The organism is Streptomyces sp. NPDC002734, assembly GCF_040295685.1.
In the GTDB taxonomy this organism is placed as follows: Bacteria; Actinomycetota; Actinomycetes; order Streptomycetales; family Streptomycetaceae; genus Streptomyces.
Map to the genome: position 1 here is coordinate 1 of NZ_JBEOVU010000025.1, position 55379 is coordinate 55379.

The 55379-nt window shown below is 73.1% G+C and carries 53 protein-coding genes and 1 tRNA gene (1 of these 54 running past the window's edge); 25 read left to right on the plus strand and 29 right to left on the minus strand.

Annotated features, from left to right (window positions below; all coding sequences use genetic code 11):
• Positions 1-115: 115 nt before the first annotated feature.
• From rodA to ABT026_RS21695, 9 genes are all read right to left on the minus strand, one after another.
• Positions 116-1318 carry a rod shape-determining protein RodA gene (gene rodA / locus ABT026_RS21655; protein ID WP_351116487.1) on the minus strand — a complete coding sequence of 401 codons (1203 nt, stop codon included), beginning with the start codon at positions 1316-1318 and terminating at the stop codon, positions 116-118.
• The gene (gene mrdA / locus ABT026_RS21660; protein WP_351116488.1) at positions 1315-3630 is read right to left on the minus strand and encodes a penicillin-binding protein 2; all 2316 of its coding nucleotides are present in this window, start codon (positions 3628-3630) and stop codon (positions 1315-1317) included. The genes rodA and mrdA overlap by 4 nt, the downstream gene beginning before the upstream one ends.
• A 108-nt stretch (positions 3631-3738) precedes the next feature.
• A complete protein-coding gene (gene mreD, locus ABT026_RS21665) occupies positions 3739-4383 on the minus strand; it encodes a rod shape-determining protein MreD (RefSeq protein ID WP_351116490.1) in 645 nt (214 codons plus the stop codon).
• Between the two features lie 19 nt (positions 4384-4402).
• On the minus strand, positions 4403-5410 hold the full coding sequence (mreC, locus tag ABT026_RS21670) for a rod shape-determining protein MreC (protein WP_351116492.1): 1008 nt from the start codon (positions 5408-5410) through the stop codon (positions 4403-4405).
• A 266-nt stretch (positions 5411-5676) separates the two neighbouring features.
• Positions 5677-6696, minus strand: coding sequence for a rod shape-determining protein (locus ABT026_RS21675; RefSeq protein WP_351116634.1), 1020 nt, complete (start codon positions 6694-6696; stop codon positions 5677-5679).
• A 270-nt stretch (positions 6697-6966) separates the two neighbouring features.
• On the minus strand, positions 6967-7377 hold the full coding sequence (gene ndk / locus ABT026_RS21680) for a nucleoside-diphosphate kinase (protein WP_108955325.1): 411 nt from the start codon (positions 7375-7377) through the stop codon (positions 6967-6969).
• A 183-nt stretch (positions 7378-7560) separates the two neighbouring features.
• Complete coding sequence (locus tag ABT026_RS21685) at positions 7561-7902, minus strand: DUF4233 domain-containing protein (RefSeq protein ID WP_351116493.1); 342 nt, start codon at positions 7900-7902, stop codon at positions 7561-7563.
• Positions 7903-7909: 7 nt separating this feature from the next.
• On the minus strand, positions 7910-9385 hold the full coding sequence (gene folC, locus ABT026_RS21690; protein ID WP_502968025.1) for a bifunctional tetrahydrofolate synthase/dihydrofolate synthase: 1476 nt from the start codon (positions 9383-9385) through the stop codon (positions 7910-7912).
• Positions 9386-9558: 173 nt separating this feature from the next.
• Positions 9559-9993 (minus strand): acyltransferase family protein, encoded by a 435-nt coding sequence (locus tag ABT026_RS21695; protein WP_351116496.1) that lies wholly within the window; start codon positions 9991-9993, stop codon positions 9559-9561.
• Positions 9994-10251: 258 nt separating this feature from the next.
• Here ABT026_RS21695 and ABT026_RS21700 point away from each other — a divergent pair, with 258 nt between their 5' ends.
• The 4 genes from ABT026_RS21700 to ABT026_RS21715 all read left to right on the plus strand — a co-directional run bounded on the left by ABT026_RS21700 (position 10252) and on the right by ABT026_RS21715 (position 14412).
• Positions 10252-11727 (plus strand): exo-alpha-sialidase, encoded by a 1476-nt coding sequence (locus ABT026_RS21700; protein WP_351116498.1) that lies wholly within the window; start codon positions 10252-10254, stop codon positions 11725-11727.
• An 89-nt stretch (positions 11728-11816) separates the two neighbouring features.
• A complete protein-coding gene (locus ABT026_RS21705) occupies positions 11817-12776 on the plus strand; it encodes a dihydrodipicolinate synthase family protein (protein ID WP_351116500.1) in 960 nt (319 codons plus the stop codon).
• Positions 12773-13720, plus strand: coding sequence for an ROK family protein (locus tag ABT026_RS21710; RefSeq protein WP_351116501.1), 948 nt, complete (start codon positions 12773-12775; stop codon positions 13718-13720). The genes ABT026_RS21705 and ABT026_RS21710 overlap by 4 nt, the downstream gene beginning before the upstream one ends.
• On the plus strand, positions 13717-14412 hold the full coding sequence (locus tag ABT026_RS21715; protein WP_351116503.1) for a putative N-acetylmannosamine-6-phosphate 2-epimerase: 696 nt from the start codon (positions 13717-13719) through the stop codon (positions 14410-14412). The genes ABT026_RS21710 and ABT026_RS21715 overlap by 4 nt, the downstream gene beginning before the upstream one ends.
• A gap of 127 nt (positions 14413-14539) precedes the next feature.
• Here the strand turns inward: ABT026_RS21715 and ABT026_RS21720 are convergent, their stop codons facing one another.
• From ABT026_RS21720 to ABT026_RS21730, 3 genes are read right to left on the minus strand one after another with little or no spacing between them, the layout of a single operon-like run.
• On the minus strand, positions 14540-15484 hold the full coding sequence (locus ABT026_RS21720; RefSeq protein ID WP_351116505.1) for a sugar kinase: 945 nt from the start codon (positions 15482-15484) through the stop codon (positions 14540-14542).
• Entirely contained in the window at positions 15477-16130 is a 654-nt protein-coding gene (locus tag ABT026_RS21725) for a bifunctional 4-hydroxy-2-oxoglutarate aldolase/2-dehydro-3-deoxy-phosphogluconate aldolase (protein ID WP_351116506.1), read from the minus strand. Before ABT026_RS21725 ends, ABT026_RS21720 begins: the two co-directional genes overlap by 8 nt.
• Complete coding sequence (locus ABT026_RS21730) at positions 16127-16876, minus strand: GntR family transcriptional regulator (protein WP_351116508.1); 750 nt, start codon at positions 16874-16876, stop codon at positions 16127-16129. Before ABT026_RS21730 ends, ABT026_RS21725 begins: the two co-directional genes overlap by 4 nt.
• Before the next feature lie 135 nt (positions 16877-17011).
• Here ABT026_RS21730 and ABT026_RS21735 point away from each other — a divergent pair, with 135 nt between their 5' ends.
• The 3 genes from ABT026_RS21735 to ABT026_RS21745 are packed head-to-tail and all read left to right on the plus strand — an operon-like array spanning position 17012 to position 21104.
• Positions 17012-18439: an MFS transporter gene (locus ABT026_RS21735; RefSeq protein WP_351116509.1), complete on the plus strand. Its 1428-nt coding sequence runs from the start codon at positions 17012-17014 to the stop codon at positions 18437-18439.
• A 38-nt stretch (positions 18440-18477) separates the two neighbouring features.
• Positions 18478-19686 (plus strand): D-mannonate dehydratase ManD, encoded by a 1209-nt coding sequence (gene manD, locus ABT026_RS21740; protein WP_351116510.1) that lies wholly within the window; start codon positions 18478-18480, stop codon positions 19684-19686.
• Complete coding sequence (locus ABT026_RS21745; RefSeq protein ID WP_351116512.1) at positions 19683-21104, plus strand: mannitol dehydrogenase family protein; 1422 nt, start codon at positions 19683-19685, stop codon at positions 21102-21104. The genes manD and ABT026_RS21745 overlap by 4 nt, the downstream gene beginning before the upstream one ends.
• Positions 21105-21188: 84 nt before the next feature.
• On the opposite strand, the gene ABT026_RS21750 is transcribed toward ABT026_RS21745, so the two are convergent.
• Together ABT026_RS21750 and ABT026_RS21755 are read right to left on the minus strand one after the other, a co-directional pair.
• Positions 21189-21497, minus strand: a complete 309-nt coding sequence (locus ABT026_RS21750; protein ID WP_351116514.1) for a hypothetical protein — start codon at positions 21495-21497, stop codon at positions 21189-21191.
• Between the two features lie 180 nt (positions 21498-21677).
• Positions 21678-22922: an MFS transporter gene (locus ABT026_RS21755; RefSeq protein WP_351116515.1), complete on the minus strand. Its 1245-nt coding sequence runs from the start codon at positions 22920-22922 to the stop codon at positions 21678-21680.
• Positions 22923-23073: 151 nt separating this feature from the next.
• Here ABT026_RS21755 and ABT026_RS21760 point away from each other — a divergent pair, with 151 nt between their 5' ends.
• The gene (locus ABT026_RS21760) at positions 23074-23457 is read left to right on the plus strand and encodes a VOC family protein (protein ID WP_351116516.1); all 384 of its coding nucleotides are present in this window, start codon (positions 23074-23076) and stop codon (positions 23455-23457) included.
• An 84-nt stretch (positions 23458-23541) separates the two neighbouring features.
• Here the strand turns inward: ABT026_RS21760 and ABT026_RS21765 are convergent, their stop codons facing one another.
• Positions 23542-24054, minus strand: coding sequence for a DUF402 domain-containing protein (locus ABT026_RS21765; protein ID WP_351116517.1), 513 nt, complete (start codon positions 24052-24054; stop codon positions 23542-23544).
• Positions 24055-24138: 84 nt separating this feature from the next.
• Here ABT026_RS21765 and ABT026_RS21770 point away from each other — a divergent pair, with 84 nt between their 5' ends.
• Positions 24139-24573, plus strand: a complete 435-nt coding sequence (locus tag ABT026_RS21770; protein ID WP_351116519.1) for a VOC family protein — start codon at positions 24139-24141, stop codon at positions 24571-24573.
• A gap of 188 nt (positions 24574-24761) precedes the next feature.
• Positions 24762-26228 (plus strand): hypothetical protein, encoded by a 1467-nt coding sequence (locus ABT026_RS21775; RefSeq protein WP_351116520.1) that lies wholly within the window; start codon positions 24762-24764, stop codon positions 26226-26228.
• A 25-nt stretch (positions 26229-26253) separates the two neighbouring features.
• Here the strand turns inward: ABT026_RS21775 and ABT026_RS21780 are convergent, their stop codons facing one another.
• The gene (locus ABT026_RS21780; RefSeq protein WP_351116522.1) at positions 26254-26829 is read right to left on the minus strand and encodes a snapalysin family zinc-dependent metalloprotease; all 576 of its coding nucleotides are present in this window, start codon (positions 26827-26829) and stop codon (positions 26254-26256) included.
• A 316-nt stretch (positions 26830-27145) separates the two neighbouring features.
• Between ABT026_RS21780 and ABT026_RS21785 the strand changes: the two genes are divergently transcribed.
• The 3 genes from ABT026_RS21785 to ABT026_RS21795 all read left to right on the plus strand — a co-directional run bounded on the left by ABT026_RS21785 (position 27146) and on the right by ABT026_RS21795 (position 30697).
• Positions 27146-27218, plus strand: a tRNA-Trp gene (locus ABT026_RS21785).
• A gap of 165 nt (positions 27219-27383) precedes the next feature.
• The gene (locus ABT026_RS21790) at positions 27384-29120 is read left to right on the plus strand and encodes an ankyrin repeat domain-containing protein (RefSeq protein WP_351116523.1); all 1737 of its coding nucleotides are present in this window, start codon (positions 27384-27386) and stop codon (positions 29118-29120) included.
• 209 nt (positions 29121-29329) lie between these two features.
• On the plus strand, positions 29330-30697 hold the full coding sequence (locus ABT026_RS21795; protein ID WP_351116525.1) for a M14 family metallopeptidase: 1368 nt from the start codon (positions 29330-29332) through the stop codon (positions 30695-30697).
• Positions 30698-30787: 90 nt separating this feature from the next.
• On the opposite strand, the gene ABT026_RS21800 is transcribed toward ABT026_RS21795, so the two are convergent.
• Positions 30788-31531, minus strand: a complete 744-nt coding sequence (locus tag ABT026_RS21800) for an SDR family oxidoreductase (protein ID WP_351116526.1) — start codon at positions 31529-31531, stop codon at positions 30788-30790.
• A gap of 16 nt (positions 31532-31547) precedes the next feature.
• Positions 31548-32324: an SDR family NAD(P)-dependent oxidoreductase gene (locus ABT026_RS21805; protein WP_351116527.1), complete on the minus strand. Its 777-nt coding sequence runs from the start codon at positions 32322-32324 to the stop codon at positions 31548-31550.
• A 74-nt stretch (positions 32325-32398) separates the two neighbouring features.
• Here ABT026_RS21805 and ABT026_RS21810 point away from each other — a divergent pair, with 74 nt between their 5' ends.
• The 3 genes from ABT026_RS21810 to ABT026_RS21820 all read left to right on the plus strand — a co-directional run bounded on the left by ABT026_RS21810 (position 32399) and on the right by ABT026_RS21820 (position 35418).
• The gene (locus ABT026_RS21810; protein WP_351116529.1) at positions 32399-33028 is read left to right on the plus strand and encodes a DUF1349 domain-containing protein; all 630 of its coding nucleotides are present in this window, start codon (positions 32399-32401) and stop codon (positions 33026-33028) included.
• A 66-nt stretch (positions 33029-33094) separates the two neighbouring features.
• Positions 33095-33604, plus strand: coding sequence for a GNAT family N-acetyltransferase (locus tag ABT026_RS21815; RefSeq protein WP_351116531.1), 510 nt, complete (start codon positions 33095-33097; stop codon positions 33602-33604).
• A gap of 254 nt (positions 33605-33858) precedes the next feature.
• Positions 33859-35418, plus strand: a complete 1560-nt coding sequence (locus ABT026_RS21820; protein ID WP_351116533.1) for a PQQ-dependent sugar dehydrogenase — start codon at positions 33859-33861, stop codon at positions 35416-35418.
• 115 nt (positions 35419-35533) lie between these two features.
• On the opposite strand, the gene ABT026_RS21825 is transcribed toward ABT026_RS21820, so the two are convergent.
• Positions 35534-36619 carry a DUF5937 family protein gene (locus tag ABT026_RS21825; protein ID WP_351116534.1) on the minus strand — a complete coding sequence of 362 codons (1086 nt, stop codon included), beginning with the start codon at positions 36617-36619 and terminating at the stop codon, positions 35534-35536.
• Between the two features lie 102 nt (positions 36620-36721).
• On the opposite strand from ABT026_RS21825, the gene ABT026_RS21830 reads away from it, so the two are divergent.
• The 5 genes from ABT026_RS21830 to ABT026_RS21850 all read left to right on the plus strand — a co-directional run bounded on the left by ABT026_RS21830 (position 36722) and on the right by ABT026_RS21850 (position 40120).
• On the plus strand, positions 36722-38083 hold the full coding sequence (locus ABT026_RS21830) for an MFS transporter (protein WP_351116536.1): 1362 nt from the start codon (positions 36722-36724) through the stop codon (positions 38081-38083).
• 152 nt (positions 38084-38235) lie between these two features.
• A complete protein-coding gene (locus ABT026_RS21835; protein WP_351116537.1) occupies positions 38236-38781 on the plus strand; it encodes an HAD domain-containing protein in 546 nt (181 codons plus the stop codon).
• Positions 38782-38948: 167 nt separating this feature from the next.
• Positions 38949-39323 (plus strand): hypothetical protein, encoded by a 375-nt coding sequence (locus tag ABT026_RS21840; RefSeq protein ID WP_108955907.1) that lies wholly within the window; start codon positions 38949-38951, stop codon positions 39321-39323.
• A gap of 184 nt (positions 39324-39507) precedes the next feature.
• Complete coding sequence (locus tag ABT026_RS21845) at positions 39508-39867, plus strand: ArsR/SmtB family transcription factor (RefSeq protein WP_351116539.1); 360 nt, start codon at positions 39508-39510, stop codon at positions 39865-39867.
• A 79-nt stretch (positions 39868-39946) separates the two neighbouring features.
• Complete coding sequence (locus tag ABT026_RS21850) at positions 39947-40120, plus strand: hypothetical protein (protein WP_351116541.1); 174 nt, start codon at positions 39947-39949, stop codon at positions 40118-40120.
• Positions 40121-40271: 151 nt separating this feature from the next.
• Here ABT026_RS21850 and ABT026_RS21855 read toward each other — a convergent pair whose 3' ends face one another.
• The gene (locus tag ABT026_RS21855; protein WP_351116542.1) at positions 40272-40751 is read right to left on the minus strand and encodes an SsgA family sporulation/cell division regulator; all 480 of its coding nucleotides are present in this window, start codon (positions 40749-40751) and stop codon (positions 40272-40274) included.
• 212 nt (positions 40752-40963) lie between these two features.
• Here ABT026_RS21855 and ABT026_RS21860 point away from each other — a divergent pair, with 212 nt between their 5' ends.
• Both ABT026_RS21860 and ABT026_RS21865 read left to right on the plus strand, forming a co-directional pair.
• Positions 40964-43057, plus strand: coding sequence for an AAA family ATPase (locus ABT026_RS21860; protein WP_351116545.1), 2094 nt, complete (start codon positions 40964-40966; stop codon positions 43055-43057).
• A 478-nt stretch (positions 43058-43535) separates the two neighbouring features.
• Positions 43536-44762, plus strand: coding sequence for an acyl-CoA dehydrogenase family protein (locus tag ABT026_RS21865; protein WP_351116547.1), 1227 nt, complete (start codon positions 43536-43538; stop codon positions 44760-44762).
• Positions 44763-44869: 107 nt separating this feature from the next.
• On the opposite strand, the gene ABT026_RS21870 is transcribed toward ABT026_RS21865, so the two are convergent.
• From ABT026_RS21870 to ABT026_RS21905, 8 genes are all read right to left on the minus strand, one after another.
• Entirely contained in the window at positions 44870-45340 is a 471-nt protein-coding gene (locus ABT026_RS21870; RefSeq protein ID WP_351116549.1) for a hypothetical protein, read from the minus strand.
• Positions 45337-47232: a helix-turn-helix domain-containing protein gene (locus ABT026_RS21875; RefSeq protein ID WP_351116550.1), complete on the minus strand. Its 1896-nt coding sequence runs from the start codon at positions 47230-47232 to the stop codon at positions 45337-45339. The genes ABT026_RS21870 and ABT026_RS21875 overlap by 4 nt, the downstream gene beginning before the upstream one ends.
• A gap of 9 nt (positions 47233-47241) precedes the next feature.
• Positions 47242-48471 (minus strand): cytochrome P450 family protein, encoded by a 1230-nt coding sequence (locus ABT026_RS21880; RefSeq protein ID WP_351116552.1) that lies wholly within the window; start codon positions 48469-48471, stop codon positions 47242-47244.
• Positions 48468-49007 (minus strand): GTP-binding protein, encoded by a 540-nt coding sequence (locus ABT026_RS21885; RefSeq protein ID WP_351116553.1) that lies wholly within the window; start codon positions 49005-49007, stop codon positions 48468-48470. Before ABT026_RS21885 ends, ABT026_RS21880 begins: the two co-directional genes overlap by 4 nt.
• 34 nt (positions 49008-49041) lie before the next feature.
• Positions 49042-49461: a DUF742 domain-containing protein gene (locus ABT026_RS21890; RefSeq protein WP_351116554.1), complete on the minus strand. Its 420-nt coding sequence runs from the start codon at positions 49459-49461 to the stop codon at positions 49042-49044.
• The gene (locus tag ABT026_RS21895) at positions 49458-49895 is read right to left on the minus strand and encodes a roadblock/LC7 domain-containing protein (protein WP_351116556.1); all 438 of its coding nucleotides are present in this window, start codon (positions 49893-49895) and stop codon (positions 49458-49460) included. The genes ABT026_RS21890 and ABT026_RS21895 overlap by 4 nt, the downstream gene beginning before the upstream one ends.
• 1 nt (position 49896) lies before the next feature.
• Positions 49897-51504 (minus strand): hypothetical protein, encoded by a 1608-nt coding sequence (locus ABT026_RS21900; protein ID WP_351116557.1) that lies wholly within the window; start codon positions 51502-51504, stop codon positions 49897-49899.
• Between the two features lie 172 nt (positions 51505-51676).
• Positions 51677-51994 (minus strand): cupin domain-containing protein, encoded by a 318-nt coding sequence (locus ABT026_RS21905; RefSeq protein WP_351116559.1) that lies wholly within the window; start codon positions 51992-51994, stop codon positions 51677-51679.
• A gap of 399 nt (positions 51995-52393) precedes the next feature.
• Here ABT026_RS21905 and ABT026_RS21910 point away from each other — a divergent pair, with 399 nt between their 5' ends.
• Entirely contained in the window at positions 52394-53326 is a 933-nt protein-coding gene (locus ABT026_RS21910; protein WP_351116560.1) for a 5-dehydro-4-deoxyglucarate dehydratase, read from the plus strand.
• Positions 53323-54591 carry a glucarate dehydratase family protein gene (locus tag ABT026_RS21915; protein WP_351116562.1) on the plus strand — a complete coding sequence of 423 codons (1269 nt, stop codon included), beginning with the start codon at positions 53323-53325 and terminating at the stop codon, positions 54589-54591. The genes ABT026_RS21910 and ABT026_RS21915 overlap by 4 nt, the downstream gene beginning before the upstream one ends.
• Before the next feature lie 93 nt (positions 54592-54684).
• On the opposite strand, the gene ABT026_RS21920 is transcribed toward ABT026_RS21915, so the two are convergent.
• Positions 54685-55379: the 3' portion of an IclR family transcriptional regulator gene (locus tag ABT026_RS21920; RefSeq protein WP_351116564.1), read on the minus strand. 94 nt of this gene lie beyond the right edge of the window; the window shows 695 of its 789 coding nt (coding positions 95-789); the start codon falls outside the window, past its right edge; it ends in the stop codon at positions 54685-54687.

Genomic DNA, 55379 nt, shown 5'->3' on the forward strand with positions numbered 1-55379 from the left:
GTCGACACCGCGCTGGAGCGCCTCGCCGACGCCGACCACCTCGCCGCCGACGGCCACCTCGAGGTGTAACCCCACCCGTGCGGGTGGGGGGCCGCCTCCTTCACGTCCGGACGCCTCAGGCCGACACGGGCCGTTGCAGGCGGATGGACTGGAGGAGGCCGACCGCGATCCAGACGGCGAACATGGACGAGCCTCCGTAGGACACGAACGGCAGCGGCAGACCCGCCACCGGCATGATGCCGAGCGTCATGCCGACGTTCTCGAAGGCCTGGAAGGCGAACCAGGCGATGATCCCCGCGGCGACGATCGTGCCGTAGAGCTCGGTGGTCTCGCGCGCGATGCGGCAGGCCCGCCACAGCACCACGCCGAGCAGCAGCAGTATCAGTCCCGCCCCGACGAATCCGAGCTCCTCGCCGGCGACGGTGAAGATGAAGTCGGTCTGCTGCTCGGGCACGAACTGGCCGGTGGTCTGCGAGCCCTGGAAGAGGCCCGAGCCGGTGAGGCCGCCGGAGCCGATGGCGATGCGGGCCTGGTTGGTGTTGTAGCCGACGCCGGCCGGGTCGAGTTCGGGGTTGGCGAAGGCGGCGAAGCGGTTGATCTGGTACTCGTCGAGGATCCCGAGCTGCCAGACCGCGATCGCCCCGACCGCTCCGGCGCCGATCAGCCCGAGCACCCACCGGTTGGAGGCGCCCGAGGCCAGCAGCACGCCCAGCACGATGACCACCATCACCATGACCGAGCCGAGGTCGGGCATCAGCATCACGATCAGCATGGGCAGCGCGGCCAGCCCGAGCGCCTGCACGACCGTCCGGTGGTCGGGGTGCTCGCGGTCGCCCGCGTCGACGCGGGCCGCGAGCAGCATCGCCATGCCGAGAATGATGGTGATCTTGACGAACTCCGACGGCTGGAGCGAGAAGCCGCCGCCGATCTGGATCCACGCGTGGGCGCCGTTGATGGTGGCGCCCAGCGGCGTGAGGACCAGCAGGATCAGGACCACCGACAGCCCGTACAGGATCGGCACCGCGCCGCGCAGGGTGCGGTGGCCGAGCCAGACGACGCCGATCATCAGGGTGATGCCGATGCCGGTGTTGAGCAGGTGCCGGATCAGGAAGTAGTACGGGTCTCCCTGGTTGAGCTCGGTGCGGTTGCGGGTCGCCGAGTAGACCAGCACCGTGCCGATCAGCGAGAGCGCCAGGGCCGACAGCAGTATCGGCCAGTCCAGGCGCCGGGCCGCCGAGTCGCGGGCGAGCAGACGGGCCAAGGCGGACCGCTCGGGCCCGTACCCGGAGACGGAGAAGCTGTTCGCGCCGACAGTCATGAGCACCTGCCTCCTGTCGCACGGCGCCCGGAACGGCGGCGGGTGGCCCTGTTCCCGGTCGCGGTCTGCTCCACCCTGCCCGCCGGCTGCTCGGGCGGCGCGCCGCCCGCGGGGTCGCCGGCGGTCTCGTCCGGCGGGGGCTGGGCCGGGTCGCCGCCGGTCGCGCCGGCCTGCTGCCCGTTCTCGGCGGCCTTCTGCAGCGCCTTCACCGGGTCCTCGTCGATCTTGGGGCTGTCCACCGTGCCGTCGGGGCGCAGCTTGGGCAGCTTCTTCTGCGGCTCGGGCAGCAGCGCCCGCTTCTTGTCGATGGAGCCGTCCGGCTGGACGCCGTACAGCGCGTCGTAGATCTTGCGCACGGCCGGACCGGAGGCCCCGGAACCCGTACCACCCTGGGAGATCGTCATGACGATCGTGTAGTCCTTGGTGTACGTGGCGAACCAGGAGGTGGTCTGCTTGCCGTAGACCTCCGCGGTACCGGTCTTGGCGTGCATCGGGATCTTGTCCTGCGGCCAGCCGCCGAACCTCCAGGCCGCGGTACCGCGGGTGGCGACGCCCGCGAGGGCCTCGTCCATCTCCTTGAGGGTGGCCTTGCCGACCGGGAGCTTGCCGTTGCGCCGGGGCGCGATCTCCTCGACCGTCTTCCCGTCCGGGCTGATCACGGCCTTGCCGACGGTGGGCGCGTACAGGGTGCCGCCGTTGGAGATGGCCCCGTAGATGGCGGCCATCTGGATCGGCGTGACCAGGGTGTCGCCCTGGCCGATGGAGTAGTTCACCGAGTCACCGGCGCGCAGTTCGTTGCCGCCGTGGCAGTTCTCCCACTCGATGCGCTCGACGTAGTCGCCGTCCTTCTTGCCGTGCTTGCACCAGTAGTCCTTGTTGGCCTCCCAGTACTCCTGCTTCCAGTCGCGGTCCGGGATGCGGCCCGAGACCTCGTTGGGCAGGTCGATACCGGTCTCCTCGCCGAGGCCGAACTGGTGGGCGGCCTTGTAGAAGTAGTCCTTGGCCTTCTTCTTCGGCTTGGTGCCGCCGTCCTTCTTCCACTCCTCGTGCGCGAGGCGGTAGTAGACGGTGTCGCAGGAGACCTCGAGCGCCCGGCCGAGGCTGATCATGCCGTGGTTGGCGGACTCGAAGTTCTTGAAGACCTGGCTGCCGATGGAGTAGTCGCTGGAGCACTGGTAGCTGCCGTCGAACGGGTAGCCGGCCTTGACCGCGCCGGCCGTGGTGACCACCTTGAAGATGGAGCCGGGGGCCGCCTGACCCTGGATGGCCCGGTTGAGCAGCGGGTAGTTGGACTTCTTGCCGGTCATCTTGGCGTAGTCCTTGGCGGAGATCCCGCCGACCCAGGCGTTGGGGTCGTAGTTCGGGTTGGACGCCATGGCGACGACCCGCCCGGTCTTCGCCTCCATCACGACGACCGCGCCGGCGTCCGCCTTGTACTGCTCGTTGGTGTTGCGGTCCCACTCCTGGCGGGCGGCCTTCATCGCCTGGTCCAGCTCGTACTCGGCGACCCGCTGCACGCGGGCGTCGATGCTGGTGACCAGGTGCGAGCCGGGGACGCCGCGGTCGACCTCGGGGTCGCCCATGACGCGGCCGAGGTTGTCCACCTCGTACTTGGTGACGCCGGCCTTGCCGCGCAGCACCTTGTCGTACTGGCGCTCCAGGCCGGAGCGGCCGACCTGGTCGGAGCGCAGGTACGGCGAGTCGGTGTCCTGGGCCTTCTGGATCTCCTCGTCGGTGACGGGCGACAGGTAGCCGAGGACCTGGGCGGTGTTGGAGCCGCCGGGGCTCGCGTAGCGGCGGACCGAGGCCGGCTCGGCGGTGATGCCGGGGAAGTCCTCGCCGCGCTCGCGGATCTGCAGGGCCTGACGCGGCGTCGCCTCGTCGGTGATCGGGATCGGCTGGTAGGGCGAACCGTTCCAGCAGGGCTGCGGGGTCTTGGAGTCGCAGAGGCGGACCTTCTCGATCACCTCCTTCGGCTTCATGCCGAGGACGCCGGCGAGCTTGGTGAGGACGCCCTTGCCGTCGTCGTCCATCTTCAGCAGGTCGGTGCGGGAGGCGGAGACGACCAGACGGTTCTCGTTGTCCGCGATGGCCACGCCGCGCGCGTCGAGGATCTCGCCGCGGGTGGCGGGCTGGACGACCTGCTGGACGTGGTTGCCGCTGGCCTCGGCCGCGTACTCAGCGCCGTTGCGCACCTGGAGGTACCAGAGGCGTCCGCCGAGGGTGGCGAGCAGGGAGAGGACCAGGATCTGGAGAACCACCAGGCGGATCTGGACCCGGGGACTGCGCCCCGTCTCAGGAATGTTGCTCATGGGCGCAGCTCATTCGGTGAGGGGCGGTGGTCGGGCGACGGGAGGGCATTGCTCATGGGCGCAGCCCATTCGGTGAGGGGTGGCAGCTGGAGGACGGGAGGGAGGTGCTCACAGACGCTTCACGCCCTTCAGGCGGGCGCCGACGCGGACCCGGCCGCGGGAGCGGCTGAGGCCCGGGGTGCCGGAGACCAGCCAGCCCGAGCCGGTGGAGGCGCCGCCGCCCGCCGCGGAGGACGAGTCGGCCAGCGGGTCGTTCTCCGCGCGGCGGGCCAGCGCCATCACGCCGGGCACCACGAAGGGGGTGAGCAGCAGGTCGTAGAGGGCGGCGGTGAACGCCAGCGAGCCGAGGCCGACGTCGCGGGCGGCGGTGTCGCCGACCAGGGCGCCGACGCCCGCGTAGAGCAGGGTGGAGCCGACCGCGGCGGCGACCACCACGGCCATCGGGCCGACCGCGCTGCGCAGCCGCCCGTTGTCGGGCCGGGCGAGACCGACCAGGTAGCCGACGACGCAGAGCACCAGCGCGTACCGCCCGGCCGCGTGGTCGGCGGGCGGGGCCAGGTCGGCGAGGAGACCGGCCGTGAAGCCGATCAGCGCGCCGCCGGTGTGCCCGTAGACCAGGGCCAGACCGAGGACGGTGAGCAGCAGCAGGTCGGGGACGGCCCCGGGCAGCTGGAGCCTGGCGAGGACGCTGATCTGGAGCACCAGAGCGACCACCACCAGGGTGCCGGAGAGCAGGATCCGGTTCAATTTCATGGGTAAATCCCCCCAGTTCCTACTGTTCGTCCTGTTCCTGCTGCGGCTGCTGCCCGTCCTGCTGCCGGGCGCCGTCCTGGGCTGCCTGGCCGTCCTGGCCCGCCTCACCCTCCGGCTTCGCGCCCGGGGTGACGGTGACGGTGACCGTGGGGACGGGCTTGGGCTTGGGCTTGGGCGGCAGCACGCTGTCGCGCGGGTCCTTCCCGGGACCCTGGACGACGACGCCGACGATGTCCAGCTGGGTGAAGCCGACGAAGGGCGTGACGTAGACCGTACGGGTCAGGTCGCCGCCGGCCGGGTCGACGCGCGAGACGACGCCGACCGGAACGCCGGGCACGAAGGGCCTGTCCCCCTGGGAGCCGAAGGTGACCAGACGGTCGCCCTTCTCCACCTTGGCCTTGCCGTTGAGCAGTTGGACCCGCAGCGGCCGGTCTCCCTGGCCGGAGGCGAAGCCGAGCTCGTCGCCGTCCTCCATACGGGTGCCGACGGTGAAGTCGGGGTCGCTGGCCAGCAGGACGGTGGCCGTCTCGGGGCCCACCGTGGTGACCCGGCCGACCAGGCCGTCGCCGTTGAGCACCGTCATGTCGCGCGTGATGCCGTCGTTGGCGCCGACGTCGAGCGTGACCGTCCAGGAGAAGCCCTGGGCGGCGCCGATGCCCACCACCTGGGCGCCCTTGATCTTGTACTGGCCGGCCCCGGCGGTGGCCAGCATCTTCTCGAACTGGCGCAGCCTGCTGCGGTCGCGCGCGTCGCTGCCGAGCTCCGCCTTCAGCGCGGCGTTCTCCTGCTCCAGCTCGGTGAGCCGGTCGTGGCGCTCGCCGGAGTCGCGGACGGCGGCGACGGCGTTGCCGACCGGATCGACCGCGGAGGCGACGCCGTTCTCGATCGGGCCGAAGACGGCTGCCGCGGCATGCCGGGCGCCGTCGACGGGTGAGTCCTTCCCACCCCTGATGTCCACCGTGATCAGCGCGAACGCGATCGCGACCAGCAGCACCAGGAGCAGCCGGCTCTCTCGTGTGTCCCTCACGTGCGGCGGCCGTGCCTTCCTTGTCGGAATGGTCGTACGGACTTGCTGTGTCTGTCGTCCTGCTGTGTCTGTCGTCCTGCTGTGTCTGTCGTCCTGCTGCGTCTTTCCGCCCCGGCGGCGGCGCGTCGGCCGCGCCGTGCCGGAGATGTGCGTTTCCGCCGGAGAAACGCCTGGGCCGGACGCCGGAGTTCCGGGTCCGGCCGAACGTCCGCCGCACGGGTCAGCCCTGTACGGCGACCGGGTGACGACGTGTCACCCGGTCGGCGTCAGCGACGGGGCTGGGCGTCCAGCACCTGCTGGAGCGCCTCGAACTCCTCGACGCACTTGCCGGAGCCGAGCGCCACGCTGTCCAGCGGGTCCTCGGCGATGTGGATCGGCATGCCGGTCTCCCGGCGCAGCCGCTCGTCCAGGCCGCGGAGCAGGGCGCCGCCGCCGGTGAGGACGATGCCCCGGTCCATGACGTCGCCCGAGAGCTCGGGCGGGCACTTGTCCAGGGTGGTCTTGACGGCGTCGACGATCGCGTTGACCGGTTCCTCGATCGCCTTGCGGACCTCCGCGGCGGAGATGACCACGGTCTTCGGCAGACCGGAGACGAGGTCACGGCCGCGGATCTCGGTGTGCTCCTCCTTGTCGAGGTCGTACGCGGAGCCGATCGAGATCTTGATCTGCTCGGCCGTCCGCTCGCCGAGGAGCAGCGAGTACTCCTTCTTGACGTGCTGGATGATCGCGTTGTCCAGCTCGTCGCCGGCGACCCGGATCGACTGGGCGGTCACGATGCCGCCCAGGGAGATGACCGCGACCTCCGTGGTGCCGCCGCCGATGTCCACCACCATGTTGCCCGTGGCCTCGTGGACCGGCAGGCCGGAGCCGATGGCGGCCGCCATGGGCTCCTCGATGATGTGCACCTGGCGCGCGCCGGCCTGGGTCGACGCCTCGATGACGGCGCGGCGCTCCACCCCGGTGATGCCGGAGGGCACGCACACCACGACCCGCGGGCGGGCGAGGTAGCGGCGCTTGTGGATCTTCAGGATGAAGTACCGCAGCATCCGCTCGGTGATCTCGAAGTCGGCGATCACGCCGTCCTTCAGCGGGCGCACCGCCACGATGTTGCCGGGGGTGCGGCCGATCATCTTCTTGGCCTCGGCCCCGACCGCGAGGATGCCGCCGGTGTTGGTGTTGATCGCGACGACCGACGGCTCGTTGAGTACGATCCCGCGACCCCTCACGTACACCAGCGTGTTGGCGGTCCCGAGGTCGACAGCCATGTCACGGCCGATGAACGACATTGAGTTCCCCATCAGGATTCGTCTGGCCGTCCCACGTTGAGCGTGAAGCCGCTTGCGGTGGGGACGGCAAGGGTGGGTGCTGTGACGTGAAGGCTTGCAAGGCTCTACATCGTAGTCTCGCCCGCCCCCGGACACTGCGCGAGGGTCTCCGCCATTCTCACCAGATGACGGAGGTGTACGCCTGTGGTGACGTGCCGTCGGAGGGAAAGGTTCCCCCAAGCGGGTCCGCCGCCGGCGGGCCGGGCCGGCCGCCGGGCAAAGGCGTGACGGTCAGCCGCGGCCGGGGAAGAAGATCTTGATCTCGCGCTCGGCGGACTCCTCGGAGTCCGAGGCGTGGATGAGGTTCTCCCGGGTGATGACGCCGAAGTCGCCGCGGATGGAGCCGGGCTGGGCCTCGATCGGGTCGGTGGGGCCGGCGAGGCGGCGGATGCCCTCGATCACACGCTCACCCTCGACGATCATCGAGACGACCGGGCCGGAGGCCATGAAGGCGACCAGCGGCTCGTAGAAGGGCTTGCCCTTGTGCTCGCCGTAGTGCTGCTCGAGGGTGCCCTGGTCCAGCGTGCGGAGTTCCAGGGCGGTGATGCTCCAGCCCGCCTTGCGCTCGATACGGCTGATGATCTCGCCGGTCAGGCCGCGACGGACGGCGTCGGGCTTGAGGAGGACAAGGGTGCGCTGCATGCGGGCTCCCGGTGGGCTGTACGGGTGGGTGATGATCAGGCCCAGAGCCTATCTCCCCCTCACCGTGCCCCCTCACCGAGGGACGCCGACCCGCCGCCCCACAGGGCAGCGGCCGCCGCCCACCGGGTACCGGCCGCCGCCCCGAAGGGCGGCGGTCCGCGACCCGCGGGTGCGGCGGGAGGCTCAGGCGGCCGGGGCGGCCGCCGCGCGGGCGGCCTTGGCGGCGTCGATCTGGCGGCCGTAGTGGACGGAGGCCCACCACAGCGCGGCGAAGACGACGCCCAGCCCGAACATCATCGGGACCACGAACCCGGAGGCGATCAGGGCGATCTGGAGGACCCAGCCCATCGCCACGCCGCCGGGCCGGGTGATCACGCCGCAGAGCAGCACGGACAGCAGCATGCCGATCCCGCACACCGTCCACACCGTCGTCATGGACAGGTCGGGGTTCTTCATGGCGACCAGTCCGGCGAAGCCGATGACGAAGAACTCACCGATGAGGGTGGAAGCACAGAGGGTACGCACGGGGAAGTCAGCCCTTCCTCAGGAGCAGCCGGGCCTCGCCGACCGTGATGACGGATCCGGTGACCAGTACGCCGCCGCCGGCGAACTCGCCCTCCTCCTCGGCGAGCGTGATCGCCGCCTCCAGCGCGTCCGGCAGCCGCGGCTCGACCTGGACCCGCTCCTCGCCGAACACCTCGACGGCGATCGCGGCCAGCTCGTCGGCGTCCATCGCCCGGTGGCTGGAGTTCTGGGTGACCACGACCTCGGCGAAGATCGGCTCGAACGCCTCCAGCAGCCCGCGCACGTTCTTGTCACCGCTCGCGCCGACCACGCCGATCAGCCTGCTGAAGTCGAAGGCCTCGCCGATCGCCTCGGCGGTGACCCGCGCGCCGGCCGGGTTGTGGGCGGCGTCCAGGACCACGGTGGGCGAGCGCCGCACGACCTCCATGCGGCCCGGCGAGGACACCGCGGCGAACGCCCGGCGCACCGTGTCGATGTCGAGCGGGCCGGGGCGCGCGCCGCCGACGCCGAAGAACGCCTCGACCGCGGCGAGGGCGACGGCCGCGTTGTGCGCCTGGTGGGCGCCGTGCAGCGGGAGGTAGACCTCCTGGTACTCGCCGCCCAGGCCGCGCAGGGTCATCATCTGGCCGCCGACCGCGACCTGCCGCGACAGCACGCCGAACTCCAGGCCCTCGCGGGCCACGGTGGCGTTCTTGCGCACGGAGGTCTTCAGCACCACCTGGGCCGCGTCCACCGGCTGCTGGGCGAGCACCACGGTGGCGTCGTCCTTGATGATCCCGGCCTTCTCGGTGGCGATCTCGCCGGTGGTGGAGCCGAGGCGGTCGGTGTGGTCCAGGTCGATGGGGGTGATCACGGCGACGTCGGCGTCGATGACGTTGGTGGCGTCCCAGGTGCCGCCCATGCCGACCTCGACGACGGCCACGTCGACGGGCGCGTCGGCGAAGGCCGCGTAGGCCATGCCGGTGAGCACCTCGAAGAAGGAGAGCCGGTACTCCTGCGCCGTGTCGACCATGTCGACGTACGGCTGGATGTCCCGGTAGGTCTCGATGAACCGCTCGGCGCTGATCGGGTGACCGTCCAGGCTGATCCGCTCGGTGACCGACTGCACGTGCGGGCTGGTGTAGCGGCCGGTGCGCAGCTCGAAGGCGCCGAGCAGGGCCTCGATCATGCGGGCGGTGGAGGTCTTGCCGTTGGTGCCCGTGATGTGGATCGACGGGTAGGAGCGCTGCGGGTCGCCGAGCACGTCCATCAGCGCGGCGATGCGGCTGACGGAGGGCTCCAGCTTGGTCTCGCCCCAGCGGCCGGCGAGCTCCTGCTCCACCTCGCGCAGGGCCCGGTCGATCTCCGGGTCCTCGGGGCGGGCCGGCACGTCGGCGCTGGGCGGGCCGCCCTGGGTGCGCAGGGTGCGGCTGCCGGCCTCGATCACCGCCAGGTCGGGATCACGCTCGGTCTCCTCCGAGATGATCTCTTCGAAGGCGTCCATCGGGTCGGGGCGCTCACTGCTGTCGTCCGGGGGGAGCTCACTCACGGGGCCAGTCTACGTTCCGGGTACGACACGGTTCGTCCGCGGGCACCGGCCCGGTCCGCCCCGGTCGTGGCCCTGTCACGGCCCCGTCGTCCGCTCCCGCCTCGGGGCGGCCCTCCCCCCGGCGCGGGTCACCCCAGCCAGGCCCTCAGCCGCAGCCGCCCCCACAGGTGCGCGGCGCCGAACGACGCGGCCGCGCAGACCAGCGCGGTCGCGCCGAGCGCCCCCGCCGCGGGCGGGCCCGGGGCGACCCGCGCGGCCACCGCCCCGCCGAGCGGCGCGACGAACGCCAGGTGCACCAGATAGGCCCCGAACGAGGCCTCCGACAGCCGTCGCACCACGCCCCGCCACCGCTGCGGCACCCGGACGCCGCGCACGGCGGCCAGGACGGCGAGCGTCAGCACGGCCACCGGCAGCGTGGCGTAGGCGGCGGGGAACCGGAACCCGAACTGGTACGCGCCGACCGCGGCGCATCCCGCCGCCGCGGCGGCCGCCCACGCCCACCGGGGGCCGAGGCTCCTAGGGTCTGTCCGGCGGATCATGCCGTTCTTGCTGCCGGTTCGCATGTCAACGGGCCTGAGCGGGGTCTGGTGCGTGCGGCTGCAAGGCGGAGGAGGGAGGCGACGCGGAGCGTCGTCGACCGACGACAACGCCGCGTGGGGGTCCCTCCCGCGCGAGCGAAGCCGAGCGTGGGGGAGTGCGTGCCAGACCCCGCGACCCACGTGCATGATCCGCCGGACAGGCCCTAGGTCCCGGGCCCCGGTGTTCCACCGCTCCGCGCACGTCCCGACCGTCCGACCGCACTCCCGAGAAGAGGCACGTCCATGCAGCGAAGAGTCTCCCTGGTCCTCGGCACCGCCTGTCTGACCCTGCTCGGCCTCACCACCGGCGCCACCGGCGCCCCCGCGCAGAGCGGCGCCGTCGCCGCGGCCGCCCTCACCTCGCAGGACATCGCCACCGCGGGCACCGGCTCCCCCTACTACCGCATCCCCGCCCTGACCAGGACCACCAAGGGCACCCTGATCGCCGCCTACGACGCCCGCCCCACCCTCGGCGACCTCCCCGGCAACCTCGGCGTCGTCATGCGGCGCAGCACCGACGGCGGCGCCACCTGGCAGGCACAGCAGGTCGTGCGCAAGGACGCCGCGCCCAAGGGGTACGGCGACCCCAGCCTCCTCGTCGACCGGGTGACGGGACGGATCTTCGTCTTCTACGCGGCCTCCGTGAACCAGGGCTTCTTCGGCTCGGCGACCGGCAACGACGAGAGCGACCCGGACGTCCTCCAGGCCGACTACAGCTACTCCGACGACGACGGCCTGACCTGGAAGCACGAACGGATCACCGCCGAGATCAAGAACCCGGCCTGGGCGGGCATGTTCGCCGCCTCCGGCGAGGGCATCCAGCTGCGGCAGGGCGCCCACAAGGGCCGGCTGATCCAGCAGTACGCCATCCGGAACAACGGCGCCAACTACGCGGTCAGCGCCTACAGCGACGACCACGGCGCCACCTGGAGGATGGGCACCCCCGTCGGACCGGGCGGCGACGAGAACAAGACCGTCGAGCTCTCCGACGGCCGCGTCATGCTCAACAACCGCTCCGCGCCCTACCGCACGGTCGCCCACTCCTCGGACGGCGGCGTCACCTACACCCCCTTCCAGCGCGACACCGAACTGCCCGACCCCGCGAACAACGGCTCCGTCATCCGGTTCGCGCCGGACGCGGCCCCCTCCCACCCCCGGGCCTCCTGGCTGCTGTTCAGCAACACGGCCACCACCAACAGCCGCAGCAACCTCACCGTCCGCCTGTCCTGCGACAACGGGAACAACTGGCCGGTGCGCAAGGTGGTCGAGGCCGGCTCCGCCGCCTACTCGACGCTCACCCCGCTCGGCGACGGCATGGGCAACGCCCGGGTCGGCCTGCTGTGGGAGCGTGCCAACCACCAGCACATCACCTACTCGTCCTTCGACCTCGCCTGGCTCGGCGGGGTCTGCGCCCCGGTCACCGTCACCCCGCCCGCCGGCCTGCCCGCGGGCCGCACCACCGAGGTCACCGTCCGCGTCGTCAGCCAGAACGACGTCGACCTGCCCGCCGGCGCGGTCTCGCTCAAGCTGCCCTCCGGCTGGAGCGCCCCCTCCGTCGCCATGCCCGCGCTCAAGCCGGGGCAGGGCGCCAACGTCAAGATCCCCGTCACCGTCCCGGCCGGCACGGCCGCCGGCAGCGTGGCGGTCACCGCGGACTACCAGGTCCGCGGCACCCAGCACTCCTACGGCGACGCGACCCTCACGGTCACCGCCTCGTAGGCCGATCCCGGCCGGCCGCCGAGCCTCCCCGCCACGGCGGCCGGCCGATCCCCTCTCGAACCACCTCTCGCAAGCCCCAGGAGACAGCCATGTCCTCGTCCCAGCCACTGCGCGGCGTCGTGCCGCCCGTCTGCACCCCCCTGGACGCGTCGGGCGAGGTCGACACCGCGTCGCTCGCGCGCCTCGTCGAGCACCTCGTCGCGGGCGGCGTGCACGGGCTGTTCGCCCTGGGCTCGAGCAGCGAGGTCGCCTTCCTCACCGACCGGCAGCGGGCGGTGGCCCTGGAGACCGTGGTGGAGGCCGCCGCGGGACGCGTCCCGGTGCTCGCCGGCGTCATCGACATGACGACCCCGCGGGTGCTCGTCCACGCCGAGGCCGCCCGCAAGGCCGGCGCCGACGCCCTGGTGGCCACCGCCCCCTTCTACGCCCGCACCCACCCCCGCGAGATCGCGCTCCACTTCCGCACCGTCCGCGAGCGGGCCGAACTGCCGTTGTACGCCTACGACCTGCCGGTCTCCGTGCACAGCAAGCTCTCCACCGCCCTGGTGCGCGAGCTCGCCGAGGACGGCACCCTGGCCGGCCTCAAGGACAGCAGCGGCGACGAGGGAGGACTGCGCCGCCTGATCGTCGCCCTGGGCGGACGCGACGGCCGCGCCGACGGCCCCGCCCCCTCCTTCAGCATCCTCACCGGCTCCGAACTGACCGTCGACGCCGCCCTGCTGGCCGGCGCGGACGGAGTGGTGCCGGGCCTCGGCAACGTGGACCCGGCCGGTTACGTCCGCCTCTACGACGCCGTGCGCGCCGGCGACCTCGACCGCGCGGTCCGGGAGCAGGAGCGGCTGGTCCAGCTGTTCGGCCTGGTGGACGCCGGACCGGAGAGCGACATGGGCCGCAACTCCTCGGCCATCGGCGCCTTCAAGCACGCGCTGCGGCTGCTCGGCGTGTTCACCCACGGCACCACCGCCGGCTCGCAGATCCAGCTGGACGAGGTCTGCGTGGCCCACGTCGTGCGGCACCTGCGCGACGCCGCGCTGCTGCCGGTCCGATGACCGGGCACGACACCTGGACGCCGGCCGTCGGCCTCGATCTGGGCGGCACGAAGATCGCCGCCGCACTGGTCGGCGCCGACGGCGCCGTCCTGGTCCGGCACACCCGCCCCACCCCGGCGACCGGCGGGCCCGAGGCGGTCCTCGACGCCCTGGCCGAGGCCGCCCGCGAGGTCTGGGCGCCGGGCGCCACCGCGGTGGGCGTCGCCGCGGCCGGGGTGATCGACCCCGTGTCCGGGACGGTCACCAGCGCCACCGACACCCTCCGCGGCTGGGCCGGCACCGCCCTGGCCGCGGGCCTCGCCGCCCGCACCGGCCTGCGGGTGGCCTGCGACAACGACGTCCGGGCGGCGGCGGCCACCGAACTGGCGGACCTCGGCGAGGACGGCACCCTGATCTACGCGGCCGTCGGCACCGGGGTGGGCGGCGCGATCGCGGCCGGCGGGCGGATGCTGCAGGGCGCCGGCGGCGTGGCCGGCCACCTCGGACACCTGCCGAGCCCCGAGGCGGACGGACTGCCGTGCACCTGCGGCGCCACCGGTCACCTGGAGGCGATCGCCTCGGGGCCCGCCATCACCGCCCACTACGCCCGGCTCGGCGGAGAACCCGCCGACCGGCTGCAGACCGTCGCCGCCCGCGCCGCGCTGGGCGACCCGCACGCCACCGCCGCCATCACCCTCGGCGCCCGCGCGGCCGGCCGTGTCCTGGGCGGCCTCGCCAACGCGCTGGGCCCGCACCGGGTCGTCGTCGCCGGCGGCGTGCCGGGCATCGGCGCCCTGTACCGGGACGCCCTGTGCGACGCCTTCACCGCCGAACTCATGCCCCCGCTGAGCACGTTGCGACCCGTTCCGCCGCGCGGTGGGGCCGACGCCGCCGTCCTCGGGGCCGCCGCGCTGACCCGCACCCTGCCGCTGCACGACCCCCACACCACCGGAGTTCCCCGATGACCCCGCCGCCCCCGCTCCCGCAGCAGCACCTGGCCGACACCCTGGGAGGACGGCTGATCGTGTCCTGCCAGGCGCCGCCCGGCGACCCGATGCGTCACACCGGCACCCTCGTCCGGATGGCCCTGGCGGCCGAGGCCGGCGGCGCGGCGGCCGTTCGGGTCAACGAGCCCGAGGTCGTCGCCGCCACGGTCGCGGCGGTCGGTCTGCCGGTGATCGGGCTGTGGAAGGACGGCGACACGGGGGTCTACATCACGCCGAGCGTGCGCCACGCGCTCGCCCTCGTGGAAGCGGGAGCGGCCGTGGTCGCGGCCGACGCGACCGCCCGGCCGCGACCCGACGGCAGCACCTTCGCCGACCTGGTCGCCGCGGTGCACGCGGCGGGCGCCCAGGTCATGGCGGACGTCTCCACCCTCGCCGAGGGGCGCCGCGCCGCCGCGGACGGCGCCGACCTCGTCTCGACGACGCTGTCCGGCTACGTGCCGGGCTCCCCGGCGCAGACGGCCCCCGACCTGGCGCTCGTCGCGGAACTCGCGGCGGCGATCGACGTCCCGGTGGTCGCCGAGGGCCGCATCGCGACGCCGGCCCAGGCCGCCCAGGCGCTGGCCGCCGGCGCGGCGAGCGTGGTCGTCGGCACCGCCATCACGGCCCCCACGGCCCTGACCCGCCTGTTCGCGGAGGCCCTCGTGCGGTGACGGGGGACCCGACCGTGCCCGCCCGACTCCCACGGCCGGGTCGCGACGGCTGCCCGGAGGTTCACCCCTCCGCCTCCGGGCAGCCTTCGTGATCCGGCCGTCCGGGGGCGGAGCGGGTGAGGGGACGTCAGCGGGAGACGTTCTCCGAGGCCGTGAGCAGGCCCAGTTCGCGGCGGGTCGGCAGACCCTCCCAGTCGCCCGGGACCGTACAGGCGAAGGCCCCGGTCGCGGACGCCGTGGTCAGCCGCTCCGACAGCGGGCGGCCCGCGAGGAGCTCGGCCAGGTAGCCGGCCACGAAGGCGTCGCCCGCCCCCACCGTGTCCACCGCGTCGACCCGCAGCGCGGGCATCCGCACCCGCTCGCCGTCCGCGACCGCCGCGCACCCGTCCGCGCCCAGCTTCACGACCGCCTGCGACGGCCCCAGCGCGCACAGCGCCGCCGCCACCTCGAGCGGATCGTCGTCCGCGGCCACGAACAGCTCGGCCTCCTCCGGCCCGGCGAACACCACGTCCGCCTCCCGGACCAGCCAGGCCAGCGCTTCCGCCGCCTGCGCCGGACTCCACAGCTTGGTGCGGAGGTTGACGTCGAAGGAGACCAGCAGCCCCCGCTTTCGGGCCGCCGACACGGCGTGCCGCACCGCCTCGGCGGCCGACGCCGACAGCGCCGGGGTGATGCCCGTGACGTGCAGCAGACGCGCGTCGTGGAAGACCTCGTCCGGCACGTCGGCGGGGGAGAGGCGCGACCCGGCGCTGCCCGCGCGGTAGTACCAGACCCCGGCCGTGCGGGCCGTGCGCCGCTCCTTGACCATCAGCCCGGTGGGCGCGCCCGCGTCCACCGTCGCCCGCACGTCCAGGCCCTCGCCGCGCAGCTCGCGCAGCACCCGCTGCCCGAACGGGTCGTCGCCGACCCGCCCGATCCAGGCCGCGGACACGCCGAGCCGCCGCAGGCCGACGGCCACGTTGCTCTCCGCGCCGCCTATGCCCAGGCTCATCCCCGGCACGTGCGCCAGGGCGCCCACCCGGTCGGGCGCGAGCAGCGCCATGGTCTCCCCGAGGGTGACGACCTCAGCCACCGGACACCTCCGCCGCCGCCTCGCGCACGCTCCGCACGACCTCGCGCGCCCGCACCCGCAGCGCGCCGAGGGCGCCGCCGGACAGCGCGTCGCCGAGCAGCGGACCGCCCAGGCTGACGGCCGGGCAGCCGACCCGGATCCACTCGCCGGCGCTCGCCCGGTCCACGCCGCCGGACGGGATCACCGGCATCGCCGGGAACGGGCCGTGCAGGTCCTTCACGTACCGCGGCCCCACCGCGGACGCCGGGAACAGCTTCACCGCGCTCGCCCCGGCCGCCCAGCCGGTACGCAGCTCGGTCGGCGTCAGTCCGCCGGGCACGATCGGCACGCCCCGCTCCACGGCCGCGCGGATCAGCTCCGGATCGGTGTGGGGCGTGACCACGTACCGGGCCCCGGCCGCCAGCACCGCGTCCAAATCCTCGAGGGTGAGGACCGTGCCCGCGCCCACCTCGACGTCGGGCCCGAGGGAGCCGGCCAGCTCGGCGATCGCGTCGACGCCCCCGGCGGTGGTCAGCGTCACCTCGAAGCTGCGCACCCCCTCCTCGGCCAGGGCCTCCGCCGCGGGCCGCAGGTGCGAGGCGTCCGCGGCGCGCAGCACCGCGATCACCCGGCTCTCCAGCAGGATCGGGCTCAGGGGGATGCTCATCGGTGCTGCTCCTTCGTACGGGGCCGGCGGCGCGGGGGAGCGGAGTCCTCGCCGTCGAACAGTTCGGGGTGGCGGTCGCGGATGGTCTCGACGTCGGCGAACACCTGCCGCAGGTGGCCGCGGAGCGCGCTGTCCGCGCCGCCCTCGTCGCCCCGCTCCAGGGCGTCGACCACGTCGGTGTGCTGCTGCACCAGCAGCGTGATCCGGTCCTCCAGGGGGAGGGACAGTCGCCGCGCCCGGTCCAGGTGCGCCTTGGCATGGCCCACCACGGACCAGGCGTCGCCGTGTCCGCCGACCGCCATGAGGCGGGCGTGGAACTCCTCGTCGAGCCGGAAGAACGTCTCCGGGTCGCCGCGCCGGTCGGCCTCGGCCTGCCCGGCGAGCAGGGCCCGCAGCTCCAGGACGTCGCGCTCGGTGGCCTGCGCCACGCCGTCGCGCAGGGCGGCCAGCTCCAGGGCCTCGCGGACGAACTGGGCCGAGGCCACGGCCTGCGGCCGGATCCGCGAGACGAAGGTGCCCAGCTGCGGATAGACGTCCACCAGGCCCTCCTCGCCGAGGAGTATCAGGCTCTCGCGGACCGGGGTCCGGCTCACGCCGAGCTCGGCGGCCAGGTCGTTCTCCGAGAGCGCCGCGCCGGGGCTCAGCTCAAGCCCGACGATCCGTGCCCGCAGCAACTCGTACACCAGCTGCCTGGTGTTCCGCCCCCGCGCCCGCGCCGCGTGCAACCCGTTGACCGCCGAAGCCATCCCGGGCCTCCCCTCTTGACGTTGTCCGGTGTACTTGTATGGTAGCCGACGAACTCAGGGGCCGCAGGCATCCCGGGCGCTTCTCCCCAGCTCCCTCCCGTCCATGCGGCCGCCCCCCTGCAAGGAGGCAGGCAGATGAGCAACACCCCCGCCACGGCGTCCCCGGCCCCGGCGTCCCCCGAGCCGGCGACGTCCAAGGACGTCCGCCGCACCGTCGGCGCCTCGGTCGTCGGCACGGTCGCCGAGTACTACGACTTCTTCATCTACGGCACCGCGTCGGCGCTCGCCTTCAACAAGGTCTTCTTCCCCGAGGTCGACCCCACCGTGGGCACCCTCGCCGCGTTCTCCACCTACGCCGTCGGCTTCTTCGCGCGGCCCCTCGGCGGCCTGGTGTGGGGTCACATCGGCGACCGGGTCGGACGCAAGAAGGCGCTGGTCTTCACGCTGCTGCTGACCGGCCTGGGCACCTTCGCGGTCGGCCTGCTGCCCACCTACGACCAGATCGGCATGTGGGCCGCCGTCATCCTGGTCCTGGTCCGTCTGATCCAGGGCTTCGGCGTCGGCGGCGAACAGGGCGGCGCGGTCCTGCTGACCGCCGAGGCGGCGCCGCCCGGCAGGCGCGGCTTCCTCGCCAGCTTCGTCCAGCTCGGCTCGCCGGCCGCCTACCTCATCCCGACCGGCCTGTTCGCGCTGCTCACCACGCAGCTCTCCGAGGAGGCGTTCCTCTCCTGGGGCTGGCGGGTGCCGTTCCTGCTCAGCATCCTGGTCGTCGCCGTCGGCGTCTTCATCCGCCTGCGGGTCAACGAGTCCGAGACCTTCCAGAAGGCCAAGGAACAGCAGAACGCGCACCAGACCGCGCCGCTCAAGCTGCTCGCCCGTGACCACAAGCGCGAACTGTTCGGCGGCCTGTTCACCAAGTTCGTCGAGGCAGCGGTCTTCCCCTTCTACACCGTCTTCCTCGTGACGTACGCCAAGGAGCACGGCGTCGACGAGGGCATGGTCCTCAACTCCGTGCTGATAGCCATCGCCTGCGAACTGCTCGCCATCCCGCTGCTCGGCCGCCTCACCGACAAGGTGGGCCGCAAGCCGGTCTACCTCACCGCCGCGGTCCTCAACCTGGTCCTGGTCGTCCCCGCCTTCAAGGCGATCGAGACCGGCGACATGGCCGTGATCGTCGCCCTCCTGATCGCGGGCCTCGCCCTGGGCCACGCCGGAACCTACGCGCCGCAGGCCTCGTACTTCCCCGAGCTGTTCCCGGCCCGCGCCCGCTACAGCGGCGTCTCGGTGGTCTGGCAGTTCGGCTCGATGATCGCCAGCGGCCCGTTCACCGTCGTGGCGGCCGCGCTGCTGATCGCCGGTGACGGATCCTTCACCTGGGTCGCCGTGTACGTCACCGCGCTGATCCTGGTCAGCATCGTCGCCCTGTACTTCATGCCGGAGACCGCCCCCGGCCGGCGTGGCGGCGCCGAGTACGCCGACTGGGGCCGCGGCGACGCCGCAGTCTCCTCCGCGGCCACCGCCGCCGCACCCGCCGCGCGTGTCACCACGCACGCCGGCAACTGATCCACCACGCTCCCACGCTCCCCGGGAAGGGCTGTTCCATGGCCACCATCACCGAGGCGAAGGTCGTCGTGACCTCGCCCGGCCGCAACTTCGTCACCCTCAAGCTCACCACCTCCGACGGGGTGACGGGGCTGGGCGACGCCACCCTCAACGGCCGTGAACTCGCCGTCGCCTCCTACCTCCGGGACCACCTGGTCCCGCTGCTGATCGGCCGCGACGCCGACCGCGTCGAGGACATGTGGCAGTACCTCTACAAGGGCGCCTACTGGCGTCGCGGCCCCGTCACCATGACGGCGATCGCCGCGGTCGACACCGCCCTGTGGGACATCAAGGGCAAGGTCGCCGGCATGCCGGTCTACGACCTCCTCGGCGGCAAGGCCCGCGAGGGAGCCCTGGTCTACGGCCACGCGAGCGGCGCCACCGTCGGCGAGCTGCTCGAGGACGTCGCCCGGTTCCAGGAGGCCGGCTACCGCGCGATCCGCGCCCAGGCGGCCGTGCCCGGCGTCGCGGGCACCTACGGCGTCCGCAAGGGAGCCGTCTACGAGCCCGCCGCGGCGTCCCTTCCCGAGGAGCAGCTCTGGGACACCGAGAGGTACCTGGACTTCGCGCCGCGCTACCTCGCCCGCATCCGGGAGGAGTTCGGCTTCGACTTCCACCTGCTGCACGACGTCCACCACCGGCTGACCCCCACCGAGGCGGGACGGCTCGGCGCGCGGCTGGAGGAGCTGCGGCTGTTCTGGATGGAGGACCCGAGCCCCGCCGAGCTTCAGGAGAACTTCCGGCAGATCCGGCAGGCCACCACCACGCCGATCGCCGTCGGCGAGGTCTTCAACTCGATCTGGGACTGCCAGCAGCTCATCACCGAGCGGCTGATCGACTACATCCGCTGCTCGGTCGCCCACGCCGGCGGCATCACCCACCTGCGACGCATCTTCAACCTGGCCGAGCTGTACCAGGTCCGCACCGGCTCGCACGGCGCCACCGACCTCTCCCCGGTCAGCATGTCCGCCGCCGTCCACCTCGACGTCACCGTGCCCAACTTCGGCATCCAGGAGTACATGGAGCACGACCCCGTCACCCACGAGGTGTTCCGCCCCACCTACGAGCTCCGCGACGGCGCCCTGCACCCGTCCGACGCCCCCGGACTCGGCGTGGAACTCGACGAGGAGGCCGCCGCGCGCTTCCCGTACGACCCCAGGTACCTGCCGGTGGGCCGCCGTTCCGACGGGTCGGTGCACGACTGGTGAGCAGGCTGCGTCTGGACGCGCTGACCGGACTGCCGAAGGGGACCGGCCCCCTGGTCGACCCCCGCTCCCTCGGCACGCGCGTCGTCCACCTCGGCCCGGGCGCCTTCCACCGCGCCCACCAGGCCGTCCACACCGAGCAGGCCGAGGCGCTGCACGGCGGCGGCTGGGGCATCGCCGGGTTCTCCCAGCGCGGGCGTGGCGTGGTCGAACAGCTCGCCCCGCAGGACGGGCTGTACTCGCTGACCCTGCGCACCCCCGAAGGACCGCGCACCCGCGTGGTCGGCCAGCTCCGTGAGGCGCTGCACGCGGTCGACGACGGGGACCGGCTGCGGGCCCTGCTGGCCTCGCCGCAGGTCACCGTGGTCACCCTCACGGTGACCGAGAAGGGCTACCGCCGCGCTCCCGGCGGCGGCCTGGACACGACCGACCCGCTGGTCGCCGCGGACCTGGCCGGCGCCCCCGTCCCGGCGAGCGTGCCCGGTCAGCTGGCCCACGGCCTGCGCACCCGGCGCGTGGTCTGCGGGGCCCCGCTGAACGTCGTGCCCTGCGACAACATGGCCGACAACGGGCAGGTGGCGGCCCGCCTCGTCCGCGAGTTCGTGGAGGCCTCCGGCTGGGACGACCGCGACACCCTGCTGGCCTGGATCGACGAGGCCGTCGCCTTCCCCTCCACGGTCGTCGACCGGATCGTCCCCGCCACGACCGACGCCGACCGGGACGCCGCGAGCGAGCTCCTCGGCGTCCGCGACGAGGCGGCGGTCACCGGCGAGCCGTTCACCCAGTGGGTCCTCCAGGACGCCTTCGCGGCGGACCGGCCCCGCTGGGAGGACACCGGCGCGCTCCTCGTCCCGGACGTCGCGCCCTACCAGGTGATGAAGCTGCGGCTCCTCAACGGCAGCCACACGCTGCTGAGTTGCCTCGGCCTCGCCGACGGGCGCCGGACGGTCGCCGACGCCATGACGGCCCCGTGGGCCGAGCCGGTGCTGCGCGCCTACGCCGCCGAGGTCGCGCGGAGCCTGCCGACCGGCCTCGACGTCGACGGCTACGTGGACGGGCTGGTGGTCCGGTTCGCCAACCCGGCGATGCGCCACCAGCTGCGGCAGATCGCCACCGACGGCTCCCTCAAGGTGCCCGAACGCTGGCTGGCCCCGCTGCGGGAGCTGCGCGCCGCAGGCCACGCGGCCCCGGTGCTGACGGGCGCCGTCGCGGCGTGGGCCCGCCACACCCGCGACGAGCGGCTCGACGACCCGGTGGCGGACCGCCTGCGCGCCGCCTGGGAGGGCCCCGCCGACCGGGCCGTCCCCGCCCTCCTCACCGCCCTCGGCGCGCAGGACCTCGCCGGGGACCGGCAGTTCGTCGCCGAGGTGCGCGAACACCTCGTCGCGCTGGACGCCCACGGGGCCGCGGCGCTCCTCTGACCGCGACGGCGGTCCCCGGGGGCTGCCTGGAGTGTCGGCCCGTCACCCACGGGGTGGTGACGGGCCGAGAGGGCAGGGCCCGGGTCACTTCCCGGTGTGCTGCTCCACCACGTCGCAGTCGGTGTAGACCGGAGGCCGGGTCATCAGGGCCGAGAGCTGTTGGGCCAGTTCGCCGGTCTCGGGCGCGTCGCTGTTGGCCATGGCCGTCCCGTGGTCCGCGAACTCCACGACGGCGAGGTAGCGGTTGCCGTTCGCCCGGTCCTTGAGCAGCATGCGGGCGGTGGGGGCCGTGGTCCGGCCCGAGGCGCGGGACTGCTCCTCGTACTCGCTCATCCTCTGCCGCACCTCGTCGATGCGCTCCGTTTCGAAGTCGATGATCTGCACGAATTTCATGACGGTGGCCACTCCTCCTGGTGCACTGACCTGCGGCTGGTGACGCCCTCCGCCCTGCGCGGCCCGGCGCCACCAGGCCAACGACCGCCCGTTCACCAGGCAACGGGAGTTCCGCCACCCGAGGCGGCCCGGGCGCTGTTCGGCGGATCGGGCCGTGCCGTTCGCACGCTTCCACGGTCCTCAGCCTCCCGCGGTCCTCCGGAAGTCCAGGTCGGCATGGCGGACGGCGTGGGAGGCGGTGGAGACCGTGGCGCCGAGCATGCTGACGCAGCCGAAGAGGAGGAAGGTGCGGCCGGCGCCCCACCTCTCCACCAGGAGGCCGAAGAGCGGGAACATCACCGGGGTGATGCCGACCGCGCTGAGCGCCTGGACGGCGGCGACCCGGCCCTGGAAGGCGAGGGCGGTGTTGGCCTGCATCAGGGCCATCGCCAGACCGCCGCACAGGCCGGACACCAGTCCGGAGACGAGCGCCACGGCGACCGCGAGGGCGAGGCTCGGCATGACGCCGATCAGGCCGATGCCGGCCGAGGCGACGAGCAGGGTGATGTTGTGCCAGTGGCCGGCCCGGTTGAAGCGGCCGCGCACGACGAGCAGAAGCGAGGTCGTGCAGACGCCGGCGCTGAGGGCCGCGTTCACCCAGGCACCACCGGAAGGGCCCCAGCCGCGTTCCTCGGCGAGCAGGATGACGCCGATCGCCATCGGCGGGACGCAGCCGATCATCGAGAGCAGTCCGGAGAGGACGAGCGGCCCGACGACGGGCTCGTGGCGCAGGTAGACGATGCCGTCGACCAGGTCGCGGCGGGCGGTGGAGTCGGCGGCGGGCAGTTCCTCGGGCGGCAGCGGGGCGAGCCGGACCGCGACCAGGAGGAGCAGCGAGAGGGCGAACAGGACGCCGGTCACGGCGAAGGCGCCGGCGGGGCCGCCGAGCCCCATCGAGAGCCCGGCGAGCGGCGGGCCGGCGATGTGGCCGGACCGCTGCACCAGGTTGCGCAGGCTCTGCACCCGCATCAACTGGTCACGGCCGGTGAGCCGGGGCGGCATGGCTCCGACCGCCGGCATGAACAGGGCGTCCACGACGCCGAAGACGAGGGCCAGCGTGACGAGCAACCAGAGGCCGGGCGTACTGAAGGCGAGGGCTGCGGCCGCGGCGAGGATCACCACGGCGCGGACCGCGTCGGAGGAGATGACCACCAGGCGCGGGCCGAACCGGTCGGCGATCACCCCGCCGCCGAGCATGAGGATCGCCCGGGGTATCGCGCCGACCGCCATCACCAGGCCGACCTGGGCCGGCCCGGCCACCTTCTGCGCGGCCCAGCCGAGCGCCACGAAATAGGCGGCGTCGCCGACCACGGAGAACGTGTAGGCGACGAGCCAGCGCAGGACGTTGCCGTCCCGGTGCGCCGGGGTGGAGGGGGCGAAGGCCACGGCGGGGGCGGACGGGGCCCCTACGTCAACGGGTTCTTCCGGTCGCGAGGTCACAACGGCGCATGGTCCCCCACAACGCGGGGCCGCCACAACGGAGTTACGGCCCGGCTGCCCTGACCCTCCGGCGGACCCGGGCCGGTTAGGGTCGGGCATGCGATCACGAACGGGCGGCATGTGGTGGGGGACTACGGTCGAGGCGCCGGACCCCGGCGGCCTGGCGGCGTTCTACGCCGAGCTCCTCGACTGGCGCATCGTGCACGAAGAGCCGGGAACGTCCGTTGTGGCCGTCTCTCCGCAAGGACCGTTCCTGGTGTTCCAGCAGGCGGAGGGTTACCGGCCTCCGGTGTGGCCGCCTTCCGACGGTGACCAGCGTCCGATGATGCACCTCGACTTCCAGGTCGGTGACCTGGACTCGGCGGTCGCCGAGGCGGTCGCCCTGGGCGCCACCGTTGCGCGGTTCCAGCCCCGGGAGAACGTCCGAGTGCTCTTCGACCCGGCAGGCCATCCGTTCTGCCTGTGCCGCGACGACGGATGATCGGACCACGCCTCTCCTGCTTCGTGGGAGGCGTGGTCGGCGCGTCCGTGCGAAGTACCGCGGGGCGTAAAGCGGGAGCGCCCGTTACCCCAGCATGTCCAGCCACGCGCGGTACCCGCCGCCGAAGGGTCCCGTGCCGTCCCGCAGGGCGGCCCCGAGCCACTCCGCCGCCGCGGTTGCTTGCGCCACGACGTCCAGTGGGTAGCCGTACCGCACCCGATGGCGGGCGAACTCCTCCTCGTCGTCGACGAAGACGGCTCCCGTCGCACGGACCCGGCACACATCGAGGTCCAGGTCGACCATGGTGACCTCGGACGTGCTCGGCCACACCGACGGCGTGGTGACGTCGCAGTAGACGTCCAGATGCGCCGGTGCCGCCTGGAAGAGCGCGGTCCACCAGGCACCGCGCGGAAAGAGCATGACCCGTGGCTCCTCGGTTGCGTAGACCGGGCCCACCCCGCCCTTGCTGTACACCGTGCCGACCGGCGCCCCGAGCCACACCCCGTGCTCGTCCTCTCCCAGCCGGACCATCGGATGGTGCCAGTGCAGGCGGCCGTCGAACTTGCGCACGGAGACGAGGACTTCGGCATCGGCCATGAACGGGAGTTTAGGTCTGCGCCCTCGACGAAGCACGGTTCACCGGCCCACGGAGACGACCAAGTCCCCTGCTATTGTGCGCCGATGCCAACGATCAAGCAGATCCAGGTGACCTTCGACTGTGCGGAACCCGCCCGCCTCGCCGGCTTCTGGTGCGAGGTGCTCGGCTACGTCGTGCCTCCGGTTCCGGCGGGGTTCGACACGTGGGAGGACTACCACCGCTCGCTGCCGCCCGAGGAGCAGGTGATCTACTTCGCGTGCAGTGATCCCTCGGGGGTGGGCCCGCGGCTGCTCTTCCAGCGCGTTCCCGAAGGGAAGGTCGTCAAGAACCGGGTGCACCTCGACGTGCGGGCCGGTACCGGACTCGTGGGCGACGAGCGCCTGGCAACGCTCGAGGCCGAATGCGCACGGCTGGTCGAGCTCGGCGCGGTCCACGTGCGGACGATGCGTGCCGACGGCGAGAACGAGTCCTGCATCGTGATGCAGGACATCGAGGGCAACGAGTTCTGCCTCGACTGATCTCTTCCGCCGCCTCCGGTGGTCGGTGAGGACGTCCGCGTGACCAACCGTCTCAGCGCGGTGACCTAGGCCTGCGGCGTTCTTCCCGCCGCGCTGTACGCGCTCGCACGGGACGTGCGGCGACTTAACGCCGGGCAGGGCGCCGCAGAGCCATCGCCGACCCTTCGGAGCAGAGGAGGCCCTGGATCATGAGCCCCGTGCCGGCACCCCTCGGTCCTCCCGCCGTGACCGGACCGCGTCTCGCCTTGCTGCTGCCGGGTCTCGCAGGTAACCCCTCCGCACCGCCGGCCGTCCTCGTCCGGCTCGCGGCGGCCGGGGAGGCGCGGCACGCGCTGGTACGACGCCGTGACCTGCCCCCGGAGACCGCGGGGGTCCTCGCCGCGGCCACCGACGCGGATCTGCGGTCGCAACTCGCGGCGAACCCGAGCGTCCCGCCGTCCGTGCGGGTTGTCCTGGCCGGCGATGCCGACCCCCGTGTCCGGACGCGTCTGGCCGCAGGGGCACCGTATTTCACCACGGTCGGGGTCCACGGCATCCGATCCCCGGGGCCCCTGCCGCGCGAGGTGTACGAAGCCCTCGCCCGCGATCCCGATCCCGAGGTCCGCCGCGCCCTGGCCCGCAACCCGCACCTCCCGGACGACCTCCGGATCACGCTGCTCGACGACGCGGACGAGCGAACGGCCACCCTCGCCGCCACGGAATGGCCCCGGGTACCCGTCGACCACATCAGCCGACTGCTGCGGGCCACCGATCCCCACGGTCAGTGGCTTCTCCTGGGCCGGCTCGACGGCCCGCTCCCGACCGGGACGGCACATCTCCTGATCGCCGGCCTCGACGCTGCCGCCGCCGACGGCAAGGAGCTCGATACGGACCTGTTGTGCGGCATCGCCGCAACAGCCGATCTCGACCTGGAGCTCACCGCTCGCTTCCTGGCGGATCCCGATGCCCGGCCGGCGGTGGCGGGCAACCCGACGCTGCCCGCCGAGCACGTGGCGGACCTGGCGAACGACCCGGACAATCGCGTACGCGCGGCAGTCGTCGCACGCCGCGGTCTCGAACCGTCCCTGCGCGAGTCCGTACCGGCCGATTTCGACGAGGGGGACACGGCGGTCGTCGACTGGCTCCTCACCGGCGACCTGCCGGAGCGGGACCTGGCGGCGTACGCCCGGAGCCGCCACCAGATCTTCCGCAAGACACTGGCCATGCGCCCCGGTCTGCCGGACGAGATCGTCGAACTGCTGGCCCACGACGAGAGCTTCACGGTCCGCCTCTTCGTCTGTGAGCGTCAGCCGAACGCCCCCGCCCGGCTGTTGGCCCGTACCGCCGAGACGTGGACCGGCCACAGCCGGTGGGACCTGCTCGCCCACCGGAACTTCCCCGGTGACGCCGCCGTCCGCCTGACCGGCTCAGCACGTCCCGCCGACCGTGCCGTGGCCGCCGCCCATCCCGGCCTGCCGGCCGACACGATCGAGGCCCTCCTCGCCGACGGCAACGTCACCGTCCGACGCCGGGCCGCCGTCAACCCGGTCCTCCCGGCCGGACGACTGGTCGAACTGCTCGCGTCCTCCGATCCCGCGGTCGCCGTGGCAGCCGCCACCAACCGGGCGCTGCCCGTGCCCTCGATGCTCCACCTGCTCGACCAGGCGGGTCTGTGACGCGCGGAGTGCGGGCCGGACGCTTCTAGGGCGCGTCGACCAGGGTGCGGCCGCCGGCGGCGGCGCCCGCGGTCAGGGCGCCCGCGTAGAAGGACTCGACGCGGGCCTGCTCCGTCGCGTTGGGTACCGCGTTGGTGCAGCTGGTCCCCGCGCTGGAGCCGGACATCAGCTGGGTGCACGGGCCGGGCTTGGTGTCGGGCAGCCCCAGGCTGTGGCCGAGCTCGTGGGCCGCGATGCGGGTCTTGTTGTACCCCTGCGCCACGGCCTGGCTGCCGAGTTCGACCCGTACCTGGCCGCCGGGACGCACCGGGCCCAGGTACGCCTGCGGCCAGCCGGTGGTCGCGACGATGACGATCTCGGCCCGGGTGCCGGCCGGGGCCTCGACCAGCTGGACGTTGTCGACGTTCCGGTTCCAGGAGGCGACCCCCGCGGCGATCGCCGACTCCCAGCCGGCGGCCCGGCTGTCGTCGTAGCGGAGCGTCACCGCCGCGGCGGCGCGCGCCGTCCCGGACGGTGCGGGGGCCGCCTGCGCGGCGGCCGTCGCGGCGAAGGTGAGCGCCGCGGCGGCGCCGGCCGCCTTGAGCCACAAGGACTTCTGCATGGCTGTCCTTTCGGTACCGGGTTCCGGCCCCTGTCCGGAACCGGGGGTGGGGGGTGGCGGGACGGCACCGCCAGGTGACCTGCCGTCAGTCCCGTCGTAGGTTCTCCCAGGGGCCCCAGGACACTGCCCAACCCGGCCGATAGGTCATGCTCATGTCAGTAAGGTCGGCCGGAAAGCGCCCCCCACGGACACGAACCGGCCGCGGGGTTCCGCATGCGCGGTCCACACGGCGAGAGGGGGCGTGCTCCCGCGGGAAACCGGTGGTACCGGTGGGCATGGTCACCCGCCCGGAAGGCCCCTTAGGATCACCGCAGGCAAGGCCGTAGCGCAGTGGTCGTCGCACCCGAGCTCCACGCTGGTGGACGTCGGTTCGAATCCGACCGGCCTTGCCGTCCACGTTGTGCGGGGAAGAGTCGGCCGGGGGAGTGGGGGAGCGGGATGAGCGCCATCACGCCCGTGTGCCGCCCCGCCGGAGAGGCCATGGAGCGCGCCGCCGGTGCCCACCCGGGCCTGCGGACGGTCAAGGGCGTCGACCGGTGATCGGACAGGACCCCGTGGACACGTCGAGCTGGCGGCGGGTGCGTCGCTACGCCGTGCCGCGCACGATGATCGAGCGCGCCACCGAGCGGCGCCTGGCCGGCGACTGGGCCGGCGCCTGCGCGGCTGCCAACGTCGACGTCGGCCTCGACCTGCGTGACGTCACCGCACGGCACGGCGCCGACGTCGCCGCCGCGGTGGAGGACGACCTGCGCCACCTTGTCCCGGACCTGATGCGCTGGCACCTGCCGCGCACGCTCGGCGGGCGGACCACGCTGGCCACCGACGTGGCCGCGCTGCTCTCCCGGCACACCTCGCGCGCGGACGGGCCGCTCTTCCTGTACGTCCTCACGCCCGCGACGATCGACGGCCCGCAGCGTCTCGCGCTGCGCCTCGGGTCGCCGCAGGAGGAGCGGCGGCCGGGCGCGGAGTCGATCACCTGCGAGGACTGGTCGACGGCCCGTCATCTGTGGGACGCGCGGCACACCGGCGAACTGCGGGAACGCTGCGGCGGCGGCCCCGACCGCCCGCCCTTCGTGGAGGCCGACGGCACCCCACGTGATCCGTCCCTCCTGCCCGTCGCGGACCCCGGCGACGGTCCGGGCGTCGACCCCGCGGTGCGCACCGAGTGGACGGTGCTCCTGCAGGAGCAGGAGCGCACGGCCGAGGCGTTCGCCGCGGCGGGCATCCCGCTGGACGGCGCACCTCCCCGGTTCCGGCTCGCCCCGCACCTCCTCACCCTCACCCGGCTGGGGGACGAGCTGGAACGGCTCGCCGCCCAACTGCCCGGGACCCGTTTCCGGCTCGACGCCGGCTGGCGCGGGACGCTGTTCCTCGAACCGGCGGACGGGGCCGGGGACACGGCGCGGGCGCGGGTGACGCAGCCGCCGGGCGACACCCCGCCGCTGCCCCGGTGGCTGCTCCAGCCGCTTCCCGACCTGCTGATGCTGCGGGCCGGCCATCTCACCCCTGCCGAACTCCACCCGCTGGTGGGCGCCTCGCTGTTCCCCTCGCTCCCCGTCCCGGAGGGACCGCCGGGCCCGCGTGCGCCGGAGCCGGTGCGCGTGAGGTGCGGCGGGACGTGGCACGAGGTGGTCTCCCGCGGCGGGCGGCTCGACATTCCGCACGGCGACCAGGAGCAGCCGCCGGAGCGTGCCGCCTGCGGCCTTCCTGCCGCCTGCGACCTTCCTGCCGACTGCCGCCGCCTGCTCGCGCAGCCGCGGCCGACCGACTGCTTCGCCGTCCGTGAGGCGTGGACGACGGGGAAGGGCCGGCTGCCGAAGGCGCTGCGGGTGCAGCGGGCCGAGCTGTTCCAGCGGGCGCAGCACGGCGACACGGCGGGTGTGCTCGCGCTGCTGGACGCCGGTGTCGACCCGCGCGTGCGGGACGGCGGGCGCCGGAGCCTGCTGCACGTCCTCCACCTGCTCGACCACGAGGCGCTGCTGCCCCGGCTCGTCGAGGCGGGGCTCGACCTCGAGGCCCAGGACTGCCGGCAGCGGACGCCGCTGTACGCGGCGGTGTACGCGGGGGGCTCGCCCGCCCTGGTGCGGACGTTCCTCGCCATGGGCGCGCGCATCGACGTGGTCGACGACCGGGGCCTGACGATGGCCCAGGTGATCCGTCCGTACGGGCGGAGCGACCTGGCCTTCCTGTGCGAACGCGTGGAGCGGGAACACCCCCACCGCGGCAGCTGGTGGTCGGGGATGACGCCGGACGAAGAGCCCGAGTGGAAGCGGCGAGGCCTCATGAAGTAGGGGGCCGGCCCCGACCCCGGCCGGGAGCCCCGCGGGGCGGGCCGAGGACCGGTTCCGGACAGTTCGCCCCGGCCGCCCTTGACCCAGACATGCCATGCACTCACCATGAGCGCCACCGCACCCGCACGTCGTACGCGCACGTCGCACCGCCCCGCTCCACTCCCTCAGGCCGGACAATCCCGGTACTCCCGGAGAATCAAGGAGACTTCATGCGACTCCGCCCCCACGGCACGGGCTCCCGCCACCGCGGACGCACCGCCGCCCTGGCCGCCCTGCTGGCCCTGGCGCTCGCCGCACCCGTCTCGGCCACGGCCGACGACATGCCGACCGCGACCGTCGCCGCGTCGACCACCGCCGCGTCGGCCGCGGCGGACGAGGTCCGCCAGTACGAGATCACCCTGCACTCCACCCCCGAGGACCGCGCCGCCCTGCAGCGGACCGGGGTGACCGTCGACGAGGTGCACGGCCACGGTGTCGTCGTCTCGGGCCGCGCCGGCCAGATCAAGAAACTGCGCTCACTGGGCTACGACGTGACGCCGCTCGGCTCGGTCCCCGACCGGTCCGCCGGGGAGGACGACGTCCGTCCCCTCGACTTCCCGACGGCCGACGCGCGGTACCACAACTACGCGGAGATGACGGCCGAGATCAACGCGATCGTCCAGGCCAACCCCCAGATCGCCTCGCAGCGGGTGATCGGCACCTCGTACCAGGGGCGCAACATCGTCGCCGTCAAGATCAGCGACAACGTCGCCACCGACGAGGCCGAACCCGAGGTGCTGTTCACCCATCACCAGCACGCCCGCGAGCACCTCACCGTCGAGATGGCGCTGTACCTGCTGCGCGAGCTGACCGGCGACTACGGGACCGACTCCCGGGTCACCAGCATGGTGAACGGCCGCGAGATCTGGATCATCCCGGATCTCAACCCGGACGGCGGCGAGTACGACGTGGCCACCGGCTCCTACCGCTCCTGGCGCAAGAACCGCCAGCCCAACTCGGGCTCCAGCTACGTCGGCACGGACCTGAACCGCAACTGGGCCTATCGCTGGGGCTGCTGCGGCGGCTCCTCCGGCTCGACGTCCTCCGACACCTACCGCGGCACCGCGGGCGAGTCGGCCAAGGAGGTCAAGGTGGTCGCCGACTTCGTGCGCGGGCGTGTGGTGGGCGGCAAGCAGCAGATCAAGGCGGGCATCGACTTCCACACCTACAGCGAGCTGGTGCTGTGGCCGTACGGGTACACCACGGCCGACACCGCGACCGGTCTGACGGCCGACGACCGCAGCGCCCTCGCCACGGTGGGGCAGAAGATGGCCGCCAGCAACGGCTACACCGCCGAGCAGTCGAGCGACCTGTACATCACCGACGGGTCGATCAACGACTGGCTCTGGGGCACCTACAAGATCTTCTCGTACACCTTCGAGATGTATCCGTCGTCCAGCTCCGGCGGCGGGTTCTACCCGCCCGACGAGGTGATCGACCGCGAGACCTCCCGCAACCGGGACGCGGTGCTGCAACTCCTGGAGAACGCGGACTGCATGTACCGCTCGATCGGCAAGCAGGCGCAGTACTGCGCCTGACGCCGGCCCCGCCGGTGACGTGGCGCCCCCGCCGGTGACGTCGCAGCCCCGCCGCGTGCACGACGCGGCGGGGCTGCGGCCGTCCTGGCCTCAGTGCTGCTTGGCCAGCCACTCCTCGAAGGTGGTCGGCGCGATGCGAGCGTCCGGACCCGGCAGCATCACGTCACCGGCCATCTCCGTGCCGAACAGCCCCGACCAGGTCGGCACCAGCCGGACCGCGCGGCCGCGCGCCTGATGGGTGCGCCGGGCCATGTCCACCAGGTCCTGCGGGTCGGGCCCCGCGACGTCCGGGTACCGGCCCTGCGGAGCGCCGGTGGCGATCTCGGCGAGGACGTCCGCCACGTCCTGCGGAGCGATCGGGCGCAGCAGCAGCGGGGCGACGGTGGCGACGCCGTCCTGCTCCGTCCACCCCGTCACCATCTCGGCGAAGTCGTGGAACTGGGTTGCCGGGACGATCGTCCAGGGCACCAGGTCCTCGGAGACGAGGCGTTCCTGCTCCCGCTTGCCGGCGTAGTGGGCGTTGCCCTCGACGCGGTGCAGGCAGGCGATCGAGAGCAGCACGTGGTGCCGGACACCCGCCCGCGCCTCGGCGGCGAGCAGGTTCCGGGTGCTGGTGCCGAAGAACGCCACCGCTTCGTCACGGTCGGCCGCGGGACCGTTGGTGGCGTCCACGACGGCCTCGACACCGGTCAGGGCGGCGTCGAGGCCTTCCCCGGTGGTCAGGTCGACGCCGAGCGAGCGGCTGATGCGCACGACCTCGTGCCCGGCCTCCTCCAGGGCGGCGACGGTCAGGGCGCCGATGTTGCCGGTCGCGCCGGCGACGGCGATCCGCATGATGGGCTCCTCCGTGTCAGGAGTGGTGAAGGGTCTCGCCGGTGATCCCGGCGAGGACGTCCAGCAGACGGTCCTGGACGTCCAGGTCGTAGGCGGCCGGATTGGCCCGCAGGGAGACGCGGTGCTTGAGGTACCGGCCGCTCACCAGCGCTTCCGGCTCGTCGGACGAGGCCAGCCACACCTGCGTCTCGGCCCCGTCGGGCAGCGCGTCGGTGGCGTTCGGACCGCCCATCCGGGTGCGGACCCAGCCGGGATCCACCGCGTTGACGACGACGTCCGGCCACCGGCGCGCCAGGGCGAAGGCGAGCGCCACGTCCATGAGCTTGCTGTCGGAGTAGGCCTGCATGCCGTCCCACGCGCGGTTCGCGAAGGTCAGGTCGCCGAAGTCGAGGCGCCCCGCGGATTCCAGTCCCGAGGTGAGGAGGATCAGGCGCGCCGGGCGGGGCGAGAGGGCGGTCAGCAGGTAGGGCGCCACCACGTTCACCTGGAAGATCTGCTCCAGCCCGTCGCCGGTCGTCACCCGCTCGGAGGAGCCGCCGCCCACACCCGCGTTGTGGATCACGGTGTCGAAGGGGCCCGCCTCCGCGGCCGCCGAGGCCAGCGAGCGGGTGCTCGCCAGCGAGGCCAGGTCGCCGGTCAGCACGGCGGCGGCGCCGGGCAGGGAGGCACGCAGTTCGGCGGCGCGCCGCTCGTCGCGGGCGTGGACGACCACCCGGTGCCCGGCGTGGACCAGTGCCCGGGCGGTCTCGTGGCCGATGCCCTGGGCCGAACCGGTGACGAAGACGCTGCTCACGATGGCCTCACCCCGTGACGGAGCGGCCACGGCCGCTCTTGACGATCCGTCACCCACCCTACGAGACTCCGACGGTGACTGCGCCGACCCTACCCACCCTGCCCTTCCCGCTCGCACCGGAGGGCGGGCCGCCGTGCGTGTTCGAGACGTCCGGCGGAACCCTGCGGCTGACCGGACAGGCCGGCACCGACCTCTTCCTCGACCCGGCGGGCGGCGGCACGCCACCGGACGCGGGCCGGCTCGCGGGCGTGCCGCCGGAGGGCGACTTCAGCCTGGCGGCCCGGGTGCGGGTGGAGTTCGCCGCCGCCTTCGACGCCGGCGTGCTGCTGGTGCACGCGGCCGAGGACCGCTGGGCCAAACTCTGCTTCGAGTACTCCCCGCAGAAGACCCCGACCGCGGTCACCGTGGTCACCCGTGGCACCTCCGACGACGCCAACGCCTTCGAGGTGTCCGGCGACACGCTGTGGCTGAGGGTCACCCGCGCCGGCCGCGCCTGGGCCTTCCACGCCTCCACCGACGGACAGTGGTGGCGCCTGCTGCGCTACTTCTCCCTGCACGAGCACCAGCACGAGCACGAGGCGGATGCCCGGCGCACCACCGTCGGCTTCCTCGCGCAGTCGCCCACCGGCCAGGGCTGCACCGCCTGGTTCGAGGAGGTCACCTTCACGCCCTCGGCCCCCGCCGACCTGCGCGACGGCTCCTGAGGGCTCGGCGTTCGCGCAGGTGAAAGTGGTTTGCGGCGGTGATCGCGCCCCGGTTAGCGTCACCGCGTGACCCCGACACTGCGCACCGCCCGCCTGCTGCTCGAGCCCTACCGCCGTGAGGACGAGGAGGACTTCGTCGCCCTGTTCCTCGACGAGAGGGTCTCCCGCTGGATGGGCGACGGCCCCGAGCCCGAGGCGGAGTACCGCGCGCTGTTCGGGCGGGTCTTCACCAAGGTCTACGCCCAGGAGCTGTTCGACGTCTGGGCCGTGCGGCAGGACGGGCGCCTGGTCGGGCACGCCGAGATCAAGCCCAACGAGGAACTGGGCGGTCACGAGATCATCTACGCCCTCGCCCCCGCGGCCTGGGGATCGGGCCTGGGGCGGGAGCTGGCCGCGGCGATCGTCGCCCACGGCTTCGGCGCCCTCGGCCTCACCGAGGTGCACGCCACCGTCGCCGAACCGAACACCGCCTCCCTGGCCGTGCTCGGCAAGCTCGGCTTCGCCCACGTCCGGGACGTGACCGAGGACGACGGCTCCGTCACCCGAGTCCTGACCTGCCGCGACGCCGACCGGTAGGCCCGCGGCGACGGAGCTGCCGGGCCGGCGGGAGCGGCGCGACCGGGCCGGCGGGGACGGCGCGAGCGCGTACCCCAGGGCAGCCGCGCGAGGCGCTCCGCGCGCACGTCAGGACGTAGGCGGCCTGGTGCCTGGGCGGGAGAGGCACTAGCGTCCCGGCGGGGCACAGGTGTAGTACCGATGCGGCAGGGGCCCGCGACCAGGCGGGTCCGCGCCGCTCTGTCCGCTCTCCCGTACGAACGCAGGAGCCGTACATGCTCAAGAGACGATTACCGCGCCGCCGCTGGTTAGGTCTGCTGCTCGCCCTTCCCCTGGCCGTCACCGGCCCGCTGTCCCTCCCGGCCGCCTCCGCCGAGGCCCCGCCCGCCAAGGAGGCACGGACGGCCGCCGCCGCGGTGCCGCCCATGGAGGAGGTCCTCGCCACCACCACCCAGGTCGCCTCCGGCCTGCGGCGCCCCACCGCCATCGTCGCCCCGAGCGACGGCACCGGGCGGCTGTTCATCACCGAGAAGTCCGGACGGGTCCGCGTCTACCAGCCCAGCACCGGCCTCTCCTCCACCCCGCTGCTGGACATCGTCGACAAGGTCGACGAGACGGGCAACGAGCGCGGCCTGCTGGGCATCGCCCTGCCGCCCGACTTCAACACCAGCAAGAGGCTCTACCTCACCTACACCGCGCTGCCCGACGCCGCGGTCACCCTGGCGCGCTACAACCTCGCCGACGGGAAGCTCGAGGTCCTGCTCCAGCAGCCGCACGCCGACTACAGCAACCACAACGGAGGCCAGCTCGCGTTCGGCCCCGACGGCAAGCTGTACATGGCGATCGGCGACGGCGGCGGCTCCGGTGACCCGTTCGACACCGGCCAGCGCAAGGACACCCTGCTCGGCAAGATCCTCCGCGTCGACGTGAGCCGCAGTTGCGGCTCGCTCCCGTACTGCATCCCGGCCGACAACCCGTTCGTCAACACCCCCGGCGCCCGGGGCGAGATCTGGCTCTGGGGCACCCGCAACCCGTGGAAGTTCTCCTTCGACCCGGCGGACGGGTCGATGTGGGTCGCCGACGTCGGTCAGGGACGGTGGGAGGAGATCACCCACCTGACGCGCGCCGAGCAGGCGGGCGCCAACCTCGGATGGTCCTGCTACGAGGGCCCCCAGGTCTTCGACGAGGCCCAGTGCGCCTCCGGAGCCCGCTACACCCCGCAGGACTACTACTACTCGCCCTACAACGGCAACTGCGCGGTCATCGGCGGACAGGTGTACCACGGCAAGCAGTTCGCCGACCTGGTCGGCGGCACCTACATCGCCACCGACTACTGCTCGTCGCAGGTCTGGGCGCTGCGTCCCGACGGCAACGGCGGCTACCGCCAGGCCGACATCGGTGACTGGCCTACCCAGGTGACGGCGATCGGCGCCACTCAGGAAGGCGAGTTCTACGTCGTCAACGACCTGCCCGGCGGCCTGCACAAGGTGTCCTTCGAGCGGACGAAGCCGCCCTGCAAGGTGGACGTGAAGAAGACGGCCTGGGGCACCGGCATGACCGTCGACCTCACCGTCACCAACACGGGCACCACCCCGCTCGACGGCTGGTGGCTCCAGTTCTCGCTGCCCTACGGGCAGAGCGTCGTCTCGGACTGGAACACCGACCTCACCACCCTCGGCGACATCCACACCGCGTCCAACGCCTCCCACAACGCGGCGATCCCGCCGGGCGGTTCGGTCACCCTCGGCTATCTGGTGAGCCACACCGGCAACACCGCCGCACCGGGTCGCTTCACGCTCAACGACGTTCCCTGCGCCCGCACCGGCAGCAACTGACACCACCGGGGCGGCAGCACGACAGCCACACCGGCCCGTGCCACGGCGACCTGCCGTGGCACGGGCCCTCGCCGTGCACCCTCGGCGCGGCACGGGCCCCTGCCGTGCCCGCCGGTCAGCGCAGCACCGCGGCCAGCAGGTCGGAACCCAGCGCCGACACGGCGGGCAGATCGAGGGCATGACGGACGTGACGGCCGTGCCGCCCGGCCGACAGCAGACCGGCGCGGCGCAGGACGGCGAGGTGACGGGAGACCTCCGGCAGGGACAACTCCCAGATGTGCGCCAGCTCCCCGGTGGTGTGCGCGCCGCGCGCCAGGGTGCGCAGCAGCCGCAGCCGCACCGGGTGGGAGAGCGCCGCCAGCCGCAGGGCCACCGTCTCCAGCGGCACCGGGGCGGCCGGCTCCGGCTCCGCCACCGGGTACTGCACCACAGGGCGCCAGCCGGGGGAGTGGACCACCACCAGATGCGGGTGCGCGAACACGCTCGGGATGAAGGTGAGACCGGTGCACCTCGCGGAGGCGGCCCTGTCCTGCAGCTTGTCCACCACCAGGCAGCCGCCGTCCGGTGTGAGGGAGAGGGCCCCGGACACCGAGGCGAGCGCCGGGCCGAGCCCCTGGCGCCGCAGCAGGTCGTTCTTCACCCGCAGGTCGGCGGCGAGCCGCCCGGCGACGTCCGCCCAGACGGCGTCGAAGAACTCCTCCGCGCACTGCTCGAGCGTGCGCCGGATCCGCGCCCGCACCGCGCCGGGATCGGCCAGCAGCCGCGCCGTGAAGGCCTCCTGGCGTTCCCCGCGGGCCTGGGCCAGCCGCAGCACCCGCTCCCGCGCGCCGCCGTCGGCCAGCGGGGACGGTCCGGCCAGGCGGTCACGACCGCCGCCGCACGTGGAGACGAGCGCGGCGGTCACATAGGTCTCGTCGTCGAGCCGGTCCACGTCGTCCAGCTCCTCGCCGAGCGTGGGCCGCGGCCGGGCCGGGAGCAGGAAGTCGGCCTGGGAGGACCGCCAGAGGACGTCCGCCTCCCGCAGCCGCTCCGCCAGCTCCGGCCCCGGTCCCGCCCCGGCCCCGGCGGCCCGCGCGGCCGGCCGCGGATGGTGCTCCGGCTCGGCCAGCACGTGCAGCACCGCGGTCAGTTCGGCCAGCGGGGAGGCGGCGAACCGCAGGCCCTGGGCCGGCAGACCGCGGATGTCGATGCTCAGCGTCACCCGCCCATCATCGTCCCCGCCACGGGCGGGCGTCGACGCGTCGCTTGACGGTGATCGTCAACCCACGTGCCCCGCACCGCCAGTGGCCGCGACCGTGGGGCCATGACGACCACGACGACCACCGTGAAGGTCCGCCCCCGCGCCCTCGTACGCGCCTCGGGAGGACCCCGCTACGCCGTCGCCCTCGGCGTGGACGCTCTGGGCACCGGCATGCTGCGCCCCTTCCTCCTGCTCTACGGGCTGACGGTGCTGCGGCTGTCCGCCCCGGTCACCGGCGTCGCCATGACGGTCGCCGTCGTCACCGGTCTGGTCTGCATGCCGGCCGTGGGCCGGTGGATCGACCGGGGCGCACGCAGCACCGTCGTGGCGGCCTCGATGCTGGTGCGGGTGGCGGGAGTCGCCGTGCTGCTGGCCACCCCGGAAGGCGGCGTGTGGATGTTCGCGGCGGCCACGCTCCTGCACGGCGTCGGCAACCAGGCATGGCCCGCCGCCCACGCCGCCGTGGTGGCCACCGTCGCCCAGGGCCGGGAGCGCGACGCCGCCCTGGCGGCCGGCCGGACCCTGCGCAACGCGGGCCTCGGCGTGGGCGCCCTCGTGGCCACCGTCTGCCTCGCGGGCGGCGCCCCGGCCCTGCGGACGCTCGCCGCGGCCACCGGCCTCGCCTACCTCGTCGCCGCGGCGCTCGCCTGGTCCGTGCGCCTGCGGGTGCGTCCGGCCACCGCTGCGGAGTCCGACGGCGGGCACGGGGCCGTGCCGCGGATGCCCGCGCTGCTCGCGGCCAACGTCGTCTACGTCTTCTGCCTCAACGTCCCCGAGATCGCCCTGCCCCTGGTGCTGGTGACACAGCTGCACGCCGCCCCGGTGTGGTCGGCCGCCGTGTTCGTGGCCAACACGGTGCTGGTGGTCGCCCTCCAGGTGCCGGTCACCCTGCTGCTCGCCCGCTACCGGCGACGGTCCGTGCTGGCTCTGGCCGGCCTCTTCCTCTCCCTCTCCTACCTCGGCTTCCTGCTGGTCACCGCACCCGGTGACGGCCACCCCTGGGCGGCCCCGGCGGTCCTCGCGGTGTCCGTGCTGTGCACGATCGGCGAGATCGTCCACGCCGGCAGCGCCACCGCGCTCGTCACCCACCTGGCCCCGGCACGCCACCTGGGGCGTGCCCTGGCCCGCTTCGAGCTCTCCACGGGCCTCGGCCTCGCCGTGTCGCCCGCCGTCATCACGGCGCTCGCCCCGCGCGGCCCCCTCACCCTCTGGGGCGGCCTCGGCGCCGCCACACTGATCGCCGCCGCTGCCGTCGCCGCGGAGAAGGACGCCGTCGACGCCGTCCCGCGGTCCGCTGACGGGGCGTCGGCGGATCGTGGGACGGCAGGAGCGCCGGGGCGGGACGGACCCGTGGACCGGGCGCCCGTCCGCCCCGCGCTGAGCAGCGGTGATCGGAGCGGCGGCGATGTCCGAGCCGCTCCGTAAGGTGAGGTGATCCCGACCCGTTCGGAGGACGTCATGACCCGGTGCCCGGTGCCCGGTGCCCGGTGCCGGGTGCCGCACCTGAGTACCCGTACTCATGACCTCCGGCGCGGCCTCGGCGACGCTGGTCGCGCACGACCACACAAGGGGGATCCATGGACAGGCCGCTGCTCTACCTCGACGTCGACGGGCCGCTCAACCCGTATGCAGCCGCGCGGCCGCGTCCCCTGCCCGGCTACCGGGCGCGACCGGTGCCCGGCACCCTCAGGGCCCGCCCGTGGCGACTGTGGCTGAACCCGGCGCACGGACCCGCGCTGCTGTCCCTCGGGTTCGACATCTGCTGGGCCACCGCCTGGACGGCCCACGCCAACCGGCACATCGCCCCCGTCCTCGGCCTCCCCGAGCTCCCCTTCGTCGACTTCGGCGACGACCTGTTCCGGGAGCGTTCCGACGGCGTCCACTGGAAGACCGCCGCGATCGTGGAGCACGCCGCCGGCCGCCCGTTCCTCTGGGTGGACGACGAACAGAGCGTGCTGGACGAGCTGTACGTCGACGCCTGCAGCCCCGCGCCGGCGGCTCTGCACCACGTCGACCCGCGCCTGGGTCTGCGTCCCGAGGACTTCGTCGCGCTGGCCGATCTCGCGGACGGCCTGACCGACCGCGCCGCGCTGCGGGAGCCTCCACTCGCCTGCAACTCGTAGTTGGTTGGTCATTTTTTATAACTGGATACCTTCGTGAAGATGGTCATTTGATCACCTTCCGTCATTCCCGATCAATCTTTCTTCGCGCCGGATCACTCCGCGTACGTTGCGATCGCAGGCGGGCCCGGAACCGGGGCTCGTACCGCCGACACACAACGGAGGCCGCGATGGCGAGCGTGGAAGTTGCACTCAAGGAACTGATGACCGAGGTCGAGGGCTCGCTGGGCGCGGCCGTCGTCGACTACACCAGCGGTATGGCCCTCGGCACGCTCGGCGGCGGAAAGGAACTGGACCTGACCGTCGCGGCGGCCGGCAACACCGACGTGATCCGGGCCAAGGTGCGCACCATGGAGCACCTCGGGCTGCAGAGCCAGATCGAGGACATCCTCATCACGCTGGGGACGCAGTACCACCTGATCAGGCTGGTGACGGGCCGCAACGGAAACGGCCTGTTCCTCTACCTGGTGATCGACAAGGAGCGTTCCAACCTGGCGATGGCCCGCCACGTCCTCAAGCGGGTCGAGGCACAGCTGGAAGTCTGACCGCTCCGCGACCCGGCAGACGCATGCCCAGGAATTGAAGAATTCTTCAAGTCATCACTTGGAGATCATTCCAACTGGTGCACGTGAGCTGCACGGATCGAGAAGATGAGCGGATAAACCCATGGCGCGGCGGGGGAGCGCCGCGCCATGGGAGCCAGCCACCCCGACCGGCAGGAAGAGCGCCATGCAACTGCCCCTCTACCAAGCCAAGGCAGAGTTCTTTCGCATGCTGGGGCACCCGGCACGCATCAGGGTCCTGGAACTGCTGCAGCACGGGCCGGTCCCGGTGCGGGACCTGCTCGCCGACATCGAGATCGAGCCGTCCAGCCTGTCGCAGCAACTGGCCGTGCTCCGCCGCGCCGGCATCGTCGTGTCCATCCGGGAGGGCTCGACCGTCAGCTACGCGCTCGCCGGCGGCGACGTGGCGGAGCTGCTCCGCGCGGCCCGCCGCATCCTCACCGAGCTCCTGGCGGGACGCAACGAGCTCCTCGCCGAACTGCGCGAGAGCGACCCCGCCCCGCCGGTCCCGGCGGTGGCCGAGTAGCCGAACGGAACTCCTCCCGCCGTTTCCGGCGACCGGTCGGGGGCAGACGAACCGGTGACCGCCTACGAAGGGAGTAGCCATGAGTGCCGAAGAGAAGGCCAAGGCCAAGGGCGAGCAGATCGTGGGCAAGGCCGTACGCAAGACCGCCCACGCCGCCGGCGACGACAAGACCGCGGCCAAGGGAGGCGCCCTGGAGGGCCGCGGGCACGCCCGGGGCACCAAGGAGAAGGGCAAGGACGCCTTCAAGCGCTGACCTGCCGACCTCGCGGGGCGCACCCGCGACCGACGGCCCGCCGTGCGACCGCGCACGGCGGGCCGTCGCGTCGTCCGGCGGTGGACCGGCCCGCCGTCCTCAGGCCGCCGCCCTGCTCAGGGACCGCCGTCCTGCTCAGGGACCGCCGTCCTCAGGCCGACGGAGGTTCCTGGCCCACCAGGTGCTCGACCACGCTCCAGTCGAGCCGGGACTCCTCGGTGCCCTCGGGGACCAGGCTCCAGGTCCGGTCGAGCCAGTGCTGCACCGGCTCCAGGGGCAGGTCGAGCAGCGCGTAGCCGGTGGCGCCCTGCAGCAGGATCCGGGCGTGGGTGCTGCCGCAGCAGCCGCACCGGCAGCCGCCGGACGGCCAGACGCGGACGTCCCCCTCACCGGTGGGCTCGTACAGTCCGTCCTGCAACAGGTCCCGGGAGAACACCCAGCGGGTCCGGCGGTTCTCGTCGGAGGGGAAGCTCACGCTCACCCCGAAGGGCTCCGCGGGGTCGTAGCCGAGATGCACCGACAGCGGCGTGGCCGCCTCCTGGTTCACCACGAGGTGGCAGGTCAGACAGGTCTCCACCGGGAGCTCCTGCGGGGGCCGGCCGTCAGGGCCGGGGCGGTGCGCGGGGGACATGGGCAGCACTCCTGGGGCGGGGGACGACGCCGACGCGGGCGTGACGCCCGTTCGTCCTTCGCCGGTCACTGTGACGGCCCCCGTTGCTCACCCGCCAGACCAGTGGGTGCTCACCCGCCGCTCACCCCCGTGCCCGCACGGGTCCGCGCCCCCTCCTGTCCGGGTGGCGGAGGCGGATTCCCGCACGTCGGAGCGGCGTATACATTGCGCGGATGAAGCGTGAAGCGAAGAGCCTGGCGGAGCGGCTGCGGTGGGCGCGGGAGCGCGCCTTCGTCGGACGTTCCGCCCAGCTGGCGGTGTTCCGCGAGGCCCTCGCCGGCGGCGACGGCGCGCCCGCGGTGATCTACGTCCACGGGCCCGGCGGCGTGGGCAAGTCGACCCTGCTGCGGCGGTTCGCGGACGAGAGCCGGGACGCGGGCCGGCCCGTGGTCGAGGTGAACGGCAGGCTCGTCGACCCCTCGCCCGCCGGGGTGGAGGCCGAGGTCGCGGGCGCCCCCGAGGACGCCGTGCTGCTCGTCGACGCCTTCGAGCACTGCCAGGGGCTGGAGAGCTGGCTCGTCGACCGCTTCCTGCCCGCCCTGTCGCCGCGGACGCTGGTGGTGCTCGCCGGCCGGGAGGCGCCGAGCCCCACCTGGACCGCCGACGTCGCCTGGAGCGAGATCCTGGCCGTCCTGCCGCTCGGCGACCTCGACGAGGCCGAGGCGGCACGGCTGCTGGAGCTGCGAGGGGTGTCGCCGGCCGTGGGCCGGCGCGTCCTGCGGTTCGCCGGCGGTCACCCGCTGGCACTCAACCTCGCCGCCGGCATCGCCACCGACGGCAACGGCGGGGACTGGGCGCCCACCCCCGACGTCCTGACGGCGCTGCTCCAGCAGATGGTGGGCGACGTCCCCTCGCCCACCCACCGGCTCGCCCTGGAGGTGACCGCGCACGCGATGACCACCACCGAGGGGCTGCTGCGCGCGGTGATCGGACCCGAGCGGGGCGCCGAGATGTTCACCTGGCTGCGGCGGCTGCCGATCGCCGACTGGGGGCGGCAGGGCCTCTTCCTGCACGAGATGGTCAGCGACGCCCTCGACACCGACCTGCGCTGGCGGGACCCGCAGGCGTACGAGGAGATGCACCGCCGCCTCGGCCACATCCTGCTCGAGCAGGCCCGTACCGCCCCGCCGGCCGAGGCCATGACCGCGATCCGCGAGCTCACCTACCTCAAGCGCTACGGGTCGATGGGCGAGTACTTCCAGATGCGCCGGGAGGGCGACTTCCACGAGGACGTTCTCCGGCCGGACGACCACGAGGCCGTGCGCCGGCTGATCGCGCTCACCGAGGGCCCCGAGTCGGCGGCCGTCGTCGACTTCTGGCTCGAGCGGCAGCCCGAGGCCTTCTGGCTCTACCGCGACTCGGCCACCGGCGAGGCGGCCGCGTTCATGACCTGGCTGCGGATCTCCACGCCCGGCGAGGACGAGCTGGCCGCCGACCCGATCCTCGCCCAGGCGTGGGAGTACGTGGGGCGCACCAGCCCGATGCGCCCCGGCCAGCACATGCTGGTGGCCCGCTTCTTCGTCGACCCCGCCGCCTACGGCGAGATCTCCCCGGTGCAGCACCTGATGCAGCTGCGCATCTGCGCCGACTGGATCCGCTCCGAGGGGCTCGCCTGGTCGTTCCTGCTCAGCCCGTTCGCCGACCTGTGGGACCCGCTGATGCGGCACCTGGGGCACGAGAGGGCCACGGACATGCCCTGGCCCAACGGCTACACGTACTCGCTGTTCGCCTGCGACTGGCGGACCACCCCGCTGTCGGTCTGGTTCGACCGGACCCAGCCCGGCGCGCTCACCGAGGAGCCGCCCGCCGTGCCGACGGCCGGCCCCGCCGCCCCGCTGACCCGCGCCGACTTCGACACGGCCGTCCGCGCCGCGCTGCGCGACTGGCACCGGGAGGACGACTTCGCGGCCGGCCCGCTGCTGCGGGCACGGATGGTCACCGGCCTGCCCGGTCACACCCCGGACCGCGCCGCGGAGCTGCTGCGCGAGCTGCTCACCGACGTCGTCGACGCCATGCGCGCCGACCCGCGGGACGCCCGGGTGCACCGGGTGGTCGCCACCACCTACTTCCACCGGGTGCCCAACCAGATGGCGGCGGCCGAACGTCTGGGCCTGCCCTACAGCACCTACCGGCGCCATCTGCAGCGGGCCCACGAGCGTCTGTGCGACGCGCTGTGGCGGCGCGAGACCTCCGACCGCCCGGCGCCGGTCAGGGCCGCGACGGCCGACGCGCGCCTGGCGGCTCCGGCAGGGGTGGTTGAACAGTGAATGACCCGCTTTTCGCGGGGATCCGCCGCATGGGGCGGGAATGAGACGTCCTGCTGGGGCGCGCGCCGGGGCGCAAAGGGCGCTCAAAACCGTTGGCGCGATGTGATGGCTCGCGCAATTGCCAGAGACATTCTCGGACACCGTCGTTAAACCGTCACGAGGGTGGTGCCGGCGAACAGTTCCGCCTGAGTATTTTCGTGGCCATGACAGCCCGAAAAGGCCGCTCCGGAGATCTTCGGAAAAGCCGTACCCGCAGATGGGAATGGGTGGGGAAGGTCGATCATGGAATGCGACGGCATATGCCCCGGTGGGTATCCGCGTATGCGTTTCGGCCAAGTCCGGACAGCTGTCTAGGCGGATGCCTGGGAACGTTGGAGCATGAGGGAGTCGGTTGTCGGATGGGGCGCCAATTGGCCGACAAGTGGCTTCCGCGCCGCACCGGACGCGCGGGGAACAACGGGAACAGGGGGTCTCCACGGTGGATCTGTTCGGTACCGCCACGCACGACGAATTACGGTCCAGGGTGCGGGAGTTCGCCGAGACGGAGATCCGACCCCGGATCGGAGAGCTGGAGACGGAGAAGACCGTCGGCGAAGTCGGGCACAAACTCTCCCGAATGATCGCCGAACAGGGCTGGATGGGCGCCACGATAGACCCCGTGTACCAGGGCATGGGGGTGGGCCACCTTGGCAAGACCGTGATCATTGAGGAACTCTCCCGCGTCTGCGGCGCGATGGGCGCGATGGCGCAGGCGAGCATTCTGGGCGTCGCGAAAATCATTCACTTCGGCGACGCGGCCCAACGCGCGGCCTGGCTGCCGCGGATAGCCAAGGGCGCGTGCCTGCCCACCATCGCCGTGACCGAGCCGGGCTCGGGCGGCCATGTCCTCGGCATGACCAGCAGCGCGGTCCGGGACGGCGGCGACTACGTGCTCACCGGCCGCAAGGTCTACGTGGGCAACAGCCACGTGGGGGACCTGCACGGCGTGGTGGTGCGCACCGGTCCGGGATCGCGCGGGCTGAGCGCCTTCCTGGTCGAGGCCAGGCGGCCGGGCGTGCGCCTGGCCCCGCAGCAGGAGTCCATGGGACTCCACGGCTTCTCCTTCGGGGAGATCGTCCTCGACGGCGTCCGGGTGCCGGCCGCGAACCGGCTCGGCGAGGAGGGCCAGGGCCTGGACGTCGCCTACTCCTCCTCCACGCTCTACGGCAGACCCAACCTCGCCGCTGTGTCGCTCGGCATCCACCAGGCCGTGGTCGAGGAGACCGCGGCCTTCTGCACGGAGCGGATCCGCTACGGCCGGCCGCTGAAGGACCTGACCAACGTCAAGATCAAGCTGGGCGAGATGCAGTCCCGCCTGATGACCGCCCGGACCGCGCTGTACCACGCGGTCAGCCTGCTCGATCACGGCATGCCGTGCGACGAGGAGATGATGAACGCCAAGGCGGTCAACGCGGAGTACGCCATCACCTCGGCCCGGCAGGCGATGGAGATCCACGCGGCGGCGGGCCTGTTCACCGACCGCGCGGTGGAACGGCACGTGCGGGACGCGTTCCACATCCTCGCGCCGGCCGGCACCTCCGACGTCCAGTACCTGCGGCTCGCCGAGAGGGCGCTGGGTGAGGGCAAGGGCTCCTGGTCCGTCCGCCTCGCCCACGTGGCCCGCACCATCCCGCCCGGCCCGGAGCGCGGACTGCTCGCGGTGTGACCGCCCGTGCGGGCGGCGGAGGGCCCGGTCGGGGGACCGGGCCCTCCGCCGTGTCCGGCGCCCGGCCGTTCCGGCCCGCCGCCGTCGTGTCCGGCGCGCACGGCCGCTCAGGCCACGCTCTCCGGCCAGACGCCGTAGGCGAAGCCGCCGGTGACGTCGTCGACGGTCAGCCGCCAGTGGTGACCCGTCGGCATGCGCGGGGCCACGCCGGTCATGAGCTCCTCCTCGAGCTCCTCCCTGCTCCACTCCTCGGGAGGCACGACGCCCACCAGCCGGGCGTACAGCCCGGTCAGCGCCGCCTGCAGCACCTCGTCGTCCGCCAGCAGCTGCGGAGGCACCCGCAGGTGCGCGCCGGGCCACAGCCGCGAGGGGACCACGGCGGCGCGGGCCAGGGCCCGTGCCCGCGCGGGGCTCAGTCCGGCCGCCTCCTCCACCTCCACGGCGTCCGCGCCCTCGTACCGCGCCTGGAGCATCAGCCGGTCACGGGCGGCGCAGGCCGCCGCGACGTGCTCGGCGTGCCACCGCAGGCGCTCCAGCAGCTCCTTGACCCGTACTCCGCTGTCCTGCGCGCCGCTCACGACACCTCCACGGGCCAGGGGGACGCGTTCGCGGGCCGCGGCGCCCGCGCCACCGTCGTCAGCGCCGGATACGGCTCGCCCGGCGGAGTGGTGGCGTACATCGCACAGGTCAGCGGCCGGATGCCGCTGAGCCGGTGCTCGCCGTGGTCCTCCATCAGGTCCTGCGGTATGCCGGTGATGAAGTCCCGCTCCAGCAGGTGCTCCGCCGCCTGGATGTGGGCGCGCACCGTCTTGGGCGCGATGCCGACCCGGGCCGCGGCCTGGTCGACGTGGAACTCGCAGGTCACCCACGCGCGCAGGGTGCGGACCAGGTCGCGCCGGTCGGTGGCGAGGGGACGCAGCGTCTTGTCGGCCCAGGCCCGGACCTCCTGACTGGTCAGCAGGTCGTGCAGGGTGGCCGGCGGGCCGGACTCCGCCGCGCTCCCGGTGCCGTGCATCCGCACCACCTGGATCGCCAGGGACAGGGCGATCCGGTGCATGGTGAGCTCCGGGTCCAGTCCCACCGCCTCGCAGGTCTGGGCGACCCGCCGGGCCAGCGTGTTGCGGTGCATGCCCAGCACCTTCGAGGCCGCCGTGGTGCGGAACTCCAGCGCCATCGCGGTCAGTTCGAGCTGCCGGATGCGGGCCGTGCTGAGGATCGGCTGCAGCAGCGCGGAGGCCCAGGACCGGGCGGCCTCGGCGGGCAGCACGTCGGCGAGGCCCGGCGGCCGCGGCGAGGCGATGACGATCCGCTCGGGGTAGTGGGAGGCCCGGGTGAGCGCGGCGAGGGCCTCGTCGTAGGCGTCTCCCACCGCCTTGAGCTCGTGCGGCTGGCTGCCGCCGATGTGCACGCCCGCGGTGCGGAACACCTCCAGCAGGTGCCGCACGGTGTGCTCGTGCTCCTGCTCCTTGACGAGCGGGACGACGCTGATGATGTGGTTGTCGAAGGCCGGACAGGCCACGGTGAGCGCCTGCCCCGCGAAGAGCCGGTCGGCCTGCGCCATCACCAGGGCCCGCCCGGCCCGCCCGCAGTCGGCGACGTAGACCTGGGCGTGCGTGGGGTCCAGCAGGCCCGGCATGATCGAGGCGGTGACCCGCTGGGCGTCGACCGCGTGCCCGGTCATCAGCAGCTGGAACGCCGACAGCCGCACCTGGCGGACCGCGTCGGAGACCACCAGGTCGTCGGAGCGCTGTCCGCCGGGCATGGCGACGGTGAGCACCTTGGCGGCGCAGGTGGCGAGCTCGGTCTCGGCCTGTCCCAGCGGTCTCGGGGTGCCGACCACCAGCGCGCCCTGCGCGCCCAGCGGCACCGAGGAGACGTGCAGCCCGTCGAGCGCCTGCCGCGGCTGGTCGGGGTGCTCCAGCGCGGCCGCCAGGGTGACCGGCGCGGCGGGCGGGGCCGCCGCCCGCACCCCGCCGGCGTCCCGCACGACGACGCTGCCGGGCAGCTCCTCCGCGAGGTACTCGGCGACCCCGGTGACGGTGTCGGCCCGCGGGTGCGCGAGCTGGTCGAGCAGGGTGCCCAGCCGCGCGGCGTGCCGCCGGGCGGCGGTCACGCACAGCTCGGCGACGCGGTGGGTCAGCAACGCCTTCCAGTCGCTGAGCGAGTGCGAGGTGGTCAGCAGCGGCAGCCGGTGCTGGGCCGCGGTGTCCCGCAGGGCCGGGGCGAGGGTGTCGGGGGTCGCCCCGGACACCACCAGCGCCGCCGCGCCGCCGGCCGAGAGGGTGAACATGATCCGTTCGGCGTCCTCCAGGTATCTGCTGTGCGTGACGATCAGCGCGTGGGCGATGTTCGACCTGATCCAGTCGGTGTCGGACAGCACCTGCGCGGACTGCACTTCCCGGTCGTCCCCGACATGGCACGCGGTGATGCCGAGTTCGGGGAACGCCGGTAAATCTCGGACGGTCAACATGTGCCTGTCTCACTCCTCGTCGCTGGGGCGTACGTCGCGTCCGTCGCGCCAAGTCGAAAGGTTTCTTCTGCCTTTGCGCGTGGTGGAGAACAGCACCCCCACGTGGGCAGGGCAGGCGCGGAACGGGCTGGGCCGCCGGGCGACCGCGGTGATCGGGGCGGTCAGGTCCCAGAGCATGTCGACGGCCGTCTCGGTCGCGGCCTCCGCGATGGTGGTCGCCAGACCGGGCGCCGGGCACTGGTGGACCCCCGCGGACCAGGCGAGGTGACTGCGGTCGTGCGCGCCGCCGTCCCCGGGGCGGTGGGGATCGACGCCGGTGGCCGCGTGGTGGATCAGCACGGGGATGCCCGGCGGGACGTGCACCCCGTGCAGCACGGTGGGGCTCACCGCGTAGTAGGCGGACATGGTGGCGGCCGGGCAGCGGCGCGAGAGGGTCTCGGTGAGCGCCGCCCGCACGGTCACCGAACCGCCGATCAGCCGGGTCGCGTAGGCCGGGTCGGCGACCAGGGCGTGCAGGGTGGTGCCGATCCAGGCCGCGGTGGGCGCCGCGCCCAGGATGATCAGGGCGATCACCTGGTGGCACACCTCGTCGTCGCTGAGACCGGCGGGGTGCGCCAGCAGCCAGGACGCGAAGTCGCGGGCCGGGTGCTCCCGTTTCTCGTCGAGCACCTCCTGGACCATGCCGTACAGGTCCCACCACGCGGTGGTGGCGTCCGGCTGGGCGTCGGCGAGCCGGTCGGTGGCCGCCCGTACCCGGTCGGCAAGTTCGGGCGGAAGACCGGCCAGTCCGGTCATGGTCCGGGCCACCACCCGGTCCGCGTACTCGGCCATCAGGTCCAGGTGGCCGCGTTCGGCCACGTCCTCGATCAGGTCCCGAGCGTGCCGCTGCACAGTCTCGCGGACCGCGTGCAGGTTGACCGAGGCCAGGCAGTCGCCCACCGCGCGCCGCAGCCGCTCGTGCCGCTCGCCGTCGCTGTGGTGCAGTCCGGGCGTGGCCAGATAGGTCAGACGGGAGGGGACCACGCCGCGGTTCAGCGCCTCCCAGTGGCCCGGGTCCTTGCGGAAGGAGGGGCCGGTCAGCACCTCCCGGGCCGCCTGCCAGCCCGTCACCACCAGGACGTGGATGCCGTCGGCGATCTCCGCCCAGGCCACCGGGCCCTGCGACCGAAGATGCGCGTACAGGTCCTGTTCGTCCAGGGCCGTGCCGTGAAGTCGGGGGACACCCGCGGAAGTCGTCATCGCACCTGGATCTCCTTGGGACTCAGGACGTCCTTGACCAGGGCGATCAGGGACTGCTTCGCGGATTCGCGGGCCCGCGCGTCGATCCGGATCATCGGCCGGTCGTCGGGCAGGCTCAGCGCGTCCCGCAGGACCGGTTCGGGGTACACGGGCGCCTGGGGGAAGTCGTTGATCGCGATGACGTACGGCAGGCCGGCCTCCTCGAGCAGACCGATCGACTCGTAACAGGCGTCCACGTGCCGCGTGTCGACGAGGACGATGCCGCCCAGCGCGCCGTTGAGCAGGGAACGGATCATGTCGGCGAAGCGGGGCTGTCCGGGCGCGCCGAACATGTAGACGACGATGCCGCCCGCCAGCGTGCGCCGTCCGAAGTCCATGGCGACCGTGGTGGTCGTCTTGGCCGCGGTCGGCAGGTCGTCGACCATCTGCCCCGCCTGGCTGAGCCGTTCCTCGGTGCGCAGCGGCCGGATCTCGGAGACCGTCTCCACGAGGGTCGTCTTGCCGACGCCGAAGGCGCCGAGCACCACGATCTTCACGGAGGTGGACCCCGGAGGCAGGTAGTGCGGACGTCTAGAGTCGCTGAAGGCCATCGAGTATCCGTTCCAGGAATTCTTTCTCGTGCGGCTGTGCCTGCGGGACGAACGGGTCGGCCGCCAGCAGGTTCCCCCGGGTCACCAGGTCGGTCACCAGCACGCGGACCACCCCGCCGGGCATCTCCAGGTGGGCCGCCACCTCGGCCACCGACACCACTCCCGGCGCGCACAGCGCCAGCACCCGGTGGGCCTGCACGCCCAGGCCGGCCCGCGGCGCGGTCGGGGCGAGCGAGAGGAGGGTGGCGTGGTCGGTGCGCAGCCGCGGGGGCTCCGGGACCTCGTCCACGCCGGCCCGGTCCACCTCGCCGGAGGGCTCGTCCTCGGCGAGGGGGATGACGGTGTGCGAGCGGACCACCCCACGTCGGGTGTGCCCGCCGGCTGCCGGTCCGCCGCTCATTGCCCGGCTGTGAGCTGCCGTTCGCGGGCCTCCAGGTACGAGCCGAGCCCTTTGATCAGCTTGAGGCTCTTGCCGATCGCGGCCTGCACCCGTGGCGACCGGTCGCCCTCCACGGCCACCGCCAGACCGGTGTTCCGTCCGGCCGACAGGACCGCCACCGTCATCTCGGTGAAGTCGATGATGTTGTACTTCATCCGCATCTGGTCGGGACGACTGCCGGAGAACTCCAGGAAGACCGAGGTGTGCAGCGACGCCAGTCCGCTGAAGGCCGCGCTGAGCTTCTCGGCGGTGTCCCGGGGGATCCCGTCGGTGTGGGTGAGCATCATCCCGTCGCTGGAGAACAGCACGGCGCCGGTGACCCCGTCGCCGAGCAGGGTGTTGAGCTGGGGCGCCATGTCGACGGTGTCGGCGGTTGCATGGGTGTACTCGGACATCTCAGGCTCCTTGGTCGTTCGTGCCGTCGCCGTAGCCCTCCATCAGGGTGTCCATCACCCGTCCCAGGTCCGCGGTGAACGTCTCGGGGTCGGGAAGGGCGGCGTGGGACCGCGGCGACGGCGCGGCATGGCGGCGGGGGGCGCGCGGCTGTCGTTTCGGGAGGACGGGGAGCTCTGGTGCGGCGGGGGCGGGCGCGCCGAACCCGTGGGAGGGGTCGGGCAGTCGCGGGGTCTGTGCCTGGTACGCCCCGTTGTGCTGGGCGGGCGTCAGGCGGGCGGAGGTGGAGGCGGGGGCCGGCGCAGGAGCGGGTGCGGGTGCGGTGACAGGTGCGGTGGCGGGCGGCGGGGGCGTCGCGGCCCAGGCGTCGGAGGCCCGGGTGCCGGCGGTCCAGGCGTCGGCGGGCGGGGCGAGGGCGGCCATCGGCGCGCGGGGACCGGGGACCGCCGGGGGCCGCAGGCCGCCGGGGAACTCCGGCCGCACCGCGTGCCGCAGGCCGCCCGCGGAGGCGGGCTCCTGCGGGACCTCCTCCTGCAGGTGGGCGTCCGGGACGAGGAGGTCGGCGCGCATCCCGCCGGCGGCGGACGGCGAGAGGCCCGCCCGCAGCCCGTACTCGGCCATCAGCCGTCCCACCACCAGGAATCCGAGCCGCCCGGGCTCCGCCAGGTCCGTCACCCAGGCCCCGCCGGCGGAGAGGGAACGTTCCGCCTCCTCGAGCTGAAGCGGGGCCATGCCGAGGCCCTGGTCCTCCACCGAGAACCGGATCCCGTTGGGCACCCGCTGCACGTGGACCGCGACCGTGCCTCCGGAGTAGGCCGTCGCGTTGGCCAGCAGCTCGGTCAGGGCGACGATGGCCGGTTCCACGATCAGGCCGTCGACGACGATCTCGCCGGTGTCCACGTGGTACGCGTAGTCGACGGCGCTGCTGTGCCGGATGCGGCCGCGGGCGCTCTCCACGATCTCCGCCACCGTGCAGCTCGCCCGCTGCACGCCCGGCCAGGAGTCGGTGAGGATCCGCAGCCGCTGCACGCTGTGGACGCCCATGGTGACGCTGTGGTCGACCTTGGTGAGGATGGAGCGCACGTCCTTCGCCCCGGCGTACACGCCGCCGCCGGTGAGCTCCAGGTCGTCGAGACCGTCGTCGATGTCGGCCTGGGCGTGGGTCAGGGCCGCCTGGACCTCCTCCGCGATGCCGCGGAGGGCCCCGCGCGCGGACTCCTCCACGCCGCGCCGGACGACGTCGCCCGCGCCGCGGACCAGCCCCTCGGCGGCCGTGAGGTAGCCGGCCACCTCGGTGCCCTCGAACACGGCAGGGTGCGCGAGTCCGGCCGTGGCCGGCACCCGCACACCCTCCAGTTCCTGCACCACCTGGGGGAGTCGCCGCTCCACCAGGCTCTCCAGCTCGCTGATCACCTGCTGGGCGTACTGCCAGTGCCGGCCCTGCTCCTGCCGGGCGAGCTCGGCGGCCTCGGCCTTCTCCCGAGCGGCCGCCAAGGCCTCGTCCAGTTCCCGTGCGACGCGCCGCCTGCCCGGCAGGCACGCCGACCACACCACGATCGCCGAGCCGAGCGCGGACGACGCTCCGATGACCAAGTCCGTGTAATCGAGCACGCGTTATCGCCAATCGACCAGGAGTTTTCGACGTCGCCCGCGGGGACGCGATGCCGGGCCTCGCCGGCGATCACTTCTCCGGAGCGTGTGCGGCGGTCCCGGACCTTTCGATCTTCGTCCGGGAGGAACTGATCGGACCACCGCCCGCTTTCACGGACGGCCGGACCGGGGATCAGCCCTGAGGATGGAAGGCGAGCACCCGGCAACCCGACGAGGACGCCGGAAAATGCACCGAACCAGGATGCCCGATAATCACGGTGCCCGGGCCGTGAACGGCGTCACCGTCGCTGAACTCGCCCTCCAGGACGTGCAGGATCTCCAGCTCGGCGTGCTCGTCCCTGCCGAACGCCGCACCCGGGGCGAAGGTCAGTTCCATGAAGACCGACGGGTCCTCCGCCGTGCCTTCCTTGAGGATCTTCGCGGTGATGCCCTCCTTCACTTCCTTCGGTGGGACTTCGGTGATCGAGAGAAATCGGAACCCTTCGAGCATGTGTCGTTTCCTTCGGATCCACGGCCGCAGGGAAGCACTGCGCGGAAGCAGCCCGGGCCTCAAGTGGCGGGATCAGGAGACTATGCCAGCAGCATGAGTCGAAGGCAGGGGCCTGGTGCACAATTTTCGGCCGAATCAGGGGTCCTGTGCACCGCGGGAGAGGGTTTCCGGAAAAGCCTTGGGCAATGGTTGAACGCTGAGTTGCGAATCATGAAAAGAGAATCAACGGGCGGGACCGCGAATGCTTTTCGGGGCCCACGAGGGCCCCGGGCCGGCTCCCGTGATCACCCTGCGGTCACCGCCTTGACCGGTCGTCGGACCGCGACCTACAGTTCAGGCGGCAGTTCGCAAATGAAGATGGCGTCCACATATGTAGACATCAGGAGCCCCGAGGTGCCGATGTTCGACGGCGTACTGTTCTTCCCGGTGACCCCCTTCGCGAGGGCCGGACACATCGACAAGGCGGCGCTCGCCGAACACGTCGGGCGCGGACTCGACGCCCGGCCCGGAGGCGTCTTCGCCGCGTGCGGCACGGGGGAGTTCCACGCCCTGGACCCCGAGGAGTACGGCGAGGTCGTCCGCACCGCGGTGGAGACGACGGCCGGCCGCGTCCCCGTGTTCGCCGGCACCGGCGGACCGCTGCCGCTGGCCCGGCGCTTCTCCCTCATCGCCCAGGAGGCCGGGGCCGACGGCCTGCTGCTGCTCCCGCCCTACCTGGTCGAGTCCCCGCCCGCGGGCCTGGTCGCCTACACCCGGCAGGTGGCCGCCGCGAGCGACCTGCCGCTGATCGTCTACAACCGGTCCAACGCGCGCTTCACCCCCGAGGCGGCGGCCGAGGTGGCGCGGCTGGAGAAGGTCGTCGGTTTCAAGGACGGCGTCGGCGACCTCGACCGGCTCTCCCGCACCGTGCTGGCGGTCCGCTCCGCCCTGACAGGCCGCGACAAGCCGTTCCAGTTCTTCAACGGCATGCCCACCGCCGAGGTGACCGTCCCGGCCTATCGCGGCATCGGCGTCCAGCTCTACTCCTCGGCCGTGTTCTGCTTCGCGCCGGAGATCTCGCACGCGTTCCACCGCGCCGTCACCACCGGCGACGACGACACCCGCGACCTCCTGCTGCGCGACTTCTTCCACCCGCTGGTGGCGCTGCGCGACCGGGTGCCCGGCTACGCCGTCTCCCTGATCAAGGCCGCCATGGCGCTGCGCGGCCAGGACGTCGGCGGCGTCCGGCCGCCGCTGACCGACCCGGCGCCCCAGCACCTCGAGCGCCTGCGCCGTATCGTCGACGCCGGGCTGGAGATCGCCGCGCGCTCCGGGAAGGAGGCCGTCCGGTGAGCGACGCGATACGGATCACCTCCGTCACCGTCACCCCCGTCGCCTTCCGCGACCCGCCGCTGCTCAACGCCGTCGGCGTCCACGAACCGTACGCACTGCGGGCCGTCCTGGAGGTCCACACCGACCAGGGGCTCACCGGCCTCGGCGAGACCTACGCCGACTCCGGGCACCTGCGCCGCCTGCGCACCGCGGCCGAGGCGCTCACCGGTCTGGACGTCCATCACCTCGGCGCCGTCCGTGCCGCGGTCGCGCGGGCGCTCGACGGCGACACCGGCAGCGACGGACACGGCCTCACCGGGATGATCACCACCAGCAGCACCGTCGACCGGGTCTTCTCGCCCTTCGAGGTCGCCTGCCTCGACGTCCAGGGCCAGGCCGCCGGACGCCCGGTCAGCGACCTGCTGGGCGGCGCGGTCCGCGAGCGGGTCCCCTTCAGCGCCTACCTCTTCTACAAGTGGGCCGCGCACCCGGGCGCCGCGCCCGACGCGTGGGGCGAGGCGCTGGACGCGGACGGCATCGTCGCCCAGGCCCGCCGCATGGTCGACGACTACGGCTTCACGGCGCTCAAGCTCAAAGGGGGAGTGCTCCCGCCGGACAGGGAGATCGACACCGTCCACGCCCTGCGCGCGGCGTTCCCCGCCCTTCCACTGCGGATCGACCCCAACGCCGCCTGGACCGTGGAGACCTCCCTGCGGGTGGCCCGGGAGCTCGACGGCGTCCTCGAGTACCTGGAGGACCCCACCCCGGGACAGGAGGGCATGGCGGCGGTGGCGCGTCAGGCGTCGATGCCGCTGGCCACCAACATGTGCGTGGTCTCCTTCGAGGAGGTGGCCCCCGCCGTCGCCCGCGACGCCGTGCAGGTCGTGCTCTCCGACCACCACTACTGGGGCGGCCTGCGGCGCTCGGGCGTGCTCGCCGGCATCTGCGACACCTTCGGCCTGGGCCTGTCCATGCACTCCAACTCGCACCTCGGCATCAGCCTCGCCGCCATGACCCACCTGGCCGCCGCCACGCCCAACCTCACGTACGCCTGCGACACCCACTGGCCGTGGAAGGACGAGGACGTGATCGCCCCCGGCGCGCTGGCGTTCGAGGACGGGTCGGTGGCCGTGCCCACCGGCCCGGGGCTCGGGGTCGAGCTCGACCGGGACGAACTGGCCCGGCTGCACGAGCAGTACCTCGCCTGCGGACTGCGGGACCGCGACGACACCGGCTACATGCGGAGCGTCGATCCCGCCTACGAGAAGAAGGTGCCGCGCTGGTGAACCGGGCAGTCGGCGCCTCGCCCCACGAAGGCTGACGCCACCTGACCTCGCGGGGGCGCGGCGCGCCGTGCCCCCGCGGCGTCCTGCCACGGCTCAGCGGATCCCCTCCCGCCGCAGCGTGCCCGCCAGCTCGGACCGATGGTGCAGCACCGCCTCCGAGACCCGGGCGATCTCCTGGTCCGAGGCGTGGTCCAGCGGGATCGAGCAACTGATCGCGTCCGTCGCGGGGATGCGGTACGGCACCGCCGCGGCCACGCAGCACAGCCCCGGCGTGTTCTGCTCGTTCTCCAGCGACCAGCCGCGCGCCCGCACGCCGTCCAGCTCGTCGGCCAGTTCCGGGCGCCGGGTCACGGTGTGCGGCGTCAGCGCCTCCAGCGGCTCCGGGAGCAGCGCGTCCACCTCCCGCGCCGTCAGCTCCGCCATCAGCGCCTTGCCCAACGCGGTGGCGTGCGCCGGGAGTTGGCGCCCCACCCGGGAGGTCAGACGCCGTGAGTCGGTGGCCTCACGGGTCGCCAGGTAGATCACCCGGGCCTCGTCCAGGCGCGCGTAGTGCGTGGTGTACCCGACGTCCGCCCGGAGGCGCTCGATCTGGCGCACCGCGTGCGGCAGCGCCGGATCGCGGTCCAGGTAGGCCGTCCCGCACAACAGGGCCCGAGGGCCGATCCCGTAGGCCGCGGACTCCCCGCCGTCCTCCGACTCGATCCACTTCATCCCGGCCAGCGTGCGCAGCAGCGCGTACAGGCTGGAGCGCGGATACCCCGTCAGTTCCCGCAGCCTGCCCAGCGTGA

Excerpts from the sequence above, each read along its gene's own strand:
- ABT026_RS21775 (WP_351116520.1), top strand. The coding sequence starts at position 24,762 with ATGAGCCCCGTGCCGGCACCCCTCGGTCCTCCCGCCGTGACCGGACCG.
- ABT026_RS21895 (WP_351116556.1), bottom strand. The coding sequence starts at position 49,895 with ATGTCCGAGTACACCCATGCAACCGCCGACACCGTCGACATGGCGCCC.
- ABT026_RS21770 (WP_351116519.1), top strand. The coding sequence starts at position 24,139 with ATGCCAACGATCAAGCAGATCCAGGTGACCTTCGACTGTGCGGAACCC.
- ABT026_RS21760 (WP_351116516.1), top strand. The coding sequence starts at position 23,074 with ATGCGATCACGAACGGGCGGCATGTGGTGGGGGACTACGGTCGAGGCG.
- ABT026_RS21705 (WP_351116500.1), top strand. The coding sequence starts at position 11,817 with ATGTCCTCGTCCCAGCCACTGCGCGGCGTCGTGCCGCCCGTCTGCACC.
- ABT026_RS21700 (WP_351116498.1), top strand. The coding sequence starts at position 10,252 with ATGCAGCGAAGAGTCTCCCTGGTCCTCGGCACCGCCTGTCTGACCCTG.
- rodA (WP_351116487.1), bottom strand. The coding sequence starts at position 1,318 with ATGACTGTCGGCGCGAACAGCTTCTCCGTCTCCGGGTACGGGCCCGAG.
- mreD (WP_351116490.1), bottom strand. The coding sequence starts at position 4,383 with ATGAAATTGAACCGGATCCTGCTCTCCGGCACCCTGGTGGTGGTCGCT.
- mrdA (WP_351116488.1), bottom strand. The coding sequence starts at position 3,630 with ATGAGCAACATTCCTGAGACGGGGCGCAGTCCCCGGGTCCAGATCCGC.
- ABT026_RS21845 (WP_351116539.1), top strand. The coding sequence starts at position 39,508 with ATGCAACTGCCCCTCTACCAAGCCAAGGCAGAGTTCTTTCGCATGCTG.
- ABT026_RS21880 (WP_351116552.1), bottom strand. The coding sequence starts at position 48,471 with ATGACGACTTCCGCGGGTGTCCCCCGACTTCACGGCACGGCCCTGGAC.
- ABT026_RS21735 (WP_351116509.1), top strand. The coding sequence starts at position 17,012 with ATGAGCAACACCCCCGCCACGGCGTCCCCGGCCCCGGCGTCCCCCGAG.
- ABT026_RS21765 (WP_351116517.1), bottom strand. The coding sequence starts at position 24,054 with ATGGCCGATGCCGAAGTCCTCGTCTCCGTGCGCAAGTTCGACGGCCGC.
- ABT026_RS21835 (WP_351116537.1), top strand. The coding sequence starts at position 38,236 with ATGGACAGGCCGCTGCTCTACCTCGACGTCGACGGGCCGCTCAACCCG.
- ABT026_RS21695 (WP_351116496.1), bottom strand. The coding sequence starts at position 9,993 with ATGCGAACCGGCAGCAAGAACGGCATGATCCGCCGGACAGACCCTAGG.
- ABT026_RS21780 (WP_351116522.1), bottom strand. The coding sequence starts at position 26,829 with ATGCAGAAGTCCTTGTGGCTCAAGGCGGCCGGCGCCGCCGCGGCGCTC.
- ABT026_RS21855 (WP_351116542.1), bottom strand. The coding sequence starts at position 40,751 with ATGTCCCCCGCGCACCGCCCCGGCCCTGACGGCCGGCCCCCGCAGGAG.
- ABT026_RS21715 (WP_351116503.1), top strand. The coding sequence starts at position 13,717 with ATGACCCCGCCGCCCCCGCTCCCGCAGCAGCACCTGGCCGACACCCTG.
- ABT026_RS21875 (WP_351116550.1), bottom strand. The coding sequence starts at position 47,232 with ATGTTGACCGTCCGAGATTTACCGGCGTTCCCCGAACTCGGCATCACC.
- ABT026_RS21890 (WP_351116554.1), bottom strand. The coding sequence starts at position 49,461 with ATGAGCGGCGGACCGGCAGCCGGCGGGCACACCCGACGTGGGGTGGTC.
- ABT026_RS21710 (WP_351116501.1), top strand. The coding sequence starts at position 12,773 with ATGACCGGGCACGACACCTGGACGCCGGCCGTCGGCCTCGATCTGGGC.
- ABT026_RS21905 (WP_351116559.1), bottom strand. The coding sequence starts at position 51,994 with ATGCTCGAAGGGTTCCGATTTCTCTCGATCACCGAAGTCCCACCGAAG.
- ABT026_RS21860 (WP_351116545.1), top strand. The coding sequence starts at position 40,964 with ATGAAGCGTGAAGCGAAGAGCCTGGCGGAGCGGCTGCGGTGGGCGCGG.
- ABT026_RS21820 (WP_351116533.1), top strand. The coding sequence starts at position 33,859 with ATGCTCAAGAGACGATTACCGCGCCGCCGCTGGTTAGGTCTGCTGCTC.
- ABT026_RS21750 (WP_351116514.1), bottom strand. The coding sequence starts at position 21,497 with ATGAAATTCGTGCAGATCATCGACTTCGAAACGGAGCGCATCGACGAG.
- ABT026_RS21725 (WP_351116506.1), bottom strand. The coding sequence starts at position 16,130 with ATGAGCATCCCCCTGAGCCCGATCCTGCTGGAGAGCCGGGTGATCGCG.
- ABT026_RS21830 (WP_351116536.1), top strand. The coding sequence starts at position 36,722 with ATGACGACCACGACGACCACCGTGAAGGTCCGCCCCCGCGCCCTCGTA.
- folC (WP_502968025.1), bottom strand. The coding sequence starts at position 9,385 with ATGGACGCCTTCGAAGAGATCATCTCGGAGGAGACCGAGCGTGATCCC.
- ABT026_RS21840 (WP_108955907.1), top strand. The coding sequence starts at position 38,949 with ATGGCGAGCGTGGAAGTTGCACTCAAGGAACTGATGACCGAGGTCGAG.
- manD (WP_351116510.1), top strand. The coding sequence starts at position 18,478 with ATGGCCACCATCACCGAGGCGAAGGTCGTCGTGACCTCGCCCGGCCGC.
- ABT026_RS21730 (WP_351116508.1), bottom strand. The coding sequence starts at position 16,876 with ATGGCTTCGGCGGTCAACGGGTTGCACGCGGCGCGGGCGCGGGGGCGG.
- ABT026_RS21910 (WP_351116560.1), top strand. The coding sequence starts at position 52,394 with ATGTTCGACGGCGTACTGTTCTTCCCGGTGACCCCCTTCGCGAGGGCC.
- ABT026_RS21850 (WP_351116541.1), top strand. The coding sequence starts at position 39,947 with ATGAGTGCCGAAGAGAAGGCCAAGGCCAAGGGCGAGCAGATCGTGGGC.
- ABT026_RS21675 (WP_351116634.1), bottom strand. The coding sequence starts at position 6,696 with ATGTCGTTCATCGGCCGTGACATGGCTGTCGACCTCGGGACCGCCAAC.
- ABT026_RS21800 (WP_351116526.1), bottom strand. The coding sequence starts at position 31,531 with ATGCGGATCGCCGTCGCCGGCGCGACCGGCAACATCGGCGCCCTGACC.
- ndk (WP_108955325.1), bottom strand. The coding sequence starts at position 7,377 with ATGCAGCGCACCCTTGTCCTCCTCAAGCCCGACGCCGTCCGTCGCGGC.
- ABT026_RS21795 (WP_351116525.1), top strand. The coding sequence starts at position 29,330 with ATGCGACTCCGCCCCCACGGCACGGGCTCCCGCCACCGCGGACGCACC.